This window comes from Dysgonomonas hofstadii, from assembly GCF_014196915.1.
Taxonomy (GTDB): domain Bacteria; phylum Bacteroidota; class Bacteroidia; order Bacteroidales; family Dysgonomonadaceae; genus Dysgonomonas; species Dysgonomonas hofstadii.
Window position 1 is genome coordinate 1 of the sequence record NZ_JACIEP010000016.1, and the last position, 57,671, is coordinate 57,671.

54 protein-coding genes and 1 pseudogene (1 of these 55 running past the window's edge) are annotated in these 57,671 nt (G+C 36.3%); 17 read left to right on the forward strand and 38 right to left on the reverse strand.

Translation table 11 applies throughout. The annotated features are described in order from the left end of the window. Positions 1–87: 87 nt before the first annotated feature. The 9 genes from GGR21_RS17225 to GGR21_RS17265 form a co-directional block, all read right to left on the reverse strand. The gene (locus GGR21_RS17225) at positions 88–735 is read right to left on the reverse strand and encodes an RES domain-containing protein (RefSeq protein ID WP_317169906.1); all 648 of its coding nucleotides are present in this window, start codon (positions 733–735) and stop codon (positions 88–90) included. A 611-nt stretch (positions 736–1,346) separates the two neighbouring features. Beyond that, positions 1,347–1,826 (reverse strand): hypothetical protein, encoded by a 480-nt coding sequence (locus tag GGR21_RS17230; RefSeq protein ID WP_183308480.1) that lies wholly within the window; start codon positions 1,824–1,826, stop codon positions 1,347–1,349. An 8-nt stretch (positions 1,827–1,834) separates the two neighbouring features. Then, a complete protein-coding gene (locus GGR21_RS17235; RefSeq protein WP_183308481.1) occupies positions 1,835–2,839 on the reverse strand; it encodes a pentapeptide repeat-containing protein in 1,005 nt (334 codons plus the stop codon). Beyond that, positions 2,830–3,693, reverse strand: a complete 864-nt coding sequence (locus GGR21_RS17240; RefSeq protein WP_183308482.1) for a radical SAM protein — start codon at positions 3,691–3,693, stop codon at positions 2,830–2,832. Before GGR21_RS17240 ends, GGR21_RS17235 begins: the two co-directional genes overlap by 10 nt. 5 nt (positions 3,694–3,698) lie before the next feature. Beyond that, positions 3,699–4,589, reverse strand: coding sequence for a (d)CMP kinase (cmk, locus tag GGR21_RS17245; RefSeq protein ID WP_183308483.1), 891 nt, complete (start codon positions 4,587–4,589; stop codon positions 3,699–3,701). 17 nt (positions 4,590–4,606) lie between these two features. After that, positions 4,607–5,047, reverse strand: coding sequence for an NUDIX domain-containing protein (locus GGR21_RS17250; RefSeq protein WP_183308484.1), 441 nt, complete (start codon positions 5,045–5,047; stop codon positions 4,607–4,609). Positions 5,048–5,095: 48 nt separating this feature from the next. After that, complete coding sequence (locus tag GGR21_RS17255; protein ID WP_183308485.1) at positions 5,096–5,683, reverse strand: tyrosine-type recombinase/integrase; 588 nt, start codon at positions 5,681–5,683, stop codon at positions 5,096–5,098. A gap of 171 nt (positions 5,684–5,854) precedes the next feature. Further along, complete coding sequence (locus tag GGR21_RS17260) at positions 5,855–6,181, reverse strand: SH3 beta-barrel fold-containing protein (RefSeq protein WP_183308486.1); 327 nt, start codon at positions 6,179–6,181, stop codon at positions 5,855–5,857. Between the two features lie 19 nt (positions 6,182–6,200). Next, a complete protein-coding gene (locus GGR21_RS17265) occupies positions 6,201–6,395 on the reverse strand; it encodes a hypothetical protein (RefSeq protein ID WP_183308487.1) in 195 nt (64 codons plus the stop codon). Between the two features lie 173 nt (positions 6,396–6,568). Here GGR21_RS17265 and GGR21_RS17270 point away from each other — a divergent pair, with 173 nt between their 5' ends. Continuing rightward, on the forward strand, positions 6,569–6,880 hold the full coding sequence (locus tag GGR21_RS17270) for a helix-turn-helix domain-containing protein (protein WP_183308488.1): 312 nt from the start codon (positions 6,569–6,571) through the stop codon (positions 6,878–6,880). A 57-nt stretch (positions 6,881–6,937) separates the two neighbouring features. Here GGR21_RS17270 and GGR21_RS17275 read toward each other — a convergent pair whose 3' ends face one another. Next, on the reverse strand, positions 6,938–7,453 hold the full coding sequence (locus GGR21_RS17275; RefSeq protein WP_183308489.1) for a hypothetical protein: 516 nt from the start codon (positions 7,451–7,453) through the stop codon (positions 6,938–6,940). Positions 7,454–7,464: 11 nt separating this feature from the next. After that, on the reverse strand, positions 7,465–7,935 hold the full coding sequence (locus GGR21_RS17280) for an outer membrane beta-barrel protein (protein WP_183308490.1): 471 nt from the start codon (positions 7,933–7,935) through the stop codon (positions 7,465–7,467). A gap of 153 nt (positions 7,936–8,088) precedes the next feature. Here GGR21_RS17280 and GGR21_RS17285 point away from each other — a divergent pair, with 153 nt between their 5' ends. Further along, positions 8,089–8,307 carry a helix-turn-helix transcriptional regulator gene (locus GGR21_RS17285; protein WP_183308491.1) on the forward strand — a complete coding sequence of 73 codons (219 nt, stop codon included), beginning with the start codon at positions 8,089–8,091 and terminating at the stop codon, positions 8,305–8,307. Positions 8,308–8,584: 277 nt separating this feature from the next. Here GGR21_RS17285 and GGR21_RS17290 read toward each other — a convergent pair whose 3' ends face one another. The 4 genes and pseudogenes from GGR21_RS17290 to GGR21_RS17305 form a co-directional block, all read right to left on the reverse strand. Further along, positions 8,585–9,568 (reverse strand): AAA family ATPase, encoded by a 984-nt coding sequence (locus tag GGR21_RS17290; RefSeq protein ID WP_183308492.1) that lies wholly within the window; start codon positions 9,566–9,568, stop codon positions 8,585–8,587. Then, on the reverse strand, positions 9,555–9,860 hold the full coding sequence (locus GGR21_RS17295; RefSeq protein WP_183308493.1) for a helix-turn-helix domain-containing protein: 306 nt from the start codon (positions 9,858–9,860) through the stop codon (positions 9,555–9,557). Before GGR21_RS17295 ends, GGR21_RS17290 begins: the two co-directional genes overlap by 14 nt. A gap of 278 nt (positions 9,861–10,138) precedes the next feature. Beyond that, complete coding sequence (locus tag GGR21_RS17300; protein ID WP_183308494.1) at positions 10,139–10,945, reverse strand: hypothetical protein; 807 nt, start codon at positions 10,943–10,945, stop codon at positions 10,139–10,141. 9 nt (positions 10,946–10,954) lie between these two features. Continuing rightward, positions 10,955–12,273: pseudogene (locus GGR21_RS17305) on the reverse strand (site-specific integrase). Between the two features lie 486 nt (positions 12,274–12,759). Between GGR21_RS17305 and GGR21_RS17310 the strand changes: the two are divergent. The 8 genes from GGR21_RS17310 (at position 12,760) to GGR21_RS17345 (ending at position 20,494) form a co-directional block, all read left to right on the forward strand. After that, complete coding sequence (locus GGR21_RS17310; RefSeq protein ID WP_183308495.1) at positions 12,760–13,035, forward strand: helix-turn-helix domain-containing protein; 276 nt, start codon at positions 12,760–12,762, stop codon at positions 13,033–13,035. 43 nt (positions 13,036–13,078) lie between these two features. After that, positions 13,079–13,978: a hypothetical protein gene (locus tag GGR21_RS17315; protein WP_183308496.1), complete on the forward strand. Its 900-nt coding sequence runs from the start codon at positions 13,079–13,081 to the stop codon at positions 13,976–13,978. Positions 13,979–15,076: 1,098 nt separating this feature from the next. Then, complete coding sequence (locus GGR21_RS17320; protein WP_183308497.1) at positions 15,077–15,832, forward strand: hypothetical protein; 756 nt, start codon at positions 15,077–15,079, stop codon at positions 15,830–15,832. 281 nt (positions 15,833–16,113) lie between these two features. After that, entirely contained in the window at positions 16,114–16,446 is a 333-nt protein-coding gene (locus GGR21_RS17325; protein WP_183308498.1) for a thermonuclease family protein, read from the forward strand. 185 nt (positions 16,447–16,631) lie between these two features. Continuing rightward, positions 16,632–17,969: a hypothetical protein gene (locus tag GGR21_RS17330; protein WP_183308499.1), complete on the forward strand. Its 1,338-nt coding sequence runs from the start codon at positions 16,632–16,634 to the stop codon at positions 17,967–17,969. Positions 17,970–17,985: 16 nt separating this feature from the next. Continuing rightward, entirely contained in the window at positions 17,986–19,005 is a 1,020-nt protein-coding gene (locus tag GGR21_RS17335; RefSeq protein ID WP_183308500.1) for a hypothetical protein, read from the forward strand. A 2-nt stretch (positions 19,006–19,007) separates the two neighbouring features. Continuing rightward, the gene (locus tag GGR21_RS17340; protein WP_183308501.1) at positions 19,008–19,403 is read left to right on the forward strand and encodes a hypothetical protein; all 396 of its coding nucleotides are present in this window, start codon (positions 19,008–19,010) and stop codon (positions 19,401–19,403) included. An 8-nt stretch (positions 19,404–19,411) separates the two neighbouring features. Then, positions 19,412–20,494, forward strand: coding sequence for a hypothetical protein (locus GGR21_RS17345; RefSeq protein ID WP_183308502.1), 1,083 nt, complete (start codon positions 19,412–19,414; stop codon positions 20,492–20,494). A gap of 216 nt (positions 20,495–20,710) precedes the next feature. Here the strand turns inward: GGR21_RS17345 and GGR21_RS17350 are convergent, their stop codons facing one another. The 4 genes from GGR21_RS17350 to GGR21_RS17365 all read right to left on the reverse strand — a co-directional run bounded on the left by GGR21_RS17350 (position 20,711) and on the right by GGR21_RS17365 (position 24,726). Further along, positions 20,711–21,421 (reverse strand): hypothetical protein, encoded by a 711-nt coding sequence (locus GGR21_RS17350; protein ID WP_183308503.1) that lies wholly within the window; start codon positions 21,419–21,421, stop codon positions 20,711–20,713. 89 nt (positions 21,422–21,510) lie between these two features. Beyond that, on the reverse strand, positions 21,511–22,827 hold the full coding sequence (locus tag GGR21_RS17355) for a site-specific integrase (protein WP_183308504.1): 1,317 nt from the start codon (positions 22,825–22,827) through the stop codon (positions 21,511–21,513). A gap of 321 nt (positions 22,828–23,148) precedes the next feature. Next, complete coding sequence (locus GGR21_RS17360; RefSeq protein WP_183308505.1) at positions 23,149–24,015, reverse strand: aminoglycoside phosphotransferase family protein; 867 nt, start codon at positions 24,013–24,015, stop codon at positions 23,149–23,151. Between the two features lie 255 nt (positions 24,016–24,270). Next, positions 24,271–24,726 carry a GNAT family N-acetyltransferase gene (locus GGR21_RS17365; protein ID WP_183308506.1) on the reverse strand — a complete coding sequence of 152 codons (456 nt, stop codon included), beginning with the start codon at positions 24,724–24,726 and terminating at the stop codon, positions 24,271–24,273. Positions 24,727–24,899: 173 nt separating this feature from the next. Here GGR21_RS17365 and GGR21_RS17370 point away from each other — a divergent pair, with 173 nt between their 5' ends. Further along, the gene (locus GGR21_RS17370) at positions 24,900–25,763 is read left to right on the forward strand and encodes an SGNH/GDSL hydrolase family protein (RefSeq protein ID WP_183308507.1); all 864 of its coding nucleotides are present in this window, start codon (positions 24,900–24,902) and stop codon (positions 25,761–25,763) included. 15 nt (positions 25,764–25,778) lie between these two features. Here GGR21_RS17370 and GGR21_RS17375 read toward each other — a convergent pair whose 3' ends face one another. The 8 genes from GGR21_RS17375 to GGR21_RS17410 form a co-directional block, all read right to left on the reverse strand. Beyond that, positions 25,779–26,966: a DUF418 domain-containing protein gene (locus GGR21_RS17375; RefSeq protein ID WP_183308508.1), complete on the reverse strand. Its 1,188-nt coding sequence runs from the start codon at positions 26,964–26,966 to the stop codon at positions 25,779–25,781. Between the two features lie 199 nt (positions 26,967–27,165). Beyond that, a complete protein-coding gene (locus GGR21_RS17380; protein WP_183308509.1) occupies positions 27,166–28,281 on the reverse strand; it encodes a metallophosphoesterase in 1,116 nt (371 codons plus the stop codon). Between the two features lie 88 nt (positions 28,282–28,369). After that, entirely contained in the window at positions 28,370–29,299 is a 930-nt protein-coding gene (locus GGR21_RS17385) for a hypothetical protein (RefSeq protein ID WP_183308510.1), read from the reverse strand. A gap of 16 nt (positions 29,300–29,315) precedes the next feature. Beyond that, positions 29,316–31,094 (reverse strand): RagB/SusD family nutrient uptake outer membrane protein, encoded by a 1,779-nt coding sequence (locus tag GGR21_RS17390; RefSeq protein ID WP_183308511.1) that lies wholly within the window; start codon positions 31,092–31,094, stop codon positions 29,316–29,318. 18 nt (positions 31,095–31,112) lie between these two features. Next, positions 31,113–34,619, reverse strand: coding sequence for a SusC/RagA family TonB-linked outer membrane protein (locus GGR21_RS17395; RefSeq protein ID WP_183308512.1), 3,507 nt, complete (start codon positions 34,617–34,619; stop codon positions 31,113–31,115). Between the two features lie 217 nt (positions 34,620–34,836). Continuing rightward, positions 34,837–36,021: a FecR family protein gene (locus GGR21_RS17400; protein ID WP_183308513.1), complete on the reverse strand. Its 1,185-nt coding sequence runs from the start codon at positions 36,019–36,021 to the stop codon at positions 34,837–34,839. A gap of 58 nt (positions 36,022–36,079) precedes the next feature. Beyond that, positions 36,080–36,628, reverse strand: a complete 549-nt coding sequence (locus GGR21_RS17405) for an RNA polymerase sigma-70 factor (RefSeq protein WP_183308514.1) — start codon at positions 36,626–36,628, stop codon at positions 36,080–36,082. Positions 36,629–37,065: 437 nt separating this feature from the next. Beyond that, positions 37,066–37,647, reverse strand: coding sequence for a DUF4923 family protein (locus tag GGR21_RS17410; protein ID WP_183308515.1), 582 nt, complete (start codon positions 37,645–37,647; stop codon positions 37,066–37,068). Positions 37,648–37,920: 273 nt separating this feature from the next. On the opposite strand from GGR21_RS17410, the gene GGR21_RS17415 reads away from it, so the two are divergent. The 4 genes from GGR21_RS17415 (at position 37,921) to GGR21_RS17430 (ending at position 43,999) form a co-directional block, all read left to right on the forward strand. Then, on the forward strand, positions 37,921–39,306 hold the full coding sequence (locus tag GGR21_RS17415) for an MATE family efflux transporter (protein WP_183308516.1): 1,386 nt from the start codon (positions 37,921–37,923) through the stop codon (positions 39,304–39,306). 41 nt (positions 39,307–39,347) lie between these two features. Then, a complete protein-coding gene (locus tag GGR21_RS17420) occupies positions 39,348–40,772 on the forward strand; it encodes a TldD/PmbA family protein (RefSeq protein WP_183308517.1) in 1,425 nt (474 codons plus the stop codon). Between the two features lie 445 nt (positions 40,773–41,217). Continuing rightward, entirely contained in the window at positions 41,218–42,537 is a 1,320-nt protein-coding gene (locus GGR21_RS17425) for a TldD/PmbA family protein (protein ID WP_183308518.1), read from the forward strand. Between the two features lie 7 nt (positions 42,538–42,544). After that, a complete protein-coding gene (locus GGR21_RS17430) occupies positions 42,545–43,999 on the forward strand; it encodes a glycoside hydrolase family 10 protein (protein WP_183308519.1) in 1,455 nt (484 codons plus the stop codon). Positions 44,000–44,005: 6 nt separating this feature from the next. Here GGR21_RS17430 and folK read toward each other — a convergent pair whose 3' ends face one another. From folK to GGR21_RS17460, 6 genes are read right to left on the reverse strand one after another with little or no spacing between them, the layout of a single operon-like run. Continuing rightward, complete coding sequence (folK, locus tag GGR21_RS17435) at positions 44,006–44,503, reverse strand: 2-amino-4-hydroxy-6-hydroxymethyldihydropteridine diphosphokinase (protein ID WP_183308520.1); 498 nt, start codon at positions 44,501–44,503, stop codon at positions 44,006–44,008. A 1-nt stretch (position 44,504) separates the two neighbouring features. Further along, positions 44,505–45,554 (reverse strand): tRNA preQ1(34) S-adenosylmethionine ribosyltransferase-isomerase QueA, encoded by a 1,050-nt coding sequence (gene queA, locus GGR21_RS17440; RefSeq protein WP_183308521.1) that lies wholly within the window; start codon positions 45,552–45,554, stop codon positions 44,505–44,507. A gap of 30 nt (positions 45,555–45,584) precedes the next feature. Continuing rightward, the gene (gene truB, locus GGR21_RS17445) at positions 45,585–46,277 is read right to left on the reverse strand and encodes a tRNA pseudouridine(55) synthase TruB (protein WP_183308522.1); all 693 of its coding nucleotides are present in this window, start codon (positions 46,275–46,277) and stop codon (positions 45,585–45,587) included. After that, on the reverse strand, positions 46,277–47,131 hold the full coding sequence (locus GGR21_RS17450) for an undecaprenyl-diphosphate phosphatase (protein ID WP_183308523.1): 855 nt from the start codon (positions 47,129–47,131) through the stop codon (positions 46,277–46,279). Before GGR21_RS17450 ends, truB begins: the two co-directional genes overlap by 1 nt. Positions 47,132–47,153: 22 nt before the next feature. Then, entirely contained in the window at positions 47,154–47,408 is a 255-nt protein-coding gene (locus GGR21_RS17455) for a DUF3098 domain-containing protein (protein ID WP_183308524.1), read from the reverse strand. 4 nt (positions 47,409–47,412) lie between these two features. Next, positions 47,413–48,306, reverse strand: a complete 894-nt coding sequence (locus GGR21_RS17460; RefSeq protein ID WP_183308525.1) for a cell division protein FtsX — start codon at positions 48,304–48,306, stop codon at positions 47,413–47,415. A gap of 548 nt (positions 48,307–48,854) precedes the next feature. Between GGR21_RS17460 and GGR21_RS17465 the strand changes: the two genes are divergently transcribed. Continuing rightward, on the forward strand, positions 48,855–49,928 hold the full coding sequence (locus GGR21_RS17465) for an aldose epimerase family protein (RefSeq protein WP_183308526.1): 1,074 nt from the start codon (positions 48,855–48,857) through the stop codon (positions 49,926–49,928). 37 nt (positions 49,929–49,965) lie between these two features. Here the strand turns inward: GGR21_RS17465 and coaA are convergent, their stop codons facing one another. Continuing rightward, positions 49,966–50,904, reverse strand: a complete 939-nt coding sequence (coaA, locus tag GGR21_RS17470; protein WP_183308527.1) for a type I pantothenate kinase — start codon at positions 50,902–50,904, stop codon at positions 49,966–49,968. A 415-nt stretch (positions 50,905–51,319) separates the two neighbouring features. Between coaA and sufB the strand changes: the two genes are divergently transcribed. Then, entirely contained in the window at positions 51,320–52,777 is a 1,458-nt protein-coding gene (sufB, locus tag GGR21_RS17475; RefSeq protein ID WP_183308528.1) for a Fe-S cluster assembly protein SufB, read from the forward strand. Positions 52,778–52,841: 64 nt separating this feature from the next. Here the strand turns inward: sufB and GGR21_RS17480 are convergent, their stop codons facing one another. The 4 genes from GGR21_RS17480 to GGR21_RS17495 form a co-directional block, all read right to left on the reverse strand. Beyond that, entirely contained in the window at positions 52,842–53,123 is a 282-nt protein-coding gene (locus GGR21_RS17480; RefSeq protein ID WP_183308529.1) for a hypothetical protein, read from the reverse strand. 225 nt (positions 53,124–53,348) lie between these two features. Then, positions 53,349–55,001, reverse strand: a complete 1,653-nt coding sequence (locus tag GGR21_RS17485) for an AMP-binding protein (RefSeq protein WP_183308530.1) — start codon at positions 54,999–55,001, stop codon at positions 53,349–53,351. A gap of 28 nt (positions 55,002–55,029) precedes the next feature. Beyond that, positions 55,030–55,608: a helix-turn-helix domain-containing protein gene (locus GGR21_RS17490; protein WP_183308531.1), complete on the reverse strand. Its 579-nt coding sequence runs from the start codon at positions 55,606–55,608 to the stop codon at positions 55,030–55,032. A 499-nt stretch (positions 55,609–56,107) separates the two neighbouring features. Continuing rightward, positions 56,108–57,671: the 3' portion of an Rne/Rng family ribonuclease gene (locus tag GGR21_RS17495; RefSeq protein ID WP_183308532.1), read on the reverse strand. It continues 11 nt past the right edge of the window; the window shows 1,564 of its 1,575 coding nt (coding positions 12–1,575); the start codon falls outside the window, past its right edge — the gene reads right to left on this strand; the stop codon is at positions 56,108–56,110.

Here is a 57,671-nt window from a genome sequence, read left to right on the forward strand (position 1 = left end):
TCTGACATTTTAAAGGGTTAAACTTTTGGTTTTATCTAGCAATACAAACTTAATTGTTTGCCCTTTAACTGTCAGATCAGATCGAAACTATTTCAAATAAGGGTCTCCAAATATTTGCTTTGATTTATCAGAATTAGGAGAAAAATACTCAAATTTATTCAATTTATCATTCCAAAATGAGTCTGCAAAAACCATCATATCGCTTTGTGTTCCTTTTTTTGAAGCAAGTATAGCTACTCTGAAACCTACAAAATCTAAATATTCATGAATATTACCCCAAAAAGCAAAATTACAATGACCTAATCCTCGTGTTGAAGGATATTGAATTGCTTGGGTATTCTCTCCAATAAAAAATTTGTGACTTATGTGATAAGCAGCACAATACTGATTTCCTTCACTATATGAATCAGGTAGTATCCTTGTGAATTCCTCTCGAAGAAAATTAAATAAGATATATCTTTTCATATTTTCTTCTTCGGATAATTCATTCAAATAGATAAATCTTGAACAATCACTATAACTAAAATTCGATTTATGTTTATATACAATTAATGCAAAAAAATCCTTTTCCTTTAAACGAGTTTCTAATATCGCCGTTGACGACATTAAACTTGTATACAATACTGATTGATGAGGCTTATTTAATCGTTGATAATTATTTACGTGTTCTGAAGGTCTTTCCCATACATCTGCTAAAGCTTGAAATTCTTTAATATTGAGAGTTTCAAACCTGATTCCTTTATCGTTAGATTAAAATTCGTTTTCCTCAGAAAACTTACGTATCCGAAAAAAATAGTAAGGTATATTAGAAGAAACTCCCTTTGGTTCAATATTGTATTTGAAATGAGGGAAGAACTTATGACCCTGAAAATCGATATTGAAAAGAGAATTAATAACAGATTGTATTCTGTTATCTATGGATGAATCGATATGACATGATGTTTTATAATTATCAATTTCTCTATTAATTTTTTCTAATGAATAATTTCTCAATAAATGTTTCCAACTAAGTATTTCTTCGGTAGAATTTATTGAATGATAAATAAAACTATTTGCCATTATATATTTAGTAGATAATATTACTTCTATTCAGTTTTGATAAAGGTAATAATTTTCTCAAAATCCTCGCAATACGAATACGATACTTTAATGCTATATTCCAATGTATTGGCACTGCTATGGCTTAGGAATCCACTCTCTCAATTCATAAATCAAGTCTAAATCTTCAAGAAATTGGTTCGAGAATAGAACGTTTAAGGGTACTTTTGAGAAAGCTAACTGTCAAATTAAAAGATAGTTAGCTTTTTTTATTCTACAAACTGCACCACATTTGCACCACAAAAGGTTTAGTTTTGTATATTATTCTTTAAATCATTAGAAAATTCAAAATAAATTTCAGATGGAGATTTAACCACTCTACATTTATAAGCTGATAAAGAAGAGGACATATTAGTTAGTATATCTAATATAATTGCCTTAACAATTGCATCTCTATTAAAATGAGTATTCTGACTAAATATGCTATCCAATACAGCCAAAATATTAGTTTTATTTTTTATTAGAGATGGACAATGAAAACATAGAAATCCATTATCCCTATTTGCTCCAAAATAGAAAAAAAATGTAATATCAATATCAATTTCCTCTTTTTGTGTGAAAAATGTAAAAAAATCAATATTATCCTTTTGAGCAGATAGCAGAGCAGGTTCAATCTCAAGAATGTGAGATAATTTTAGAACAACTTTATCCTCATAAGAAACATACAATTGATTATTTACTTTAGTAAAATTTGAATTTATGTAATTTCTACTGGTTTCTCTTTTCATTTTTTTTCTTATATGTTTGACATTTTCTTACCCAAAGCTGTAACTCCAATTCCCAATAACACAATAGATATTAATATCTGAATAACAGTTGCTATTTTCCCCATTCCTAAAACTTCAACAGTTCCAAAAATAGAAAGAGAAGATATTAGAATGGAACCATATATTATATTTCCAATGGCATCAATAGAAAGTCCACAATCAGGTATATAGACTCTTATAACTTCATTTTTTATTGCCATCCCTGAAGGATTACATTCATCCAAATAAGGTAAAGTAGAATAAATTATAGCAAAAAATAGAACATTTCCAAAGTACACTAATATAGGATTAGTTATTCTAACACCATAACCCCAGAAAAAAGCACCAAAGACTAAATCTAAAAACCTTTTTAATCTACTTTTATATGATTTACGAAGGAAACAACGTTGATAATAATAATAGTCAAGGCAATTATCATCATATCCATTGTTCTCTAAAGTTAATTTTATCAATTTTGCTATTTCACTTTTTCTAGCCCACACCCTTCGTTCATCCAGTTTATCATCTATAAATTTAATTGCAATTTTAGTTGTTGGACAGTAAATACCATTATATTTTTTTTCAATATTGCAAATGTTATCTTCTAAGGGTTTTAACTTACAGATATAAAAGTCTTGCACTATTGTTTTGTCGTATTTAATAGGTTTTCGCTCTTTTCCTGTATTGAAAGAATATCCAAATTCAGTCTTGACAACAAAAATGTTATTTGTTTTAAGTCCATTTAAGTACGCGCCATCAAAAGATGTCTTTGTGCAATCGCAATCATTAATTTTAGTAGAATATAGAACAGCTTTGTTAAATTCAACACAATATAAATCACAATCATGAAATTCTGCATAACTTAAATCTGAATGATTAAATTTACAATAACATAGACTGCAATTATAAAATTTGACCCCAATTAAACATCCTTTTTGAAAATCAAAATTATCAAGATTCATATCCCTATATTCTGTCCTATATGCTAAAGCCATTTTGGAAAAGATTTTCTAATATTATCTTTAGATAATTCCAAATTTAATTTGGAAATAGCATTTTTTAAAGGGGAAGTATTAAGATGACTATGCTCATCATTAAACAACATTCCACAACTAGTTATTTGGTTGGAATTAATTGCTATAATTTCAGAGTTAGGTTCTATAATTATATAATTATCATTTTCAACATTTTTTGAAAAATAGATTGGAAAAGTTTTTTTTGTGTCAATTTTATTTAATTGAGTCTGTATTTCTTCGCAACTCACTGATAATTTATTGTACTTAAAAACATCATTCATTTTCCCCCTACGACGAAGTTGATATACTTTCCAGATATCAATATTGAAACTAGATATTAGCTCAAAGATAGCTTGCAATTCATTAACATTATGAATAGTAGCTACTGTGCCTATCTTTATCTTAGGAGTTAGCTTATTATTATCATTTTTAAAATCATCAACTATCTTGATAGCATTTATTACATATTCTGTATGATTTATATTTGTTCTTAATATATGCTGTGTATCCTTTTTAATTCCATCAATAGGAAAAGCTACCCAATCTAAATAAGGTATAATTTGCTCTAATATATTAATTTCTATGGAATTAGTTTGAATTGCTAGTTTTATATTCAACTTATTAGCATAAGAACAAAAATCAATAATATCAGGATTTATCAATGGTTCTCCTCCAGACACTATGATTCTAATATTATCATATTTTGATAGAAAATCTAATAATTCAAATTTCTGTTTTTTGGATATTTCTTTTGTATATTTATTTGACCCATAACAATATGGACAATCTAAATTGCATACTCCATGAATCATGTAATCTATCGATAATTCCATATAAATTAGAAATAAAAGTCATGAATATCTTCCCAATCGTATATAAAGTTTTTATTTAAGGATTCAACAAACATTTCAGCTGTATGATTAGTGTGAATTTCTTCCTTGTCTCTTGCTAAAATTGTTATAGGAATTAATGGTATTTTATTGAAAAGTGCACCGCTAGTTCTCTTATGACCATCCCAAATATATAAATTATCTTTATACATTACAACCTGAATAGGGTAATTATAATCAAACCCATTTTTCATAATACTATCTCTAACGTTCTTGGCTTCTTCTGAACCTAGTTTGCGAACATGTTCAGTTGGGTAAAGTGATTTGGGTGAAACCCAATATCTGGGAAAGTCTTTTTCTTTCTCTTTAAAAAGAGTAATAATTAAATTACAAATATCTTCTACTGAAGAATATGATGTATCTATAACTAAATTATAATTTTCAAAGTTAAGACAATCTATATTATATAATTTTTTAAATCGCCTAACTTCTACCATTTTTCTTTCTTGTAATGTACTAATTCTTTCTTCTATACTTTTGGCATCAGGCTCATTTATTCTATTTTCATCTAGAAAAACTCGTTGAGCAGCAATTTCTGGTTTTACTGTTAAATATATTTTGTATGAACTTTTAACAAAATGCCACGCTAGTCTAGAATCTAAAATATAATTTTCTTTTGCTTTATCTAGTTCCATTAAATAATTATCAATGTAATCATCTATATCTTTGTTCTTTTCTGAAAAATAATTGAGTTCAAGAGTGTTCATGCCTCTTTCTTCTGCAATTTTTCTTTGCATTAACCCAGTATAAATATACTGATAGCCTAATTTTTCAGTCAAAAGTTTTGCAACACTACTTTTACCGCTACCTAAATCACCTGTTATAGAAATACTACTCATTTTATTATTATTATAAATTACCACCCAAATTCACTATAATTTTTCTGTTTGTGATACTCTTGAATGAAATGCTTAATATATGGTACAGTATTATCAGGGAGATTGAATATGTCAGCCCATAATAAACTATCACATTTGTTATACTCTTTATTTATTATTTCAGACAAATTAAAATCTGATGTGAAATAGAACTCAATCCTATCTTCATCTAAAGAATGTTCTTTTCTGCGATGCATAACATGAACGAGTTGAGTTTTTTGAATATCTAACTTAACTCCTATTTCTTCAAAAACCTCCCTTATGACTCCATTGATAATAGTTTCATCAGTTTCAAGATGTCCTCCTATAAGACTATATTGATTATCTCTATATCCTGTGTTCTTTCTTTTAGATAATAAAATTTTTTTATCTCTTATTACACATAGATGTACTGTGGCTATTATATGATATCTATTCATTTTTTTTTCAAAAATACATATTTTTCAATATATAAGCGCTATACTATGTCAGAATATCAATAAATCATAAGCTTCCATCAGTTCCTCAGTTCTAAGACCAAGATACTTTCTTGTAGTCCTTATATCACTATGGTTGAATAATTCTGATAACTTCACTAATGCCAATTCAGCATTAGAACCAGCATTATTATATACCTGCCTACCAAACGTTTTTCTCATACTATGAGTTGAGAAGTTTTTAATTTTGAGATTGTAATTAACCTTTACCTCTTTAAAAACAACATTTATTCTCTGAACTGAATAGACAGAACCTTTTTGACTTGTAAATATATAATCATTAGCTGATTTAGGATTTATCTCTTTATAGCAAGCTAAAATATGTTTTTTCACCTGTCCATTAATTTTGATGGTGCGTTGTTTCTTGGTTTTTTTCTCAATAATGGTTAAGATATCAGTATTGAGTATATCATCCCATTTCAAATTTAATAAATCAGAAATTCTAATTCCAAAGAAAGAACCCAAGGCAATCAATAGACTAAATTTATAGTTTTGGTCTTGGAATAGTTTTGAGATTAAAAGAATGTTGCTATCCCATTCTAAATAATCAGCAGTTGTATTTTGAAATTTTAGGCTCATAATAATATTCAGTTTTAGGGTTTATTTGTTGTTAGTGAATGCTTGTTTTAGGGTAAAATATTTAATCGAAAGTTTATCAAGCGTTTAGCTGTTTCACTTATAAGAGAAGTGATTGTTTTAGGGTTGTTGCTTGTTGCTTTTACTTAGGGATTGACAACAAGCAACAACAAATTACAGTATTGTTATAAGGTTCTCATATCTGAAGGAACGCCACTCTTGTTCTACAATATCAAAGTATGCCTGTAAGCCATCCAATTTGCGTGGATAACCGCGACCATTGATATTACGTTCAACAGTTTTGGTTAATAGAGTTCCAAAAGCTTCTCTTAGTTCACCATTTGCTTTCCTATAAATAAAATGTGCTGTTCCATTTATCAACTTGAACTGTAATACTTCAATCAATACAGATATTTGAAGTGATTGAGTGAGGTTATAACCGCTTAAAACCATATTACTAGCCCTGTTCAATAATGCCAAGTTGTTGATAGCTGTTTTCATATCTTGAAATATTAATAGTTTAGAATCTCTTTGTTATATTCCTAGGTTCACCCCATCCATTAAGACGATATATAGCTTTTACAGCGTCTTCGTAATATCCATAGTCTTCAATATGGCGTGCAGTACTACTTGTAGGTGTAACTGATGTATATTGATAGACAGACCACATATTGCGCTTATGACAGAAATGATATAAACCAACTTTAGCTTTCATGTTTTTGTAATGTTTTATTAATTATTTACACTACAAATATAGTGGTATAACATTACATTTAAAACCAAAAATAAAGAAAACGTAATAGTTTATTGAAGATTTAACACTTTATTGTAGTGATATATAGATTTGGTAAGTATTTTTGTGAATAATAAACCATTACAAGGTATTATATGGAAGAATTAAGAATAAAGGAAATACTGAAACACCAAGGTAAGACAATGCAAGACTTGGCTGATATGATAGGTATCAATAGGGTAAACTTATCCAATAGTCTTAATGGTAATCCAACATTAGAAAGGTTGAAACAAGTTGCTGAATATCTAAATGTTGATTTAAAGGACTTATTCAAGGAAACCCAGAAAAAAGATATTGAAGTATTTGGGTTAATTAAGCTCAACGAAGATGTTTGTATTATAGATAGCTTTCCAACTCTGGAAGAGGTTTATAGCCAAGCTAAATTATTAAAAGACCACATGGTTTAATAAAAAACCACCATAGAAATTATTCTTATGGTGGTTTCTAGTGTGTAGGATGTAAGGTTATTTGATGTTATATTTTAGGTTTATTGTTTCACCATTAACAACACAATCATCAGGCTCACCCCAAAACTGACTTTTATACATAAACAGGTCTTTGACCTTCAATGATATTTCCTGTTTATCCAAGTCGATTTTGGTAATAACCATTGACCCCTTTTTATCACTTTTATTAGGGGTATATTCATAGAAATTGGTAGCACTAATCGTATATTCAAAATAAAAATCATCATATTGGGTTATGTCATCACCAATTTTAATTTTGCTTAAATCTGATATATCCCAAACACAATAAAATCTTTTTAGTAAATCATCCTTATCTGCCAAAAGGTGAAATTCAAAGAATGTACCATAGAAAGCTGCATCTACATAGTATATAGGAATATTCTGATTATCAACTACGATTTTTGCATCTTTGCCTGAATAAATGGAATATTCATCATCATCATTGTCATCACCACAAGAAATGAAGCTAATAAAGAATAATGTAACTACAATGAAATATAAATTCTTCTTCATAATCTCTTAATTTAAAGTTTATAACCTATTGTCAGCATTGGAGCAGATTGGCTGCCTGAATTACTCATAACACTATATTTGTATTGAAATCCTGCATGAAATCTATCATCAATATTGTAGCGGCCACCCAGCCCTAGATTTAATCCAAATTTTGTTGTTTTGTCCTCCACATAGTCTCCATTCCAATTGCTAAGAGCCAAACCAATTATAGGAAAGATTTTAATCCTATCTTTTATACCATAAAGACGATGGTAATCAAGATTTATTTCTGTCACCTTAAATCCACTTTTAGGCAAGAAAAAATTAGCTGAGGGAGAAAACTCATGTTTCTGTCCTGTTAAATTGAATGTAAGCCCAAATCCAACAGTTTCAATCTTTGAGCCATACAAAACATTTGCTTGTAATGAATTTTTGTTTTCTTGGGTAAAAGCATTGCTAGTTATAGCACTAATTAAAATAATAAATAAGAATCCTTTCTTCATAGAGATAAATATTTTTGATAGTTTGTGCTTACTCTGTTCATCGTTAGGGATTTTCAGCTTACTCCTTTTTAACATAAACAATCATATATGATTGTTTTGGTGCAAAAGTAATCATTTTCCTTTACCATCAATCATTAATGATAGAAAAAAATTATGGATAAGGATGATGTAATAAGAAAAGTGGGTTTGAAAATCAGAGAGATAAGAGAAAATCAAGAATTATCAATTATGAGTTTAGCGGATAAATTAGATATTGAATATAACAATATGATAAGGATTGAAAAAGGTAGGACTAATCCCACGCTTGGAACTCTTTATAAAATATGTCAAGCCTTAAATGTAAAATTGATTGATATTGTAAATGTAGAATAAGAGTTGTGAATATCTTCTTTCAAAAAAATAGAAAATTTTTTCAGTTTATCACACAGAACCATACTCATTATTAGATACATAGTGTCTTTTTTGAAATTAGGACAATAGGGGATACCCCTATCCCCCTATCCCCCTATCTATCACCACCATACAACGAAAAACACTTACATTGAAATAAAATTTTAAAATCCTCTAATTAACTTGTATAGTTAAGTGAAATAATGTTGCTTGTTGTTCTTTACTATTTATATCCTGACAACAAGCAACATCTATAAATTTACTGGGACAATCCTTTAAATTTTTTAATTAGACGAGAAATACTACTTCTATTGGCAAATCCCATTTTTTTAGCCATTTCATCTTGAGTTAATCCTTCTTTCTGATATTCCAAAATTTGTTCATATTTCAATCTATCATCGTCATCTGTTTTCTTGAGAAATTCAAAAGCAACCCTATCCCCAGTATCTTCAAAAGTCATATTTTCAGTAAACCTTAATTTATAACTTTCGTTTTTAGCATCTGATGCCAAATAATTGCCCTTCAATATACAAAGATGTCTTATATTTGCTTCAACAGTATCACATCTTAAATCCAGAACAAGTCTCATTTTTGCTTCAAATCCCTGACTGCCAATCAAATTATTTTTACTGGGTGCTTGATTCTCTGTTCTTTTCCCATTATGGTGTAAGAATATCACAAGGCATTTATGTTTTTGAGCTAACTGGGAATATTGATTTAAGAAATTTCTCACTTGATTATTGTCATTCATTCCCCCACTATATATATCACCAAAAGCATCAATACAAACAATATCAACAGGCTGTTCCTCGAGCATTCTGTCTAATTTTTTTAGAAGGTTCTCTGTATCAAAAATGTATATCAGTCCTTGTAAGTCAGATGGAGAGATATCCAAATCAGAATTTTGTTTTTGAATTAAATAATTAATAGCCTGTTCATCATCTTCACTTGAAACATAAATTGCCCTGCGGTGTATTGCATTTATACTAAATCCAACGAAGTCTTTTTTACCAGAAACAACATTCATACATAAGTTTCTAAGAAAGCTACTTTTCCCTGTATCACTACTCCCAGCTATACAAGCCAGTCCTACTTGTTGAAATATTGGTGTTAGTATACAAGGTATCTCCTTAATTGGATTATTTAATAGTTGTTCCCCTGTAATACCATACTGTTGCCATACACTATTTTTAGCCAAATTTACACTACTATTATTATTTATCATATTATTAGTTGCTTCCATCTTTATTTTCTTTTAAAATTTGTTTAACATCACTCATTCTATATCTACGTTTGCCACCTATTTCAATAGGTTTTAAGTAATTTCGTTTACTCCATCTCCAAAGCGTTGATTTATCGACATCAAGCATTTTTGCTACTTGGTCGCGGCTTGGATAGGTTTCAGTATTAGCATCTGTAATTTGTTGCTCTAATTCTTTGCGAGTAAGTTTTACCAGATACTCAGCCATTTCTAATAATTCCCCTGCTCTTACTGTTATATTTAGCTCAGGATATTTATTTACCAATTCAAACATATTGTTCATTTTAAATTATGTTTTTGGTTATGTCTACTCTCAAATAGTATGCGAGCTATTAGAGTAGTCACAGAGGTTCGCATATCCTCTCTGCGTTATTTACATTACAAAGATAGAGCGAACTCCTCACAGAAAGGGAAAAGCAGATTTTAGAAATAAATACAATATATTGATTATCAGATAACTGTGAAATATTGGGCAGATATTCACAGCGGATAAGAAGCGGATTGGTTAAATTTGAATGGGTAGACTAGCGGACAAAAGGCAGACTGTCTGCTTTATTGTAAATAATTGAATAGTTTTATTATCCTTTCTTTTGGATTTCTTAATTTGTTGGGGTCATATGATTTTTGTTCACAACCAATTAATCCACAAAATAACTTATACCATTCTGCAAAAGTATTTGGCTTTCTTTTATTCATTTGACCACTCTCGTAAATCATTAATGCAATTTGAGCAAACTCTTTCCCTGTAAAGTCTGCTTTAAGTTCCTCAATCATTAAGTCAAAATTATTAATGTTCCCATTACCCATACCTTTGAATGTGGAAACAAAGTATTCTTTTAACTTATCAATGTTTATTGCCCTTTCTTGCCTTGTAATTACTTTTATTTGTTGTTGTTCAATTTCCTTAGGAGAATATATAGAGTGAAGGTTGGTTAATTCATTAATTGCTTTATTTATATAATACAATTGTACCTTTATCATTTTTTCAAGTAAAACTGGTATGGATTCGCTCATTGATTTTAGATTGTCAAGAATCTTTTCATTTTCAAGTTTCTTTTTTGCAGTCAAATACATTCTCCATCTGTTATTATTAATACCTTTTGTATCTTTAATATCATTAAATAAGGTTATTTTACTCTCCACAAAATTCAAAAGTAAAGTTGGATTATTTAGCATAAGAGTTTCAAGTTTCGCTCTTAAATCCACAAAATAATCATTATATAAGCCAAGTATGTATTGCTTATATTCTAGCATTTCATCAATTTTGTAATTGTTATAAGTAATAATCATTTTCTTGTCGTTTACTTCAACAAGTATCTTGAACTCCCTTAATGCTATTTCTAAATTGTTGGTTTTCATATATAAAAATTACTCTAACAATTTTACAAGGTCTTTTTTCATATCTTCATCAATATCCCTATATCTGGCAAAAGCCTTGCTACCCTCTTTATGACCAGATAAAGAACCTACTAAATTAGGGTCTTTTACTTGTTTGTACAAATTCCCAACAAAAGTTCTTCTAGCCAGATGTGATGAAGCTATTGAGTAAAGAGGCTTTATTTCAGCTTCCCTTGTTTGAGGATTAATAACAGTAACTAGTCTTTTCAATCTTGCTGCTAAGAATATAGTTTTAATAGCCACATTATATTTTGTTCAGAAATAAAAGGAAATAGCTTCCCGCCATAATCTTTGTACCTGTCTAATATATCTTTGGCTATTTGATTGAGAGGAACACGAATTGTCTTAGGTCTATTGTCCTTTGTCTTCCCTGCAACATATTCAATAGCATCATCTATTATATTAGATTTTGTCATTTTATAAAGGTCTCCAACCCTACAACCAATTACACATTGGAAAACAAATATATCCCTTTGAATAGCCAATTTAGGATGCCTTTTGAGGTTAGTGGTATATAACTTATTTCTTTCTTCTATGCTTATGTAAATAGGAGTTCCATAAACACATTCTTCAATAGAGAAGGTTTTAAAAGGGTTGTTGTTGGTTAATTCTCTATCAATAGACCAAAGAAAAAATGTCCTTATCTTGGTGAATATATCATTAATAGTATTTTGCCCTCTTGGTTGTGGGGTGCGTGTCTCAGGTACTTTCTCATATATCTCAGGATATTCACTAAAAAATGTATGTTCATTTCTCAAAAATTTCTCAATTTCATGTAAAGTTTCTGTACTAACAGAATTTAAGGTTAATTCAAAAACTTTTGACCCTATAATAGTTTTGTATAGTTCAAATCGTTTTAAAGCCCTAATGATTACGCGAAAATTGTTTTTGCGGACTTGGGATAATTTTCTTTTCTCCAAAAACTCTTCAAAAGTTTCAAAAAATGTTTGTTGTTTTTCATTTATGCCATACTTTTCAGGGTGCAATCTCTTATCTATTTCTGCTTCCAACCATTCAGATGTCAAGCCCTCCACACCTACATTTTTGCTATATATATCAGCTATCAGGCTTTTTCTTCCATTAATTGAATTGTTAAACTCAGTCCGCTTAGTTTCATTATATAGCATCTTGGCTTTTATAGCTTGCTTTTTATCATCCCAAAGGTCTGAGTTAATCAGAAATTCACTCACATGATATAAATCTACTGTGCGACCATCTCGAAGACGAAATCGAACATTAACCTCTTTGGATTTTTTGCTTGTTCTGATAAATGCAGTTGTAGTGGCCATGTGTATTAGTTTTAATCTGGTGGTGCAAATATACTAAACTTGCACCACATCTCTGCAATTATCTACAATTTAATGCAATCTATTTCAATAAAATTTGTGAGTGTAAATTACTGATATAATTGTATATATGCCATATTTGCTTTATTGGAAGACAAAACCACAAGAGCAATTTATTGCATCTTTCAAACGCGGATCTGGGTACTTGGATAAGAAAGTTAAAGGCTGTAATTCAATGGATTGCAGCCTTTTTTATTTAGACTGCATAAGTATTGCATAACTTTTCTAAATTTTAGTATTCCGAAGAGCCATTCTACTGATAATTACCATATAAAGATACAAAATATATTTCTTCCCTCATACTGTTTGAGCAGATTTCTGTTGTCCTCTTTAGGGGAAAACTTCATTTTACATTCTAAATCTTTCCCCTAAGAAAGGCACTACCTCCGTTGTAACTTTGTGTTATATTAATTAAAAAATTTATTTTATATGAACAACAATCTTATGGCAGTGGTGTCAAATGATTTTTTGGAACAGCTAAAAGGTACGCTGGAGAAAGTGGAGAAATGTCTCAAGGAGGAAGCAAAAGATTCTCCTATGTGGATGTGGGTGAAGTCGGAGGAGGCTAGAGAAATGCTTGGTGTATCTCGTAAGACATGGCGAGATAAGAAGTATATTCCGTTCTCTCAGTTTGGACAGAAAATTTATTACCATCTGGACGACCTTAACAATTTTATGGAAGAACATAAAATTGAAGTAAACTAACATTATATCATTGGGGCTCTAGTAGCCCCATGTATCAATTATTATGATAGATGGAGTTAGTTTACTCATCCGACATTCGGATGACATACAAAGGATTGAGAGAAATAAGAACCTTCATTTTGTAGCTAGAAGAGGTTATCGCAGTGCTATATACAAAGGGCTAGAGATTAAGCTAAGAGCTAACTCATGCTGGATAAATGGCTCATTGCATAAGTTTAAGAATGAAGGTGAACACAATGCAGATGACTTTACTTATTCAGATTTGAAAAAGACATTAGCTAACTTATGTAATGAAATAGGTATTACTCGTGATTTTGCCGAGATAAAAAATATAGAAATAGGGGTGAATATTATATTGCCATACGACCCGATTTATTTTATAGATTCAATAATAAAAAGAAAAACTTATTACCCTGAGTTTACCTCTGTTGGTAGTAGGTTCAACTATTCCCAATATGCAATAAAGATATACTCCAAGTCGAAACAAGATAAAAGATATAAAGATGATAATATATTACGTCTGGAAATTAGATTTGAAAAGATGATTGAAGCTAGAAAAAGAGTAGGTAAAATAGAATTTCTTAGTGATTTGCTTGAGCCTTCCTTTTGGTTTTATTCGGGGCGTTGCCTCAACTCTCTCCTAAATGATATTGATATTATAGATATTAATAAACTTATCAGTGAAAAGATTCCAGCCATGGATATGGTTGAAGTGTTGGCATGGAGGTATCGGGACAGATGGGAACGTTGCAGTACAAGTCGTCAACGGATGAAAGAGAAGGTATATAAGATATTGGAAGCTCACTCCCTGACCGACATAAAGAAGAATGTTCAGAAAATGATTGGATGTAAAGTTAATGAACTTCTAGTTCATCCGAAGATACAGGAGTATATTCAACGAGTTGAAGCAACAAGAGAAAAAATGTTACATATTTCCATATAGATAAAGGAGTAAATTGTAACATATATTAGATTAGTATAGAGAATTAATGAATGAACTACACCCTGACAAAAAATCATTTTTAAAACAGTAAGATATTTCCCAGACAAACACATATTCAACTTTATATGCAGGCTATAGGGGTTGAGGAAAATCAGACAGCGGGGAGGGCGGGTATATCGAGGACATTAGCCTCTTGTTTGATATATAATTTTTTTTGCAAAAAAGAGAAAAAACGTTCAAAAAACAGTCATTTTATGCCTTTTTTAGGGAAAAACATGAAAATATGAGTATCACTTGTAAAATAGTCAGGAGTGTACCTAAATCCACAAATGCCAATCATAACATATTGAATATATGCAATATATAAAATGTATAAATGCTGTGCTACTAAAGTAAATTATAGTATATTTTGTCTAAAAAAGCACCCCCGACATACATAATATATAAAATTTTTTCAGAATTTTTGATTTTTTGAAGTTGGGGAGTATAGTTACATGCCCCCTGACTACGGGATATGGAAAGGTTTTGTATAGGAGTTAGCAAGTTGACTTTATTTAACAAAATAGCCGCTTACCCTTCGATTTGAGGAGATTTCTTTCGCTGTGTGGTAACTGTGTGGCTGATGGAAAAAAGTGGCTTAAATCGTTTTATTTGAAGCCGAGTGTATCCTGTAAGGTTATATTATATTGGGGTCAGGGTGGTATCTGCTGACCGACCTGCTAACGGTGTACCTGCCCCCTGACAACGGAACGTAAACCGATAAGAGTCTTTTCATTTATTCAGTACCATATTATTGTAAGTGTCGGAATAGTTGTATATTTGCATTATCAGACAGTCAGGGTGTTGGTTTGTCTGGTACTTATTGGAATAAATAAAGTGTTTTGATATTATCCTTAATCCGAAATCTGGTAAATTTCAACGTATAACGAGGGTAATAGGCAGGATGCTCCACATCTATATGGGTGTGGGGCTATTGCTTATTCTGTTATACGGGCTTACCAGAGCCTCGGATTAGGATAAGTTAATAGTTCCCACACTTTTTGTATATATAAATAGCTTGTCTGGGACTGACAGGTTGAATCATTTATGAACAATTCAATGCTACGAAGTGTATTTCTCTTCCTATGTGCCGTTATACTGTCAGTAGGAATAGGTTATTTTCTAACAGTGCGAGAAACGGACAAAGATTTCAGAGAGTTTCAGAAAAGGTATGTAGACAATGCGTTCAAGGCAAGTAATAATATCTGTGCATATTTTGATACCGAAGTATACGGGAAGTATATTGAAAATACTGGGGAATATGGTACATTCAATTATGAAAGAGGTGGCTTTAACTTTATTTTTGCTACCAAGCATTTAGACGGACTTTCTTTCCATACATATGAAATTCAATCTAAGGATATGGAATATTTAATTCCTAAAGAGAGTGCTATTCTAAGGAATCCTATCGCTCCTCCGTCCGAAACCAATATTGAAGCTATAATGCCTCAATATCGCACACCGATACAACAAGGGTATGTAATGGCAAAAGACCATATCTTAAAATCTGAGTTTATAGACTTCAAAAGGATTCCAGAGCAATATCTTGTATTAACAACTATCTCAATATGGAAGACTAAATATTATTATGTTAGAAAATATAATAGTAGCCAACCTCAGTATAGTTCTGTCAAATTCAATGATTTTGAACTATTGTACAGTATCATATTTTCGGAATATAATATACAGAGTAACAATGACCTGATAAACAAAACATGGTTAAATTATTCCCTTATTGGGATTGCTATATCTATCATATTAGCTTCTATCTATTTGATTCTAACCAAAAAGAAGAGAGATGTCTCAGAAGAATAATTTTGCAGAAAGAGTTAAAGATTGGCTTATAACAATAGGTATTTTACTACTTATACTCTTTGTTATAGCAGCAAATTTAGATACTTGTACCAGTAGTTATAAAGGCTCTTATGAAGACTATAATCCATCTATAGATTCTCATTGGTAATGATATGAAACAGATGTTTGTCATATGTTTTATACTACTTGGAATTAATGACACTATTCTCACAGGTCGGATAGTCAGGGTCGCAGACGGCGACACAGTAACCCTCCTCACTGACCAACGAGAACAAATACGGGTGCGGTTAGACGGTATAGATGCGCCAGAACGAGGGCAGGACTACGGGTATAAGGCAACTCTATTTGTTCGTGAAATGTGTTACAACAAGCCTGTAATAGTCCATAAAAAGGGTGTTGACCGATACGGTCGTGTACTGGGGGTCTTGTATGTCGATGGAATGAATGTAAATGAGGCTTTAGTAAGAAACGGTTTAGCGTGGCACTATAAACATTACAGCAAAGACCAGACCCTTGACAGCCTTGAACGGCAAGCCAGAAAGGAGCGGTTAAACATATGGAGTATGGAAAAGCCTATAGCCCCGTGGGAATATCGGAGGATGAAAAAGAGGTGATACATATATATTCATGATTGATTTAGAGTATATCTATGTTCTTATTGTTGAATATTTTCATATTTAGAAAAGAATTATTTGTTATTTTTTGTAAAATAATGTTTATATTGTGCATAATTTGTTACGTCAATTATCTATTGGAGGTAAGAAGTATATTTATTTTATTTTTTGACCTGTTTTAATACATGAAAGCATATAAATACATATTGATATTTCCCTTGCTTTTGTCAATTAGCACATTTGGGCAAGTGCCTGTGATTACAACACCACAGCCAACTACACCATCACGCAGTATCATTGTTGGACGCACTAATAATCGAAACAATCCAACACCTGATATCCCTACTTTTCCAACCAATAACCGCAATCAGCAACAACTGAATATCTATGAGCAGGACAGGCTTACTGTCGAGCGTATGAATATGATGCAAAGGCAAAATCAATTTGAAGAAGAACTGGCAAGCTATTCATCTGTGCAATTCGATTTACCATCTTGGTCAGGGGCACAGGGCACAGAACATTATTACCAAACAGCAGGGAAACTGATTGATATGTTGAATGGCAAAGCACCACTTAATCTCAAAGATGCTGTATTTGCTGTTGAGAACACCTACTTTGAAGGATTGTTAGATGAAAAGATATATGATGAAGCTATTTCTCAGATGGCTACCATAGCCCGATTAAAAGCAGGACAGGACGGTCTTAACTGGAACAATCCCACAACAAAGAATCTTATGTTGTATCGGGTTATGGCTGATACATTGAGAGTCAAATTTCCAATGAGGGAAAGAGCATCTACTTCTTTTCCTATGCAATATGACTTTGAAGACTTTAGAGGGGAGCAAGATTTTTCAAAATTATTTATTACAAAACTTCTTTCATCTCATAAAGGGCAATGCCATTCTTTACCACTCTTATATCTTATTCTTTGTGAAAAGGTAGGAGCAGAAGCAAGCCTTGCATTTTCTCCCCAACATTCTTATATCAAGTTTAAAGACAGGAATAACAACTGGCATAACCTTGAACTGACACAGGGCATGATGACAACAGACGCTTTTATTATTGGTTCTGGGTTTATCAATGCAGCAGCTATAAAACACGGTGTTTATATGCAGCCCCAAAGCAAGAAACAAGTAATAGCACATTGTCTATCAGACCTTGCTTCGGGTTATATTCATAAATACGGTTATGATAAATTTGTGATTCAATGTATAGATTCTGTTTTAGCTTATGCACCGACTAACACATCAGCACTGGCAATGAAATCTAATTATCATTCTATACATCTGTCTTACGCAGCCCATCAGGTAGGCAGCCCGCCCCCTGACACCTTGAAAGTCCATTATCCAGATATTTATAAATTGTTTGAGCAGCGGAATAATGTTTACCGCCGACTGGATGAAATCGGATTTGTGGAAATACCGAAAGAGGTATATGAAAGCTGGCTAAATTCAGCAAATGAAGAAAAAGAAAGGCGGGAGCATGACATCAGGTATAAGAGTGCATTACGACTAATTGAATAACTTAAATCAATCATATATGAAACGAGCAGCATTATTTTTAGGTATTTTGTTTGTGACCTGTTTAGTCACGCAGGCGCAGGAGGACATATTTAAGAAGCATGGGATAACAAAAGAACCGCTTACGTTGAGTAAGGGAAAGTATAAAGAAACATTTTACAATGAAGAGATAATGCAGGTAGGTACTGTATTAATCAACACCCATACTAACAAGGTTGTTAAATTCTTGGAAGAAGATACTACTAAATATGCTTACAGGGCAGAAACTACAAGCCGTTTTTTAACTGTTGACCCGTTGGCGGAAGAATTTTATAGTTGGTCGCCATATGTATATGTGATGAATAATCCTATAAATGCCGTAGATTTAAGAGGAGATAGTGTGTGGTTTACTATAGATAATGATATTGCAACAATGCACGTCACAGGGAAAGTAATCAATCGTTCGAGTGATAATATTAACATGGCACGTGCAGCCAAGAACCTTGCATCTGGTATTTCAAAAGCCTTTGGCGGAAAATTTGAGGTAAATGGAAAAACCTATACAATGAAAACTGATGTTCAAATTACAGCAGCAAGTTCAATGGATGATGTTTCAGCATCAGACCACTTATTTGTATTGTCAGATAAGATAGAGCCAGCTGATATTCCTGGACGAGCAGCAACAAACGAAATGGGGGGAAAAGTAATGTCTATTTGGGCTGGCGATTTTGCTGATGACAATTGGCTTAGTAATACTTTATCATATAACAATACTCGCAGTTCTGTACATGAATTTGGGCATGCTTTAGGATTATCACATGAAAGTGCAAGCGGATGGCGTAATTTAATGGTACAAGGTGCAGGGGGAACAAATGTCACTTCTAGTCAGAGAGGCTCTATCATTTATAATTACCAACAAGGAAGACTTAATAAAGGCTCTAATTCAATGATAGTAGGAGGAGCAAGGCAGCCAAATCCGACTTATAAATATTATAACACCAATAACAAAAGATTCGAAGTTATACACATAAATAGTATCGGATTAAATCATAAATATTAATTATGCAAAAAAAAATAATCTTTGGAACTATATTAATTATTATTATAATTTTCATTGTGGGTTTAGTTCCTAAAAGAAATACAAACATATATTTATCCCTTGCTGGATATTCTCCGTATGATAGAATAGATATGCAAATAGATATTGACGGCGAAAGACTTTTTTCGGATACAGTTATTTATTCGGCTTTTATACCTGATAAATTAAATCATTCTATGAGATTAGGATTTCATCAAATCTCAGTGAAGTCAAATTCTTTAAATATTAGAGAGGACAAAACAATATTTCTATTTTTCAATCAATATATTATTATTGAATTTTTTAATGAGGTTGAATTCATAAGAGATAGTCCCGAGTTTAATATAAGGACAAATTCAAATCCTTATTATATAGAATAACTAGTACTATGAAAGTCAAATTGTCGTTTTTATTGTTAGGTATTTGCTTAAATATCCTCATTTTAAGAAGTCAAAATATAGATTTGTTAGAAAATATTTATGAACAATCATATAACTATATTAATAGTATGTTAAAGGATAGCGTTCCTTTAAGTTTTAGAGATGCTGTTTTTATTTCCGAATACGCTTACTATGATGGGATGTTAGATACTCAACTAATAAACGAGCAATATGAAACCATTTGCCGTTTAATAAATGGTCTTTCTCAATCTGAACTAATTACTTATACAGAGAAAGATAAAGATATAATTACCAAACATGCAGCTATATTTAAAGTTCTAACAGATACTATTTTAATCCCTGTTGATTCTCTCCTTATTTATGAACATAAGCCACTAACTTATGACTTTGAAGACCCTTTAGGTCAGGCAGATTGGACTAAGATGTTTGTCTCTAAATTATTAAAGACCCGAAAGGGCAACTGTCATTCATTACCCTATTTATATAAAATCCTTGCTGACCAGTTTAATATTCCTTGCCAACTTGCCTTTGCTCCCAACCATATCTATATCAAATTATTTTCTGAAAAATCAGGATGGTATAATACAGAGCTAACAAGCGGAACATTCCCGATTGACGCATGGATAATCGCTTCTGGATATGTGACTATTGATGCTATACGAAACGGCTTATATATGGATACACTTCGCAACAAACAAGCCGTAGCCAATTGCCTTGTAGATTTGGCGCAGGGCTATCAACACAAATATGGTAAAGACAATCCCGAATTTGTCATCAAATGTTGTAATAAGGTTTTAGAATATCATCCTACTAATGTAAATGCCATCCTTACCAAAGCCGAAGCGCAAAAGCATTATATCCATTCATTGATGAAAGCTAAGAATCTGAAAAGCCCCGAAGCCCTTTTCTCTGATGAAAATATAAAAAATATGTATGCTGAAATGGAATCCTTATATATTGAACTTCATAAATCAGGCTATCGGCGTATGCCAGAAGAAATGTATTCCGAATGGCTCAATCTGCTTAGAAGTGAGCCAGATAAATATATAAATAAGTCATTGAGCCAGTAAAGAAGATGTCTAATGAGTAGCCTAATGGAGATATAGATAGAATAGGGTAGACGCAAAATATTATCTATTAAACCAATATTAATTTAACAGATTTTTGCTATTGAATTAACAGATACTTTTCTTCTGATTACTTCCGAAAGTCAGGGGAGTAAAAATCCCACCAGACCAAGCGAGTGTAGATATACGGTCGGAGAACATCCACCCCCTGACCTCTGACTATTTACCTCGTCTCTCAATAGTTCTAAGAAATTCTTTGATTTTTTGAAATTTCTCCTGATTATTTAATATGTTGTCCTCATTTTCATGTAAGCCCTTAGGCATAACCCCGAACAAGTTTAACATATCGAACATGAATGACGCTTCGTTAGTTTTTAGATATTTAGAATTCTTATCAAATATATCTCTTGCTTTGAGTTGAGATACAATATAGTCAATTACAAAAGGTAAGGATAAATCTTTGTATACAGGTATACCTTTGTGTATTATTTTTTGAGAGAGATTAGCAATTTTTGTTACTTGCTCTTCACTATATAAGGGGCAAAGATTCTTAGCAGGGAATTCCAAAGTTGTCATGTATGAAGTATGCCAAAAAGATAATTCCATATCTATTTTTGCCCTAAGATGTTTTATTAATTTCTCCTGTTGAATTTTATGAGAGATATTGCCTGATGAAATCCTAAGGTAGTTTTTTTCTTTGCTTGCTTCAATAAGGGTCAATAGTAGTACTGCAAGTTCATACCTATTCTTAATCTCCTCATTATCTGCAAGATTCTTGAAAGTTGCAGGAGTTCTTAAGAAAACAAATAAACAGGCAGCTTCTTCGGTTAATACTATACCACTATCTTTAGCTAATGATAATATATGTTGTTGATTGTCTAATACAAATTGCTCATCTTCCTTTGTGAAAAAGTGTTCATATTCACTCATAACCTCATATTCACTATATTGATAATTAAAAAAGGACTTACCTAAATAAACTAAGATAAGTCCTTTACAAAAATAGGAATATAATCCGATTATCCGTTGAATATACTCATAAATGCTTTGTCTGTTTGCTCTGTGTCAAAGTCTCCCATATATGCCTCTGTTACCTTGATAGAGCTATGAGCAAACAAGTTCTTAAGGACGCCGTTATCAATATTCTTTATCTTGGCAATCCTACCAAAGCTATGCCTAGCAATGTGAAATGATACTGGCTTTTCAATCTTAGCTAACTTGGCTACCTGTTTCAGATATTTGTTGATGAGAGCATTCTTGGTACTTATCTGATTGAATAATTTAACTTTCATGTCAGCGGAGAGTGTATCCTTCTGCTCCTGTGTCACGGCTTTTGCGTAGGATGCAGATGAGTCCAACAAAGGAAAGATGTAATCATTTGGCTTACTGTCTTCCTTGCGATACAAAGAAAGTATATCTAATGCTTGTGGAACAAGGAGGATATTTTTGTATTTATGATTCTTACCCATCTCATACTCTAAACGACCTTCCTTTGAAATGTTTCCCCATCTCAACTGTATCAGGTCACCAGCCCTTATACCAGCGCAATAGAAGCTAAATAAGAAGTAATTACGACAATGCCACTGCAAACTACCCACAGACAGATTAAGAGTCGCCATGGCGTCAATTTCAGCCTCATTGAGCTTTTGTTTCATCGTTCGAACTCCTTTGTATTGGAAAATATGAAATGGGTTGTCATCATGTTTCATATATCTCTCTATCTTAGTTGCTCTGTTTACAAGTGTTTTGAATATATTGAACACTATAGCTATTGTATTAGGGTGTAATATCTTATCGGGAATTCGCTCATTCTTAAGCGTATGGAGGTAGGCTTCAAATTTAGATAGCAAAGCTGGGGTAAGCTCGCCGAACGTCAGGTCTCGGACTTTGCCGTGACTGTCGGTAAGGAAAGCCTGTAACTTATTGCAGAAGCCGTTGTATTTCTTGTAGTTCCTAAAACTTCCACTATTATATAGAAACTGTGTTCGCTCCCGTGCATAGGTTAAGAATGAGTGTTGTATGTCACCTTCTTTGATACGATACATTACACTGTCAGCCGATGTAGAGAGACTGTCTCCCTTAAGACTGTTGTATACCTCTTCTGCCTTCTCTAATTCGGATAATAGAATATCATTCCACTTCTTGAAGTTGGGCTCTGAATTCTTTATCCATTGCCCTCGTTTACGTTTAGAGTCGAAATCGGTGAGCCTGTTGACTGCAATAGGCATTTTAATCTTTTTTGGCTTACCATCCTTGCTTATCCTCAAATAGATAGGATAAGCCCTGTTCTTGTTCGGTCTGCGATTTAGTTCAAAATTGAAACTTGTGTGCCCCATACTGAATAAAAATTAAGTGTTACTACTAATGCAAAGTTAACACCCTATTAGAGCATAACTTAGGGGAAGATAAAAGAGTCTTTGAGACTGTTTTCCCCTAATGCATAGGTCATCAAAACTGCATAAAAAACTGCATAATTTTTATCTACATTCTATTACATCGCATTACATTCATATCACACTAATAAATTCATAAATCATTCATTGATAGAGTAGTTAGAGTGTAATCGAAAGTAATCTAATGTAGATTCAGTGTTGCGGATCTGGGTACTTTAAAATCCTGATAGGGAAATCTGTCAGGCTTATTTTGTTATTTAGCCATTATAAATCATATGTTTTCAAATTTATCCGCATCTTTTCTACACATTGTATAACACCCTCTTTATCTTTTTTATCAATCAAGAACAACATTTCCATAAGTGGTAATAACTGTCGTCGTATTTCTACTTTCGCTTTCAAAATCTCATCGCCATCGTATGCTAAAATTGCTGCATCCAATATATCATCGTCTTCTAATCCAACAAAATCATATGACTTATCATTATAACCTGCATCACCAAAGTCTATTACTCCTACTTCAAGACTATCGGTTAGTAAAATGTTATTGTAGCCTAAATCGCCATGGCAAAAAACTTGTTCTATGCCTAATTTTTGTGACTTTTGCGGTAAGGTTGTTACTAAATTTTCAATAGTAACAAGTTCGTTCTCGTGGAAATGCTTTTTTAATGTGTTTTTTCTTTTATTAAACGACTTTTGAAACCATTCAAATATATCGTTTTCGCTATTTGGACTTTTGCCTTTATAGGCGATTGTATGAAGCGTTTTTAAGAATAAACCTATTTGTATGCCTATTTTTCTCTTCTCCTCTTTTGTTAATATATCTATGAATTTTGTTGTCATTGATTTGCCCATCAAACCATTAAATACGATGTAAGTATTATCTTCTCCTGAGCTACTAATCAAAGGAATATTTACATTGAACTGGTGTTCTTTAATCAGCCTCAGAATATTTATTTCATGTTCAAATTCTTCTTTATATTGCTTGTCTTTTAGAAATTTCAAAACGATTTCACCATTATTTACAATATAAACACGACTTGTCCAACCAACTTCATTTAAAACAATGCTATTTTCGTCAGCTACATTTGTCAATTCTTTTACTATTGTCCATTCTTTGCTTTTCTTCATTAATCCGATGAATGAGATTTATTAACAATCTTGTTGTTTTATTTATGGTTTTATTTCTACTCTTTTGTGTAATATCAGAAAGTATATTCTCAATTCATAAATTAAATTTAAATCTTCAAGAATAGAACATTTAAGTCTACAAATAAAGCCTATTAATTTATTGATAGACTTTGTTATTTTATCAGAGGACAACAAGGGGTGGAGATCAGTGAAAAATAATCTTTGCTTTGATAGGATTTGTTAATGACAGTCGATTTATAATTGTTTAGGTATATCCATTTTCAAATAAATCATATCTATTAATTGTTGTCCATCCTCAAACATTTCATGGCCGTAATTGTCTATGAAAAAGTTTTTTACTGTATGTGAATAAACAAATCCGTATTTTTTGTAAAATGACAATGTTTTATCATCATCCCCTGTACCGACTAATAGCGTATCACATTTATCTTTACAGTTTTCAATTATATATTTCATCATTAAACTTCCATATCCTTTCCCTTGTTCTTGTTCGTAAGTTGCAATATTCTTGATTTCACAAGTGTTTTCATCTTCTTGCGTTACGACACAAACTGTTTTTAAATCAGTATCATATAATGCAAACAATTCTCCTCTTTCTAAGTATTTGAGAATCATACTTTCCTGTTCATCAGCCAATAACAGTAAATCCATAAACTGCTCTTTATCTTTTATTATTTTTTTAATTTCCATTCTGTCAGTATATTGATTAATAAAAGACAATATTAATGTTAATAAATGATATTTCAATCATTTTTTACTGCTATACTCTGAAATTAGTTTGTATCTCATATTAGCTGGTAAGAAAAATATTACTTTTACTGGCAGATAGTGTAGGATATCGAACCAAAAATAAATATAATCCAATGAAAAATATAAACTTAATTGCTTTAATGCTTTTATTGAGCCTTCCCGCATTCCTGTCAGCACAACCAAACCCATCGAAAAAAGGATCTGCAGCTGGAACTAATAGCGGATGCATTTCACATCCTTGGCAAGGTAAGAAAGTCGGATATATTGGTGATTCCGTTACAGATCCGGATAGTTATGGAGATAAGATAAAAAAATACTGGTCTTTTTTAGAAGAGTGGTTGGGCATCACTTCTTACGTTTATGGTGTGAGTGGAAGACAATGGAACGGTGTCGTTAATCAGGCCAATCAGTTGAAAAAAGAACACGGGGATGATGTTGATGCTATTCTTGTTTTCCTGGGAACCAATGACTTCAATCACGGTGTACCCATCGGCGAATGGTATACCGAGCGGGAAGAGCAGGTTATGGCTGCACGGGGAGAGCCCAGGAAGTTGGTTAACCGGAAAAGGCGTATGCTTATTATGACTAATGATACCTATAAAGGACGTATTAATACAGGAATAAATCACCTGAAAAAATTATTCCCCGATAAGCAGATTATTCTACTTACGCCATTGCATCGCTCGTTTGCAGAATTTGGCGAAAAAAATGTACAACCGGATGAAAGTTACCAGAATCATTGCGGCGAATATATCGATGCCTATATCGATGCTATCAAAGAAGCAGGTAATATATGGGGTGTTCCTGTTATAGATTTTAATGCTGTAACAGGGCTTAATCCGATGATAGAGGAACAGCTAGTCTATTTTCATGATGCCGGCTTCGACCGCCTGCATCCGAGCACAGAGGGGCAGGAACGTATGGCGCAGACATTGATGTATCAACTGCTGATGTATCCGGTTGCTTTCGGAAAATAAATTCTATAGAGAAAATTATCCTTTTCCTATTTTAATCCAGGTTGCCTTTTTCCATAACCATTCCAATGGACCCTGACGATGTGAAAGGAGCCACCAGCGACAAAAAAAGAATTGTAAAAGGAACACACCTATTCCCATAAGAAAACATACTGTAATACCTGTATGCAGGTAAAGCCCCAGTCCCCAGTTGTAAAACAGGAATGCGCCGAGCAAAGACTGTGACAGGTAGTTTGTCAGGCTCATGCGTCCATAGGGGGCTAATTGATGAAGAACCCGCCTAAACTTTGTCAGGTAATAAACAAGTATTACTCCTGCGAACAGTATTCCTGTAAATGCAATATTCGAAAGAGATTTAAGTATGAGAGTAGAAGGTACAAGTAGAGCCTCCCGGTCTATAAAGTCGGGAAGTACAGGCATCAAGCCATAAATAGGGAAAAAGGCTATGGTAGCTATGATGAATACTTTAATCCACAACTGTATATTTTTTTCTGAGTATAGGAATACCTTGCCACGCCCTATCAGCATACCTATCATAAACAATCCTGCGGTTTGGGTAACCCGTCCATGTAATAGCATCCAGCCCATATTGGCAACATTCCCTGTCCATATAGCAGTTTTACTCATCTCGAGGAAAGAACCTTCTTTCTGTGCTGTATTGACTATCTCCCAGTATGGGGCGTCGAATTCGGCATTCGTTATGTATTCAGGGTTGATAAGCGCATAAATCAGTTGTCCCCATTCCAGAGGCTGGAGTAAAAGGACAACGGCTATAATCGCCACTGTGCGGGTAGAAAGTTTGCAGACTGCTATCAGCACATAACCAACCAATGCATAGAGTACTAATATTTCACCGGGAAATAAAGTAGAATTGATACAAGCTATAAAGAATAATAATATTAACCGCCAGGCAAACCGTCCACGAAAATCTTTCCCTTTTTCTTTTTGTGAGTTGTCCTGAATAAAAAAACTGAATCCGAAGAGCAATGCGAAAATGCAGTAGGCTTTCCCGGAAAAGGTGAAAAATACACTGTCCCAGATTATTCTATCCGTAAATATCAGGAAATTGCTGGTTTCTTCCGGGAAACTGTTGAGGCTGAACCGTTCGATAAAATGGATAAGAGTAATTCCCATTACAGCAAAACCACGTAATACATCTGCTATTTCTATGCGATTATTATTGGTTAGCGTAGTAGATGAGTGCATGCTTTTAGAATTTAAAAGTTAACAGATTCCTTGTTTGAGGTGCGAATCTATTATAAACCTTTTATATTTCCTAATAAATATTATTCAATAAATGATAAAATATGACCTTTGAGGTTTTTTTCCTATTAATGGTATTTTTTATTTTTATGGGTAAATGATTGATCGTAATATTTTTATATAAAGGATACTTGAGCGGTATTTACTTGCCCAGCAATACTTTCTTCCCCGAATAGGTGATTGAATAAATATTATTTCCTTCAATAAGTATTCCGGCTGTATGATTTTTGGGAAAGTTATCGTAATGCCTTACATTTACAGCGACAACACGTCCGTCATACCGCCAGTCGATTTCGTCTACTTCGGAATGACCGACAATAATCCGTTTCGTTTTATAATAATCCAATACTTTATCTAAATCTTCCGAAGAAACCGGTTCAGAATTGGTAACCAGTCCACGATACCAAAGTGGCCCGTCACTTCCGAATAATGTCTCATTACGGGTATGCATATTATTCCTTTCCTTTGTAGGATAGCCGGTAAAACGCCAGCCAAGCTCATTTATTTCCCCTATCTTGTACCTTTTCTGAATAATTTTAGGACTGAGCCCGGCATGTACAAACAGATTATCTCCGACTGTCAGGATAAGATAGCTGTCGCGCAACCAATATCCCAATTCTGTATTTACACCATATAAGTCGGAATAAGGAATACCTGCCATCGCTGAAAACACAAGATGCGCCTCATTTACATAGCGAATATCATCTTTTAAAACCAGGTCTTCGTGGTTGCCGATTATGAAATCCAAACGTCCTCCGGCATCCTCTGCTTCCTTTTCCAATTTATATACAAGCCATGCTATCCCGTTGTCATCGCGCCCACGGTCAAGAATATCGCCCAGAACGATTAGTTGATTTTTCCCATAAGACCAATTGAGATCATTATTTATTACTCCATTCCCTTTCAATACGGCAATGAGTGCATCGAGGCGCCCATGTATATCTGAAACGACAAGCGTTTTATCAGACTTTTGCTGACGCCATGGATGTTTGATCCGTTCGTGAAGGTTAAACTCAAAACTTACATTTGTGTTGTCTCCTGTTGCAGAATAACGGAATTTCAAATTGTCGGGTAAATACGCGAATGTGGTATCCATTACGTTTCCATCGGCTTTTGCCGCTACAATCCGGACGCTTTCGTCGGCATTATACAATACATACAGATCTCCATATCCGTGAATAACAGCCTGTTTGTTCTCTTGTGCTAAAGCAGAAACAATCCACAGCGAAGCTAATAATAATCCTAAATACTTTTTCATCGTTTTACTTCCTTTTATAGTATTATGTAATGAAAACAACCGGAAAGTACTCCCGGTTGTTTTCTTCTCTTAATTTATGATAAATTAATTACCAGGTATAATTTAAAACAAATGATCCGCTAGAGAAAGTACTTGAGCTGTAACGCGAATACCCCCCCATTTTTGCAGTTCTTGCACTTTCATCAAAGTCCATAAAATAACTCGAACTTGTACTACCGATAGTATAAAGGTAAAAATAGGTCATGTAGACGCCTGTACTGGTCGGTAGGTGGCCATTGATCTGATATTTAGTATCATCACCGCTCGAAGCTTTCCCCGGCTCATAAAAATACCATCGTTTGGCCGAAATATCATGAAATCCTATACCCGAATCAGGTAAAATTTGCTTATTTTCATCTACGGTAAAAATAAAGTCGCCATACCATTCACCAGTCCCGTTAAGACACCAGTTCTCAATTTTGAATATGCCGGCGATCTCTTTTTTATATAAGTTTTGTTTAAAAGGATCGAATGCAGCTAATTTTGAACCTGATGTCCCTTCGAATGTACAAGTCGCTTCTGCCACAAATACCCACGGTTCGAGCCGCCTAAGTTTTCCAGAATGAACCGGAGCTCCGGCAGCAATATATTGGTCGCTATATACTTCGTCTATTTTCAATTCGAAAGGATAATCCGTTTCGTATGGAATGTCCTGATTAAAACCTACTTTGAAATAAGCTGTTTCTTCTCCTGCTGCGAAAGTAACACTCTGATCCGGGAACAAGAGTCCTTCCGTACTTTTGGATATACTGATAGGAACAGTAAGTGAGCCATTTGTATTTACACGTGAGACAGCAATATTAAGGTACGATTCTCCCGGTTCCACATCTCCGCTGCTAGAAGGGTTAAAATAAACTCTTGGAGAGGATGGATCAACCTCCGGCCCTGGACTCCAATTATCATCATCGCTGCAAGATAAAGACATAATCATCAACAATCCGGATATCAAAGATACTGATATTTTATTTATTTTATTCATATTCATTGTTTTAAGATTAATTTCCTGTCCATAATCCATAACTGTCCACTACTGACGGATCGGGATTCAATATCATTGCTTTGTTCAATGCTCCTTCAGATTCGTATGGTATATACAGATTCATCCACGAGGCTGTGTATCCCGGAAGGGAGTTGTAACGGTTGGCCGCTAACCAGTTCGATCCGGTATATCCACGGGTGATAGCCAGTTCACGCCTTTTGATATCAAAGTATGCCAGACCTTCGCCCCAAAGCTCTATCCTTTTTTGTGTAACTATATAGTTGTCTACAAGGTCTTCCACATTTGTCGGAGATATGTTGAACGAACCATCTGTGTAGCGGTAAGTATTCATAAACGAAGTCAAAGCGCTAACACCTGAGGCCATACTCTCCGCGTATGCTTTTGCTTCGGCCTCGATGAAATACATTTCTTCTACGCGTATGATGGGAAAATCTACTTGCAATGCGTTTGTGTAATCTTCTGATATGTCTCCCTCGTTAGGGCGGAACTTAAAGCCTACATAAGCATTACGCAAAGCCCATTCGGTACCTACATCGGTTCCATTTAGTTCATCTAATTTACCTAACAGAGTATAATATTTGCCAGGGGTCGGTTTTGCACCTGCGTCGGCAGGATCTATCCATGTCACCTTCCGCCAGTCACTATCCTCTATCTTATCGTAAAGATTCTTATCAATCATGCGATAGCTGTGGTATTGCGAACGACTGTATCCCCGGGTAAATTCGGTAACGCAATTGGAATGAAAACAATTTACCCTACTATAAACAGCATCGGCAGACTTGATGGTGATGGCAAAAACCCAGGAGCCGACAGTGGCTTCATTAAATCCTTCGGTCAGGCTATGCCATTGTGCTTGGCTTAGCGGTGAGTACTTATCGATGACATTACGCGCATACTGAGCCGCTTTCTGGTAGCATTCGGTGGTGCTTGTTATTCCCAGTTTGTCGTATATTGCCAGAGCTTCATCATCTTCATGAGCCAGCTGGGTTTGCAAATCGGCAGGATATTTCTGGAAACGGGTCGCAATTTCGAGCCACAGCCGGGCTTTGTAAGCATATACTACCGACAGGTCTGCTTTTGTTTTATTGCTCCGGCTATAGTTTGCCAGATACTTTTCCGCTTTGTTCAGGTCATTCATTATAAACCTGTACATTTGATAGAAAGGAGCGCGTGGGTTATTGTCTGCATTTTCAGCGTCAAAATTTTCATCTACAATTACAGAAGTAAGCCCATAAATTCCATTTTTTTCGGCTTCTGCATCCAAAGCGGCAACTCCGGTCTTTTTATATTCATACATGCGCATCAGGTCCATATATGCCAATACCCTGTACACAAGAGCGTTCCCGTAGAGCGCCTGTATTTTGTCAGAGGCCTCGTCGGGATTCTCGATGGCAGCAAGTGTATTGTTTGCATTCAGTCCCATACGGTAATAGTAACGCCATGGCTGGCGGGTACGGGCAGATGTAAAATCGGTCAGATTGCACCAATATGTATTGAAATGATTGTAACTGGTTGATACGTAGGGGCAATCGGTAAGGGCATCGCGAATAATCATCATGGCCGGATAACCGAATTCCTGTGCCGAAAGTGTGCCAAAATAATCGTAAGCATACATAAACGCAGCTGTACTGTTAGCCAGTGATTCCAACGCAGTTTCTGACACTCCTATCTGATCTGCTGTGGCATATTCGGAAGGCATCACCTCGTCGATACATCTGACAAAAAGCAATACCGGTATAAATAATATAGCTATTTTGAATAATATTTTTCTCATAATTATCAAGTTGATTAATTAAAAATCGAATTTCAGATTTAACAGGAATCTTCGTGTGTTAGGATAATAGCCCATATCCAAATCTCCGTCAAAGTCGCGGTTTGGAATAAAACCCTTTCTCTTCGATAAGAAAAGCAGATCGTCGACGCCGGCGGAAACCATTAATCCTTCGATTCCCATTTTTGTTACAATATTTTTTGGTATGATATAACTGAGAGTAATATTCTGTAAGTTCAGGTAGTCGGCTTTGGTAAGCCAGCGGTCAGATGCCGAAGTAAAATAACGGTCGCCATATTGCCAGCGCGCATACGTATCGCTTGGGTTTTCGGCAGTCCACGAGTTGTATATGTCTTTGTGGAAATTATAACCGGTACGCCCACTATATGGAGTCGTCATCAGAGAGGCATATCCCGAATCATAAGCATAACCACCAAGCCTGTATGCGAAAGTAAATGAAAGTTCAAGTGATTTCCATCCGAAGCTTCCTCCAAAACCTCCGATTAGTTTAGGCTGTGAACTTCCGCAATCGAAGTATGACCCTGAGCTGTAAGTAGTGGTAGTTGAGATCTCACCGGTATCGTCATTTCTTACATACCACATAGCCTGTCCGGATTCGTTAATTCCCGCGAATTTTTTTAGATACCATGTTTTGTATTCCACACCTTCTCCGTAAAAGTACGAACCGCTGCTGTAACCTTTACCTACTACGTCTCCATTGCCATTATATAGTGTTTGGCCTGTTCTTTCTGCTGCCAGTTTTAGAACTGTGGCTTTGTTCATTGCACCGTTAAAGTTCAGGGAGAAACGGAAATCTTTCTGTCGGATAATATCTCCACGCAACTCTAATTCGACACCAGCGTTGCGCATATCTCCTACGTTTGCCCAATAGGCAGAGTATCCGAGTGACGTGGGTACCGAAACCTGAGCAAGCATGTCCGTAGTTTTATTATTATAGTACTCGATACCACCGGACAAACGCCCTTTGAACAATTCAAATTCGACACCGGCGTTAATAGCAGAGCGGGTTTCCCAGGTAATGCTTTCGTTTCCTTTATTCTTAAAGGTAAGGGCAATATCACCATTCAGATTTGCTATATCGTAAGTATCTACGTAGCGGTGATTACCAATCTGGTCATTTCCGTTTTGTCCGTATGATAATTTTATTTTCAGTTCATCGACCCATTTCACATCAAAGAATTTCTCTTTGGATATAAGATAAGCTCCTCCGAAAGAGAAGAAACTACCCCAACGGTGATCGGGATGGAAACGGGAAGAAGCGTCGCGCCTGAATGATGCATCGAAATTATAGATTCCCTTATAGTCATATAATACACGGCCTCCGAATCCTTCGCTCTGATATCCGGTATTGTATGATCTCATATTATTCATTGTAATGGCTCCGTCGAGTTCCTGATTTTCGAAGTAGCTGAACATATTGGTCTTGTTACCATACAAATAGTAGTAATTATATTTGTATGATTCATGTAACACGGTCGCTTTGACATTATGGGCACCGAAACTCTTGTTGAAATTGAGCAACTGTTGCAAATTCACTGTTTCGGTCTTATAAGAATACACAGATACGCTTCCTCCGGGATTCGATGTTCCGTAAAACGGTTGTCCGGTCGATTTATATCTCCGTTCGTTATCTGCGTATGTAACATTTACCGTTCCAGTCAGCTCGGGGATAAACGTGATATCGATTGCTCCCTGTGCACCGACTTTCGTGGCTTCGGTTCTACGTGTTTGCAATTGTACTTCCTGTAAGCGGTTCGATCCGGTTCTGATGGGACGTGCAACGCCATCGTTGTATGTTCCGTCGCCGTAATCGTAAACTTTGCCATTATCGTCGTATGCGATATTACCATTTGCATCCCTTATATATACAGGATAAATAGGAGCCATCATATTTACATTCGAAAAAAGGTTATTCGAATTGTTTTCATAATCGGGATCGCTGTCTGTTTTCGACTTTGAGGCATCTATATTTCCGCTGAATTTTAGCCAGGTACGTGCTCTGAAATCACCTTTCAGGCGTCCGGTATAACGTTCGTAGCCTGATGTGCTGGTAATACCTTCAACGTCGGTATACCCGACAGACGCGAGCAGGCTCATTTTGTCGGTTCCTCCCCTTATAGAAAGATTATAGTCCTGACGGAATCCTGTTTTATATGTTTCGTCTGTCCAGTTGTCCGGATACAAGAGGTAACTACCCCCATCGGTGCCTGTGGCTACCCTGCCCAATGTCGCATTAGGATTCAACTTGCCGTTATAACCTACAAGTTGTTGTCCTTCGGGCACAGTATACACAAGGTATCCGAGACCGCCCTCGTCACTGTTTTTTGTCCATAATGCATTCGAAGCCTGATTTGCCTGGTATGCATTGTATCCATATATATCCTGAAAGTAGTTGTATAGGGCTCTGTAGTGTTGTTCATAGAATTCTCCGGGGTTCTCTATCACATCATATAAATCGCTTTTGCGCACTTGGGAGATTGCAAATTTAGCATCGAAAGTGACTGCGATTTTCTCTTGTTTTGTGGCTCTTTTTGTTGTGATCAGTATAACACCGTTACCACCCCTTGCTCCATAAATGGCTGTTGATGCAGCATCTTTCAATACGGTAATAGATTCAACGTCATTTGGGTTGATATTATTCCATCCGCTTTCGTAAGCTGCGCCGTCTACGATAATAAGGGGATCTTTGCTCGCATTGATCGAACTGGCCCCACGTATGCGGAACTCGGGAGTAGCATCGGGAGCTCCTGAAGTATTTTGAACCTGTACACCGACACCGGCACCTTCTATGGCACTCATCACACTTGTCACGGGACGGCGGGAGATGGCTTCGGCAGTTACAACAGAGGCAGAACCTGTAAACGCGGATCTTTTCTGCTCACCGTACGCTATTACAACCACTTCATCCATCATTACGGGATCTTCCAAAAGCGTGATTCTGAAACTTCGCTGTGTGCCTACTTTTATTTCTTGTGTGATATGTCCGATATAGGAAATAACGATCGTTGTGTTTTCAGGAACTTCCAGTGAGAAATTACCATTTACGTCAGTTATTGTTCCTTTACCTGGTGTTCCTTTTACCGAAATAGATACCCCGATGAGGGGCTCATCATTTACATCTTTGATGATTCCGGATATAGGGATATCTTGTTGTTTTTGCACTTCTAGCAGAGGCTGTTCCGTATGTTTTTTATTAGACTCTTTTGTTTTATGTGATACATATATCTGTTTTCCAGAGATCACATATGTGCTGTTTGTGGAAGTGAAAACTTTATCGAGAACATCTCCAATCGCTTCATTATTAGCAGATATACTTACTTTCTTATTTACATCAATGACATTATCAGAGTAAAAGAAAATAAAATCACTTTGGCTTTCTATAATAGAGAAAATCTCTTTGAGTGGCTTGTTTTTTATCTGTAGTGATATGCGGTTATTTTGCGAAAAACCAGAGCCGGCATAGGAGATGCCAATACATAAAAAGAAAAAAAAGAATGTGAACTTCACGGATAGTAATACTTTTTTACATTTAGTATTTTTTAAACTAAAAGAATTTATATTTATCATATATTTGTGATAATTTAATTAATAATCTGTGGTCAATGATTTTAATTAGATTTTAGGATCAGAGGATACGCCAATATTCTCTGATTTTTTTTATTCTTCATATTTTTTTCATAGGCTTTTTCTTTAGAGTTAATGTGATTGTTTTAGTTGGTAAATTTTATTTTAATAGCTTGATTTTATAAATTCCTTCTTCCATAGTATAAGATATCGGTACTGAATTGGCAAGCCCATCAAGTACTATATCAAAATCATCTTTCAGGTTTAGCTTTCCAGAGCACAGGTATTTTCCGGCTGCTGCTTCACAATCGACCGTTACTCCATAATACATGGAAAGACGGGCGAGCACATGCTCGAAGGACTCTTTGTTAAATATATATTTACCGTCAATCCATGATGTGTATAAGCTTGTATCCACCTCCTTTACATTTTCATTCAGGCTATTTTTGTCATATACATACATTTTATTGGGCGACAGCGTTGTTTTACTGTTTGTCTTTTTATTAGAGATATTAACCATGCCCGATACCAGTATAACGTTATTGTTATCTTCTTTACTATAGGCTGTTATGTTGAATTTTGTTCCCAGTACTTTTACTTCCATATCTTTGGTCTTAACAATGAACGGACGATTAGCGTCTTTTGCTACATCCAGATATATTTGACCATCGATAAATATTTCCCGTTCCTTTTCGTTAAATTCTATAGGGTATACTAGTTGAGTGCCTGCGTTTGCCCAGACTTTTGTCCCGTCCGAAAAAGTAATGGTAGACCTTTTTCCATAAGGGATCAATAGTTGGTTGAAGCTGGATGACTGGTCTTTGGCGATATCCTTGCTGTCATCCATTGTTATACGGTCATCTTTATATTGAATATCTGCATTCTCGGAGTCGAGTTCTACTTTCTTACTATCCGATAAGATCAATTGTATATCTTTTGTTGCTGTAAAATTCGGATTTGTGTTGGTGTTTACAAAAGACATAATATCATCGGAGGTATCAGGTGCAAATAGTTTAACCCAGTCTGTATTCAAGATTAGTATAGACAGGAGAATACAGGCGGCAGCAACGGAAGATATGATAATCTTTCTTCGTTTATTTGATTTAGGTATGTTATTTTCTATCCGAATATTTTCTCTGAAAATTTCGAGTTCTTTGCTGATATCAATTTGTTCTTTGTGTTTTTCAAACTCAAGGGAATTCCATATCCGGTATATAGCGAGAAACTCTTGTTCGTTTTCTTCGCTTTCTTCTATCCATCCAGAGAGAATCGTTAATTCTTCATCTGAGATTGTGCCATCAAAGTATTTTCCTAAAATATTTTTATCCAAGGGAGATGCTTTCATATTAGTATTATATTTATTGAACGATTCAGGTCACAAAAACCCTACCTTAAGAAGTAATTTATTTTAAAAATAATAATAAGGTAATAGTTAATGAAATTCCATTTTTCAGAAGATGTGCCCGGATGAGGCTCAAAGCCTTGGTTATTTGTTTTTCAACGGCTTTTACAGAAATTTCGAGTTGATCTGCTATTTCTTTGTTTTTAAGATTATCGTGCCGGCTCAGGATAAATACTTTTTTGCATTGAGCTGGTAATGTTTCTACATACTCCCATATTTTTTCAATTATTTCTTTTGAATCAAAATCTTCCTCCTGGTTTGTTTGCAGTAAATTTGTGAAGATATCTATGGGTATGCCTTTTAGTCCGTTTGTCTGATGACTCGTTTTTATATAGTCGATTGATTTGTTTTTTGCAATCGTATATAGTAAAGTATTGGTTAGTTCATATTTATCGCGGTTTTTCCATAAAGACACAAAGGTATCCTGAACAATGTCTTTTGCTACTTCCATATCGGGTATGTAAGAATATACAAATGAGCAGAGCGATTCGAAATACCCTATAAACAGGTCTTCATATACATTCGGGTTTTCATTTTCGCTTTTATTCATTATGACAATTCTCCTGAACTCTTTTTAGAAAGTAATTTAAATATAAAAAATTAGATATAAAAATATATTCTTATATGGGTTATTTTCAGATATGTGTAAGTGACAGTAAGAGTATAAGCTATGCTGCTTCTGATTTCTTCAGCAAATATATAAAATTGAGAGCGAATTTCTTCTCAGAGGCTGCCTAAAAATTCAAAGAGAGAAAAATAATATAAGGTTTATGTGAAATGGTAAGATTATTGAGGGCATTTGTGTCAAAATGTTTGAAATATATAGGCAAGCGTGTGAAACAAATAACCGGAGAGTGTAAAAGTACACTCTCCGGCTATTTACATGATCATTGATTATTTTTGAATTTATTTCTTAACTTTTATCATATGCAGAGTAATAATTTATGTTTTCAGGGCATTCTTATATGATAAGAGCATATTCAGATTTTATTCTTTTTTCAGTTCCATACCTAACATCATTCCATCATATGAGTTAAGAAGAGATGTCACACTTTTGATTACAGATACTCCCGAATGGCTGCCAACAAAAGTAACGAGGGATAGGAAACTGTTCGCTTCGAATAACAAAGAGATCTTGCTCCCTGAACCTGATAGCTGAGCCTTCACGGGTATATGATTTGCATATTTCAGTGTTATGTATTTCGTACTGCTGTCGTAGCTGTATTTTCCTTTCATTGTAGTGCCTCTGGTCGTATTTGTGAAAGTACTGTCGGCGCTGAATGTAAAAATCGTAACACCGGCTTCTATGCCCAACTTATTCAGCTGGCTATCCAGATTCTTTTCCATGGTTGCAGATGCTGCTTTTCCTCCGGCTTTTTTAAGAAGATTGTCTGACTTGAATTTTACTTCTGTTCCGGTATATCTCCATGTTCCGGTAATGTCATTCGAAGATAGATGACTGATGGTAGAATTGGCTATTTTCTTTAGTACCTGTGCCTCTGTTATATTTGTGCCAATAAACAGGCCTGAGAGAATCATTAATGTTGTGTAAAATACTTTCTTTTTCATTATTTTGAAAATCCTTTAATTGAAAATTACATATTTAATCTTTTACTGATATTTTATAAACAGTTTAGTCCAATATTAGGTTTGGACAGATGGCTATATTGATAATATTTAACTTTAAACCATTCGTTATGCTTAGTTTCTTGCCACCTCTTAAAGACAAACAAGGATTTTAATTCATGCAAAATCTATATTAATAGCAAGCTAATTTGTACCTTTGCACTTCCAAAAACAGATGGGAGGAACGACTCCTTAACTCATTTAACAGACTTTGAAATGCTGAAGACCGCAAACATTGACGAATTAGAAAATAAAAAGATCAGCAAACTCCTTTGGCAATATGCTTTGCCGGCCATTGTGGGAACAATGGTAAACGCCTTGTACAACATTATCGACCGTATTTATATAGGTCATGGCCCCAACTTGGGCGACCATGCTATCGGGGGATTGGGTATTGTATTGCCTATTATGAATCTGACTGCCGCAGTGGGTATGCTTGTCGGTGCTGGTTCTGCCAGTAGAATATCAATTTGTTTAGGCAGGGGAGATAAGGAAACTGCCGAAAAAATAATCGGGAATTCCTTTCTTATGACTATTCTTCTTACAGGGACATTGGTCACATTGTTATTTATATTCCTTGATCCCATCCTGATGAGGATCGGGGCTACGGAAGAAACATTTCCTTTTGCGAAAGAATTCTTATTATACTATCTGCCGGGGAATATCTTTCTGACCATGTGCTTCAACTTCAATAGTATGATGCGCGCTTCGGGTTATCCGGCCAAAGCAATGTATACAATGCTGATAGGGGTTGTCGCCAATATTATCATTGCTCCTGTTTTTATATTCGTATTGGAATGGGGAATCAAGGGAGCGGCTATTGCAACGATTATATCCATGTTCATTGGTTTGTGTTTTGTAATGTACCATTTTATGAACCAGAACAGCATGCTGAGATTGCGTAAAAAGAATATTGGTCTGAATCCTAAGGTTGTATGGGCAGTAGCCAGTATCGGTATGTCTCCGTTCTTTATACAGGTGGCGGCTTCCGTTGTGGTGTTTTTTATTAATAACAAACTGAAAACATACGGAGGTAATATAGCTATTGAAGCATACGCAATAGCCAATACGCTGGTTATGATCATTATTATGGTAATGGTGGGGTTGACTCAGGGTATGCAGCCGATAGTTGGATATAACTATGGAGCGAAACGTATAGCCAGAGTAAAGGAAACCCTCTTTTATACCATAAAAGTGGGGATGGTCGTCGGCTGTGTGGGATTGGTTATAGGACTTCTCTTACCCGAGTTGATTGTAAAACCTTTCAATCCGTCTCCTCCTCTTGCTGCGGAAACAGCTAAAGCTCTGAAGATAATAACTATTATGCTCCCGTTTGTAGGCTATCAGATCGTAGTTACTAACTTCTTCCAGTGTATAGGTATGGCAGGTAAATCGATATTCCTGAGTTTGACACGTCAGTTTCTGATGCTGTTGCCGGCCTTGTTTATCCTGCCTAAGTTTTTCGGAATAAATGGAGTTTGGGTGTCTTTGCCTACTGCCGACTTTGTAGCTACAGTGTTGACTGCCGTCCTTTTCTATCTGCAGGTACGAAGTTTCAGAAAAATGGAAGCTATGGATGGAAATATGAATCCAATAAGCTAAAAAATATGTAAATTAGCAATTTGCTAATAGAATTGATTAATATGAATACAGACAGACAAAATATCTTAAACCGATTTTCTGTTACAGAAGCCGATTTATTAAAAGTTATAACCGAAGCATTGGGCAAAGGTGGTGATTATGCCGATATATTTTTTGAGCATACATTCAGTAACAGCCTTTCCTTACGTGACGGAGAAGTAAACCGGGTGTCTTCGAATATTGATTTTGGCGCGGGTATACGTGTTGTGTGCGGAGATCAGACCGGATATGCCTATGTGGAAAATATAGAACTGAAGGAATTGATGAAAGCTGCGCAAACAGCAGCCAATATAGCTTCATCTTCATGTCGGACCGAATATCCGGTAGAAGTAAAAGAAAGCCTTTTCAGTAACCATTATAAAGTTAAAAAGCCCTGGATAGATATCTCTGTTGCAGATAAAAAATCATTTGTTCAAAAGCTGAATGACCATATATTCGCACTGGATAAACGAACAATAAAAGCTACTGTAAACCTGAGTGATTCCACATCATACATTCTGTTTTTCAATTCGGAAGGAATTCTCACGTGGGATTACCGTCCGATGTGTATCATGTCAGGATCTTGTACAATGGAACAGGACGGGAAAATTGAAAACGGATATTCGTCACGAGCTTACCGTATGGGCTTCGAATTTTTATCACAGGACTTGATCGATATTATAGCGAAAGAAGCTGTGGAACAAACCTCACTGATGTTTGAAGCCATAAAACCTAAAGGAGGAGAAATGCCTGTGGTGATGGGTGCCGGAAGTTCGGGCATTCTTTTACACGAAGCTATCGGGCATACTTTCGAGGCCGATTTTAATAGAAAAAAGACATCTATATTCTCCGATCAACTGGGAAAACAGATATGCTCGCCTACGATCAATGTAGTTGACGATGGTACAATGGAATTCCAACGGGGTTCTATCAATTTTGATGATGAAGGTATAGAAAGCCAAAAAACATATATTGTAAAAGACGGACGTCTCGAAAGCTACCTGCACGATCGCATCAGTGCAAAATACTATGGGGTGAAACCTACAGGTAACGGACGCCGGCAGTCATTCAGGTATATGCCTATGCCACGCATGCGTGTAACATATATGGAGAACGGGACAACACCGGAAGCTGATATAATCGCGTCTGTGAAGCAGGGGATCTATGTCGATAATTTCACAAATGGACAAGTTCAGATCGGGGCCGGAGATTTTACTTTCTTTGTGAAAACAGGCTATCTTATAGAAAACGGAAAGCTTACCCAGCCAATAAAAGATATTAATATCATAGGAAATGGGGCTAAAGCTCTCGGCGATATTACCATGGTAGGCGATAACCTGAAAATAGATGAAGGTGCATGGACCTGTGGAAAGAACGGGCAAAGCGCTCCAGTCGGACAAGGATTGCCATCAGTGTTGATCAGTAATTTAACCGTAGGAGGAGAATAATTTGTATTTTTATTGAGAAACTTTATCAATATATTTTAGTAGTTAGTAGGCAGTAGTCTGTAGCTATTAAAACGATCTTTGAAAAAACAGAAAAACGTGTCAGGTTTTGCTCAAAAGGCTAATAAAAAGCGATTTTTGAATTGTGAAATCGACGTAGTCAAAATAATATATTGACAGTAAAGTAAGGAAAATTGCATCAATATGAAAGATGCGGGAATGAAAAAACTTGCAAAATCTGTAAAGTTTGTAAAGTTTTTATATCCGCCGCTTACAATTTGCTATTCGTAATCTGTTATAAGGGCAGAAGAAATGACAGTGAGAAAAATGCTGTAAAAGTGTAACATTTGCCTCGCTTTTGCTTGGGTGATTGATAATTGGCTCTACGATGCTCTGCCGAACACTATTTGTAAAGGTTTAACATTCTGATTTAAATAAAGAAATAATTATGATTACAAAACAACATAAGGAGATCGCTCAATGGAGCATTGAGTTTGCCAGGCAGAATGGTTGCCAGGATGCAAGGGTATCGGTTATTACCGCTCAGAACAATTCTTTTGAATATAGGGATACCCAGTTGGATAAATTACAACAAAGCACCGAAAATAAGCTATATATCGAACTGTTTGTAGACAATAAGTATGGTTCGTTCTCGACCAATAAAATTGAGAAAAGTGAACTGGAGGCTTTTCTAAAAAGTGGTATTGCTTCTACACGGTATCTTTCAGAGGATAAATTCAGGCAGTTGCCTGATCCTAAAAGGTATTATAAATCGAAAGGCAATGATCTTGATTTGTATGATAAGTCTTTTGATAATGTAGATACCGGTATAAAACTGGAACTGGCAAAGGCCACTGTAGACGAGATACTGGGAACAAATGAAAAGATCATTTCTGTTTCATCTTATTACGATGATGGAGTAGGGGCTGAATACATGATCGCCAGCAATGGGTTTGAAGGAGAAACTGTAGATTCCGGCTTTAATATATCAGTATCAGTTTCTTTAAAGACTGATGGTGACGCCCGTGCCGAAAGTTATTGGTATGATAGTGCTGTCTACTGGAACGACCTGAAAAAGGGAGGAATAGCGAAGGTCGCTTTGGAAAGGGCATTGCGTAAGATAGGACAGAAGAAAATCAAGTCCGGGAAATACAGCATGCTTTTGGATAATACGACAGCATCCCGCCTACTGTCTCCGATGATAAGTGCTATGTATGGAGTCTCATTGCAACAGAAAAATTCATTCCTCCTCGATAAGCTAGGGCAAAAAATAGCATCTGATAAACTGACAATTAAGGATACCCCGCATCTGAAGCGTTCTTTTGGCGCCAGATGGTTTGATGGAGAAGGCGTAGCCACGCAAGGCAGGGTTATTATTGATAAAGGCATATTGAACACTTATTTTATCGATACATACAATGCTCTGAAGATGGAAACCACCCCGACTATTGCGTCTCCATCTATTATTCAGGTAGCATTAGGAAACAAAAACTTCGATCAGTTGTTACAATCAGTACAGAATGGTATCTGGGTAACAGGTTTCAACGGAGGTAATAGTAATTCCACTACAGGAGACTTCTCTTTTGGTATAGAAGGATTCCTTATTGAGAATGGGATGGCTACAACTCCTATCAGTGAGATGAATATTACAGGTAATTTACTTACTCTTTGGGAAAATCTTGTTGAAATAGGGAACGACCCTCGTGAGAATTCGTCGTGGCGGTTACCATCTTTACTATTCGGAGATGTCAATTTTAGCGGCTTATAAACCAAATATGAGATTTTTCAAACTACTGACGTTATTTTTTCTATTTATTCCTGTTTTTGCACAACAAACTCCTGCGACAGAAGTAAGAGCCGTGTGGCTTACAACTAACTGGGGACTTGACTGGCCTACTCAGAATACAAGTGTGCAGGCTCAGAAGGATGAATTGATCAAGATCCTTGACCAGCTCAAAGCAGAAAATTTCAATACTGTGTTATTCCAGACAAGGGCGCAAGGTGCTGTATTCTACAGATCAAAAATTGAGCCGCTCAGTCCTTACTTCAATCATTCCGATAATTTTGATCCTTTGGCTTTTGCTATAGAGGAATGTCATAAGAGAGGAATGGAATTGCATGCGTGGCTTGTAACATATACGATGGAAAGGGCGATAGTAAGGTATACCGGAAAGGGCAAACGGCGAAAAGCAGTGGTTACTGAAACCAAGCCCGACTATTATAAACTTATCAACAACGTGTGGTATCTGGACCCGGGCAGACCGGAAACCCAGAATAGAATATTATCACTGGTAAAAGAGATTGTATCTAATTACGATGTGGATGGCATTCATTTCGACTATATACGTTATCCCAGCAATACACGTAAGTTTCCCGATGATGCCACATTTAAAAAATACGGAAATGGGATGAACCTGTACGACTGGAGACGGAATAATATAAATCGCTTGGTAACAGAAATTTATGACAATGTAAAGTCTATAAAGAAATGGGTGCAGATCAGCAGTTCGCCATTAGGACGTTACAAGGTACTTCCGGATGTGGCTCCAAATGATGGTTGGACGGCTTACGAAACAGTGTTTCAGGATGCAGGATATTGGATGCAGAGTGGAAAACATGATCTGGTTTTTCCCATGATGTATCACCGTGAAAAGTATTTCTATCCTTTTCTTGACGATTGGGTAGCCAATTCGGGAGACAGGGTCGTTGTCCCGGGGTTAGGTATTTACCAGATGGATGAGCAGGACTGGTCGTTGCAGGATATTCTAAACCAGATGAATTATGCCCGTTCCAATAAAGTGAAAGGACAGTCTTTCTTTCGGGCAGGGAATATCTTGAATAACCTGAAAGGAATAAAGGATTCCATACAATCATATTATCCGACTCCGGCAAAGTTACCTCCGTTAACGTGGCTCGAGAATGAAGCTCCCAATTCACCAGTGGATCTTCAATTGTATAAAGACAATGAAGGAAACCTGAATATAGAATGGGCTGCTCCGGATGATACTGAAGGTTTCACATATAACATCTACGTATCGGCTACAGAAGACTTTGATAAAGAAAATTCCGGCTTCATCTTAGCTACCGGGATACGCTCCAATCATTACTCTTTCCCTGTAAGTACGGGCGATTTCGGTTTCTACTATTTTGTAACAGCATCAGACAGGTACCATAATGAAAGTGTAGTCTGCTTCCCGGGATATTTCGTTCATTCCGAGGAAGAACACTGATTAGATTTAGTCCAGTTCCTTTTTTAGCTGGTTGATTGTCTTATGCAGAACCGGATGTTCGTATTCTCCGGCTATCTCGGCTAAAGGTGTCAGCACAAAATCACGTTTATGCAGATAAGGGTGGGGTAGCGTCAGGCCTTCGGTGTCGAGTATGTCATTGTCGAATAGTAATAGGTCGATATCTATTATCCGGTCATGGTATATCTGATTCTTTGACTTAGAATCCCGTCCCATTTCTATCTCTATGTCTTTTGTCCTTTGCAGCACTTCCAGTGGGGTAAGTTTGGTGCGGACTTCGCAAACAGCATTCAGGAACTGATTGTCCGATTGGAAACCGACAGGATCAGTCAGGTAAAAAGCAGAAGTGGCGATTACTTCGCCAATCCGCTTTTCTATATTACTTATTGCATGATCGAGATTTTCACCTCTGTCTCCCAGGTTAGAACCCAAGCCGAGGAATACGTCATGCAGGTTTTCTTTTTCCAGAACTTTATCGAGTAGCATTTTAAATTATAAGCATTGCATCACCATACGTTCCAAAACGGTACTTGTCTTTCACGGCCTGATCGTATATATCCATTATCAGGTCGTACCCTCCAAATGCAGCAGTCATCATCAATAATGTTGACTGTGGCAGGTGAAAATTCGTAACCATAGAGTCCGCTATTCCAAAATCGTAAGGTGGGAAGATGAATTTATTTGTCCAGCCCTCGTTCACTTTGAGATGTCCGTCTGTACTTACTATAGTTTCAATGGATCTCATAACGGAAGTACCAACGGCACAAACGCGATGGTTGGCGTCTTTCGCTTTATTTACGATATCAGCTGCTTCCTGTGTGATTTGTAGCTGTTCGGAATCCATTTTATGCTTTGTCAGGTCTTCTACATCTATATCGCGGTAATTACCTAAGCCGGAATGTAAAGTGACATAAGCAAATTCGACCCCTTTAATTTCCAGCCGTTTCAATAACTCGCGACTGAAATGCAAGCCGGCTGCAGGAGCAACCACAGCACCTTCATTTTTGGCAAAGATAGTCTGGTAACGGTCTTTGTCCTCAGGTTCCTCGCCTCTGTTCAGGTACTTCGGGATTGGAGTTTCTCCAAGTGCGTACAGAGCCTTTCTGAATTCTTCGCTTGGTCCGTCATATAAGAAACGGAGTGTGCGGCCACGCGATGTTGTATTATCAATAACTTCGGCCACCATAGAATCATCATCGCCGAAATAGAGTTTATTGCCAATTCGTATTTTGCGGGCAGGATCTACCAATACATCCCACAAATGGAATTCTTCATTCAGTTCGCGAAGCAAGAATACCTCAATAGTGGCTCCAGTCTTCTCTTTATTTCCATAGAGGCGGGCAGGGAATACCTTAGTATCGTTAAAGACGAATACATCTTTATCATCGAAATAGTTAATGATATCTTTAAATATTTTATGTTCGATATTTCCTGTTTTGCGATTAACGACCAACAAGCGGGACTCATCCCTGTTCTTCGCAGGATGCGTTGCAATCAGCTCCTCGGGGAGGTCAAATCTGAATTGAGAAAGTTTCATGTTCTATATATTATTTTGTTATTATTCTTTTTATCCGATTACGAGTGCATCTACAAATTCCTCTATCTGTGCTCCGTTAATACATTGATCAAGGGTGATTTCTCCAATACGGGTGCGCTCCAGTCCTATAAGATGTCCTCCCGAATCCAAAGCTTGTCCGATGTCCCGGGCCAATGCTCTTATGTATGTTCCTTTGCTACATACTACCCGAACCTTTATAACAGGTAATTTACATTCGATCAGTTCTATCTCATCTATAACGAGTAACTTAGGCTTTAGTTCTACGTCCTGTCCTTCGCGTGCAAACTTATAGGCTCTTTTCCCATCGACTTTGCAGGCAGAATAGATAGGGGGCACCTGCCATATTTCTCCTGTAAATTGCTTTAATACTTCTTGTACCGACTCTTCAGTAATATGCTCTGTAGGGTATGTTTTATCTATTTCAGTCTCCAGATCGAACGAAGGAGTTGTCGCTCCTAGTTTGATTGTGGCAATATACTCTTTCGTTTGGTATTGGAACGATTCTATTAGTTTTGTCTTCTTTCCGGTGCAGATAATCATAACTCCCGTAGCCAGGGGGTCTAATGTCCCTGCATGACCAACTTTTAATTTTTTTATCCCAATTTTGCGACAAAGTTTATATCTCAGTTTGCCTACCAGAGTAAACGATGTCCAGTTCAATGGTTTATTTATGTATAAGATCTCTCCGGAAATAAAATCCATTATATAATCGTTAATTCGTGTCCGGTCAGCAATAATATCAGAAGGATACCCCCTAATATGATGCGATACCATCCGAATAATTTGAAACCGTATTTTGTAACAAAACCGATGAAGAACTTGATTGCCAGTAATGCTACAATAAATGCTACGACATTTCCGATAATCAAAACTCCTATATTTTCTTGTAATAATTCAAATCCTGTGTCAGACGTAAATAGTTTTAATACTTTATAGCCAGTTGCAGCAGCCATAGTTGGTACAGCAAGGAAGAATGAGAACTCGGCGGCATTCTTACGGCTTAACCCACGGGTCATCCCCCCAACGATAGTAGCCATAGAGCGCGAAACTCCGGGAATCATGGCGATACATTGATAAAACCCGATAATAAAAGCATTTTTATATGTAATCTCTTGCGGCCCTTCTTCAGGACGATTAAACCACTTGTCAACGAATAACATCAATATACCTCCAAGTACGAGCATTGCCGCTACTACAGTTACATTTTCCAATAGTTCATCTATTTTGTCACTGAAGATAAGGCCAAGTACTGCTGCGGGTATAAATCCGGCCAATAGTTTCCAATAAAATTCAAATCTGTAAAAATTCTCTTTGATGAAATTCCCCTTTGCCGATTCGGGAATATCATTTCTCAGGCGGAAAAAGCGCTTCCAGTAAAGAACAATCACTGACAGGATAGCGCCAAACTGGATGATAACAGTGAATGCCTTTACAAATTCGTTACTTTCGATACCTAAAAGGCTTTGTGCAATTATCATATGCCCGGTAGACGATACCGGAAGAAATTCTGTTAATCCTTCTACTATGGCAATTATAATTGCCTCGATAATACTCATTCTTATTTATATTTTTGTAAAATTAGTTGTGCTCTTGCTTTTCCTTTGCTTCTTTTTTTCGGGGATATAGTATGCCAACGATCATCAGCAGGAATCCTGCGAAACAAATCATTGGGGCTACTACAATTCTTTTTGTACTGAAAATATCAGGCTCAAAACCACCTTCTATACTTGATGCCGGTCCTGTCATAAGAACGAATCCGATAATAATCAGGATTACGGAAGCGGCACATATGATATAGTTCAATTTGCCGAATGCTAAGTCTTTTTTATCCATATTTTTAAACGTGATAAAGTTTATTAGTTGCCATTCTTAAATACCTGTTTACAGCTGATATTGTAGCCAATGCTGTAATTAGAATCCCAAAAACAATAACCAGTGCGTATACGATTAGTAATTCTGTCATTGTAACAATAGATATCGACATCGGAAATATACTGGTCACATAATATACTACTCCGGTAATAGCTATGTTTGCAAATATTGCGGCTATAATGCCACTTGTAACCATCCGCCACATAAATGGCCACCTGATGAACGAGTTGGTTGCGCCGACTAGCTGCATTGTATTTATAAGGAAGCGTTTAGAATAGATGTTTAATTGTATAATGCTACGTATCAATGTGAATGATATAAGGATGAGGATTACTGCCAATATAAGTAATACCGATCCGATAAGAGATAGATTGTAATTGGCGCTGGTAATATCCTCTTCGTTATATACGATGTTCTTTACAATTTTATCTCCTTTCAGCGTTTGTTTCTTTAGACTGGCTTCTACTATTTTGATACTGTCAGCATTGACATATTCCGATTTAATGAAAATATCGAAATAGCTTTTAGCCGGATTATATCCTAAAACTTCTTCAGGGTCACGTCCCAGGTCTTCTATCAGTTGTTTTTTGACTTCTTCTTTACTTATATAAACGGCTGATTTTACATAAGGATTGTTATCGAGGTCTTTTTGTATTTTGGCTATAGATGCTTCATCGATATTCTCTGAAAGCTCGATGGATATTCCCAGGTTTTCTTTCAGGTAAGATGTAAATCCATTTGCCGTGAAACCGACAAGAATAGTCAGCCCCAATAAAAAAAGGACAAGAGTAATGCTAATTGTAGTAATAACCCCCGCTGTGAATAACGATATTGTTTTGAATTGCCGTTTATCAGACATTTTTCACAAATGACATTTTGGATATATTTTCATTTGGATACAAAACACCCAAATTCGCTGCAAAGAAACAAAATAAATACATGTATTAGAACTATTTTTGATTTTTTTAATATATATCTTAGTTATATCAGGGTTCGGCCGTTAAGCGGATCTCTCGGGAGGGAGGTTCAAAACCTGACAAACCTGACAGATTATTTAGCCTTTAGCTGTTAGCTCATAGCTATTCGCTTTTTTAATCAAAACCTGACACTTCTTTTAGCTGTTGGCTATTAGCTAATAGCTATTGGCTTTTTTGTTAAAATCTGACATTCCTGACACAATTTTTAGTTTAAATCCGATGAGACGAGGAAACTTGTTTACTTGTATCTCGTTTACTTGTCAATTTTATCCATGTCAAAGATCGCTTCTACGAACTACTCTTTATAACTATAGATAAAGTTATCTGTAAAAAATAATACTTGCGATTTCAGACTCGTATTATTATTGTATATTTGTGCTTAACGCCTGAAAAAATCATGAAATAATTAAACTAATATAAGATTAAAACCATGGAAGGAAAACAAACAAAATCGGGATTAAACCCAGCCGGTTTCTCTGGCAAAGTAGATGATAAGGATGTGCAAATGTATATCCTGACTAACAATAAAGGTGCAGAAGCTACAATCATTAATTATGGTGCGAAAATAGTATCGTTGAATGTGCCTGATAAAGACGGTAAGCTTACAGATGTGGTTTTGGGTCATAATAATCTGGAAGAGTATCTTGGTTCTGAAGAGCCGTATTTCGGCGCGGTGTGTGGACGTACCGGAAACCGTATTGCAAAAGGCAAATTTACGCTCGATGGCATTTCTTATCAACTGGTGATAAACAATGGACCAAATAATCTGCATGGAGGTATAAAAGGATTCAATGCCGTAGTGTGGGATGCTAAACGAATAGATAGCCAAACATTGGAACTTACTTACTTGTCGAAGGATGGAGAAGAAGGCTTTCCTGGTAATCTGAATGTAAAAATCACATACAAACTGACTGATGACAACTCGCTTGATATAGATTATGAAGCAACAACCGATAAGGCCACAATTATCAACCTGACCAATCATTCATACTTTAATCTGTCGGGTGAGGGAGATCCTAGTGTAAACGACCATGTACTGGTTATGCATGCATCGCAATTCTTGCCGACTGATGATACGGCTATACCATACGGAGCACCTGAGCTGGTAAAAGGAACTCCATTCGACTTTACTGCACCTCATGCAATAGGAGAACGGATTGAAGATGACTTTGAACAGCTACACTTTGGTAAGGGTTATGACCACACAATGGTTCTGGATAAAGCTGATAACGACCTGGCCTTAGCAATAGAATGCTATTCTCCTAAAACCGGGATAAAGATGGATATCCATACAACAGAACCCGGAGTGCAAATCTATACTGGAAACTGGATGAGTGGAAATTTTGAAGGAAAACACGGGCACCGTTATCCTGCACGCGCGGCGGTTTGTTTCGAAACACAGCATTTTCCTGACAGCATCAATAAACCTCAATATCCGAGTGTGGTTTTAAGGCCTGGAAAAATATTCAGGAGTAGGACAACACATAAGTTCTCTGTGAAATAATGATATTATTGTCCCCTGTTCCCGGAATAGGGGATTTTTATTTCCGTAGCCTTACGTAGTCTATTGCATGCCCTTCGCTCTTGTGTAGTATCAGGCTGGCACGTTCACGGGTTGGCAGTATGTTCCGGCGAAGGTTTTTGCGGTTGATCTCCCTCCAGATAGTTTTTGATGTCTTTATCGCTTCTTTTTCCGATAGCTGGGCAAAGCTGCGGAAATACGACTGTGGATCGGTAAAAGCTCCTTTTCTGAATTTCATGAAGCGGGAGATATACCATTCTTCCAGCTTTTCTTCATCGGCATCTACATAGATAGAGAAATCCACAAAGTCGGATACAAATATCCGGGGCTTCTCGTCGGGATAGTCCATCCCGCTTTGGAGTACATTCAATCCTTCAAGAATCAATATATCAGGCTGTTCTATTGTCTGATATTCACCGGGGATAATATCGTAAATCAGATGCGAATATTTAGGTACTTTTACAGATGCTTTCCCTGACTTAATATCTGTCACGAATTCGAGTAACCGCTTTATGTCATAAGACAGGGGGAAACCTTTTTTGAGCATGATCCCCTTTTCTTCAAGAATAGCATTCGGATACAGAAATCCGTCTGTCGTCACCAGTGCCACCCGTGTGTTTTCTTTCCAGCGGCTAAGTAATGCTTGTAGTACACGAGCAGTAGTGCTTTTGCCCACAGATACGCTTCCTGCTATTCCAATGATAAAAGGTATTTTTTGATAATCCTGTTTCAGGAATTTCATCAGGACAGATTGTCTGCTGGTTCTTGCGCTTACATAATAACTCAGGAGACGGGATAAGGGAAGATAAATTTCTTCTACTTCGTCAATCGATAATTCATGGTCGATGCCCTGCAGGGTCAATAACTCTTCATAAGTCAAGGTCATTGGCTCAGAGTCACGCAGAGCGGCCCATTGCTTACGGGTGAACTGCATGTAGGGACCGGCTATATTTTCCATCTGTAACTGTTTGATTGAGACTGTAAAGGTAATATTATCCTGTAAAAAAGTTACAAAAGTTACACATTATTCAGTTTTTGATTAACCTTTAGTTTCTCTGAAAAACGATTTATGACAGATTTTTTAATATTTCACATTTCGTTCCACTAACTGCTTTTAGCGTATAGATAAACATATTGAAACTTGATTGTTCACAGATTGCGGGTAACATTGTTATAAAAAGAAAAAGAAACAAACAAAACCCACTTCTATCTGTTCTATGAGTGATGCAAAATATTTATATATGTTCAATTAACGGGAAGAATTAATATCTTTGTATCCGCAAATAAGCTGTTAGCTGTTAGCCAATAGCTTATAGTTATAAATAAAAGCTAACAGCTAGTAGCTAAAGGCTATCGGCTAAAATAAATTACAAATGCAGGAAACTCAAGATAAAATTTTAGAAGATGTTACCACCGGTGAATACAAGTACGGTTTTGTAACAGACATAGAAACAGAGGTTATCCCTACAGGTCTTAATGAAGATGTGGTACGGTTGATCTCTGCGAAAAAGAATGAACCCGAATGGTTGCTCGAATTCCGTTTGAAGGCTTATCGTCACTGGCTGACAATGGATGCTCCTGAATGGGCGCATTTGGATATTCCCCGGATAGATTATCAAAGCATCAGTTACTATGCTGCGCCCAAGAAGAAAGACGGGCCTAAAAGCCTTGATGAAGTAGACCCGGAATTATTAAAGACATTCGATAAGCTGGGTGTGCCTCTTCACGAACGTGAAATATTGGCAGGTGTGCAAAATATGGCTGTGGATGCGGTAGTAGATAGTGTTTCGGTAAAGACCACTTTTAAAGAAGTCCTTTCCGAAAAAGGTATAATTTTCTGCTCATTCAGCGAAGCAGTACAGGAATATCCCGAACTGGTGAGAAAATACCTGGGATCGGTAGTCCCGTATCGTGATAATTTCTTTGGAGCGCTCAATTCGGCTGTTTTCAGCGACGGATCATTTGTCTACATCCCTAAAGGCGTAAGATGTCCGATGGAATTGTCGACTTATTTCCGTATTAATGCGGCCAATACAGGACAATTTGAACGTACGCTGATTGTGGCCGATGATAATGCTTATGTGAGTTATCTCGAAGGCTGTACAGCTCCTATGCGTGACGAAAACCAGCTTCATGCCGCTATTGTCGAGATAATAGCTCTTGATCATGCTGAGGTGAAATACTCAACAGTACAGAACTGGTATCCCGGAGATAAAGAAGGTAAAGGTGGTATTTACAACTTTGTAACTAAACGTGGCCTTTGCAAAGGCAAAGGTTCCAAGATATCATGGACACAGGTCGAAACGGGGTCTGCAATCACATGGAAATATCCGTCATGCATCCTTGCGGGCGACGATTCCATCGGAGAATTTTACTCTGTGGCTGTTACCAACAACTACCAGCAGGCCGACACGGGAACAAAAATGGTGCATATAGGAAAGAATACGAAGAGCCGCATAGTCTCTAAAGGTATTTCTGCCGGATTCAGCCAAAATTCATACCGGGGATTGGTAAAGGTTTCTCCGAAAGCAGAAGGTGCACGTAATCACTCGCAATGTGATAGTTTGCTGTTGGGAGATAAGTGTGGAGCCCATACATTCCCATACTCTGATATAGCTAATCCGACGGCTATCATCGAACATGAAGCAACCACCTCAAAGATAAGTGAAGATCAAATCCTTTACTGCAATCAGCGTGGTATTGGCACGGAAGAAGCTGTGGGGTTGATTGTGAACGGATATGCAAAAGAAGTAATGCAAAATCTTCCAATGGAGTTTGCTGTAGAAGCTCAAAAACTACTGCAAATAAGTCTGGAAGGTAGTGTGGGATAATATCTCTAACTGATAAAAATAGGCAGGCAATCCCGATGGGTTGCCTGTTTTTTTATAAAAAAACTTATCCTTTAGATTCATCCGACATATTGTTTCTCAATTTCGAAATGTCGTTTGTACGAATATCAACTTTTATTCTGTTCTTACTTTCCTGTATGTCGTCAGATGATGGATAGGGTCGGCAATGATTTTGCATTCTGTCTTTTAATGCCAATTCCTTATGAGGGTTCAACGATTCTTTTTCGTTTTTTGTTCCTCTGCCTTGTCCAATGTGTGAAGTGTCGTGCTCTTTTAATTCATTGCAGGTGCACTCACTTTCTGAATCATGTTTATTGTTCATTTTCATGATTTTCTTTTTTAATTTATCTATTGGTAGTGTTATGATGTATAAATAATAACAAGCTAAAAAAAGATATAATTCTATTCTAACATTATGATTTACAGGTTTTTATTTTCTTTTTGGGGTGGAATGTGAATTTTCATAATATCTGCTTGATTCCCGTTTGGGCACGGGCTATATAAATGTGAAAATTATATAAATAGGGAAATAACCGGAAATTTCACTTCTAATCTATCTCACAGCTTCTCCCCTGCTTTTCAATATTCCCAATCCAATCTCTTTGAGCTTGAATTTCTGTATTTTACCACTTCCTGTCAGAGGGAATTCTTCTATAAAGAAAATATATCTGGGTATCTTATGGCGGGCGATTTGCCCCCTGCAGAAGTCTTTTATATCCTCGGGCTGTAAGACGGCTCCTTCCTGAAGAATAATGAAAGCGCCGACTTCTTCCCCATATTTTTCCGAAGGGATACCTGCGACCTGTATGTCTTTTATGCCATTGAGGTGATAGAGGAATTCTTCTATTTCACGGGGATAAATATTTTCCCCTCCCCGTATAATCATATCCTTTATGCGTCCGGTAATACGATAATAGCCTTGCGCGTCCTTTATTCCCAAATCGCCGGAATGGAGCCATCCGTCATTGTCTATCACTTCGGCTGTAGCTTGCGGATTTTTATAATAACCTTTCATTACCAAATAACCACGGCAACATACTTCGCCCTGTTCTCCTATAGCACATTCTTTACCTGTATCGGGATTAAATATTTTTACTTCTGTGTATGGATATTCTTTGCCAACAGTTTTACAGCGGGCTTCGAAAGAGTCTTCCAGTGTTGTATGTGTCATGCCCGGAGAAGATTCTGTTAGCCCATACACGCTGGTAATGTACGTGATATGCAATTTTTCCGTTACCTGTTTCATAAGCTCTATCGGGCATAGGGCTCCTGCCATGATGCCGGTTCGCAACGAACTTACATCGAACAAACCGAACATCGGATGGTTTAGTTCTGCGATAAACATGGTAGGGACACCATATAAGGCTGTACACCGTTCCTTATGTACGGATGCCAGTACAACCAACGGGTCGAAGCGTTCGACCATTACTTGTGTCGAACCATGAGTAAGACAGTTCATTGTTGCCAATGTGATACCGAAGCAATGGAAAAGCGGCACGCAAATACAGAGTTTGTCGTTTTCGGTGAACTTCATCGCCTCACCCGTGAAATATCCGTTATTGGCAATGTTATAGTGGGTAAGCATTACGCCTTTAGGGAAACCTGTTGTTCCTGATGTGTATTGCATGTTCACAACATCGTGGCATGTAACAGTTGCTTTTGTTTTTTCCAGTGATTCAGACGAAACATTTCTCCCAAGTAAGAGTATTTCGGCGGTGTTATACATCCCTCTGTATTTCTCCTGCCCGATGAAAACTACATTTCGCAGATTTGGAAAGCGTTCCGATTTGAAATAACCCCGCTGAGAGGTTTTCAAATCCGGAGCCATTTCATATGTCATGTCTATATAACTGCCATCAAATACACCTTCGGTAATGCAGAGCGTATCTATGTCGGCATTTTCCACCACATATTCCAGTTCGCTCTGTTTATAATTGGTGTTTATGGTAACAAGCACGGCTCCTATTTTTGCCCCTGCATATAGGAATGTCAGCCAATCGGGAACATTCGTGGCCCAGATGCCTATATGTGATCCGGGCTTGAGTCCGATTGCCAAAAGGCCTTTGGCCATATTGTCCACACGTTCGTTAAATTCTTTCCAGGTGAAGCGTAAGTCTCTGTCGGAATATACGATGTATTCTTTATCCGGGGTTTTCCCGGCCCAGTATTCGAGCCATTGTCCTAATGTCCGTTCCGAAAGTTGCATTTTTATGGTATTAATTAGATAGGTTATATTACATCGGTGTATATACTACAGCAAGAATTTTTGCTCCTTCGCTATTGCTTGCGTGTACGTGGTGGGCAACAATGGAGTCGTAGTAAATGCTGTCTCCTTCCTCCAATATATAGGTTTCGTTTCCGTACTGGATTTCCACGACACCTTGGAGGCAATAGATGAATTCTTCACCTTCGTGAGTAGACAGCACAAAGTTGACACCTTCCTGAACGGCTTCTATTTGTATAACGAATGGCTCCATATGCCTTCCCGATTTCGCTGCCGAGAGGGAAAAATAGTCCATATGTTTATGCGAAGAGGTATCTTTTGTAGAGAAGCTGACAGATTTATCGTATTGCTCCTTTCGTGAGATCACAGGGCCAAGCTCATTATAATCATCAAGGAAAGTGCCCAGCCTTACACCCAATACTCTTGCTATTTTTATGAGTGGAGCCAGTGATGGCAAAATGCCTGTTTGTTCTATGGTTTCCAGTTGTATCTCGTCCAGACCCGAACGCTCTATCATTTCTGCAATACTGATAGATTTTGATTCACGTAGTTGCTTAATTCTTTCTCCGATATTTTTCTTTGTTTTCATATAAAAGTTCGAAAGTGTTTAGTTGTCTATCATAGTGTTACAAATTTATGATATTTATTTTCTTTGTTTCTATCAAATTGTATTATTTCTTACTTGAAAACAGAGCATAATTGTTAAAAGTTGACAAACAACGTTCGGCAGAGCAAAGTGGAGCCAATTGAAAATCGACGACGTGAAAATGAGTCAGACTTGACACATATTTTAATTTTTTGTAGGGGCGAATTGCATTCGCCCGTATATATTGATTTCGGGTGAAAGCATTTCGCCCCTACAGTATCATTTTTAACTAAAACCTGGCACATCTCATTATTCTTCATTATTCAAATTTTCATTGGCATATCTGCATATTGCCACATTAGCTCATTGGCTATGATATAGATAAAGCCACAAAATAAAAATACCGGTTTTTAAATGTTTATTACCAAAAATTGTCGTATGGAAAAAGAAAAAGCTGCCTGGTATTTACCTGGCAGCTTTTAAGTCTTTGCTTAAGAAGTATTTATTTGACTTCAAAATCTTGTTTCATATCAATTTCCTCTCCGTTTTGATCATAAAAATGGTATTCCAGAAAGGCCAGGCTTTGATTGGGGATTATCTTCACTCCCATGCCATAACGCCATTTCCACTGCCATTTTAGTGACAGGAAACCTTTGTTGATAAATGCTGCAACATACGGATGTACATGTAAAACAAATTTCTTCACATTCAGATCTTTTACAAGATAGCTGATTTTCATTCGCAAAGTGTCTGTGAATAAAATAGATGGCCTTATATCTCCTTTGCCAAAACAGGTTGGACAGGTTTCGGTAGTGGATATTTCCATTTCAGGACGAACGCGTTGACGGGTGATTTGCATCAGTCCGAATTTGCTCAAAGGCAAAATGTTGTGCTTGGCGCGGTCGTGAGCCATCAGCTCCTGCATTCGTGCTATCAGTTGACTGCGGTGCTCTCCTTCAGTCATGTCTATAAAATCGATTACGATGATACCCCCCATATCACGCAGTCTTAATTGTCGGGCTATTTCTTCTGCTGCTGCGGAATTCACTTCCCATGCATTATTTTCTTGTCCCGCTTCCGGATTTTTTGACCTGTTGCCACTATTGACGTCTATTACGTGTAGTGCCTCGGTGTGCTCTATTATCAGATAGGCTCCGTTGCGGAATGTTACGGTTTTCCCAAATAATGCTTTTACTTGTTTGGTTACAGCAAAATTGTCGAATATGGGAAGTTCTCCGTCATAGATTTTTACAATGTTCTTTTTCTCAGGAGCTATAAACGAGATATAGTCTCTTATCTGGTTAGCCGTATCCTGATCATTTACATGGATTTCCTGAAAACTAGGATTGAATACATCACGCAAAAGTGCTACTATACGTCCGGTTTCTTCAAAAACCAGTGTCGGCAGCTTGCTTTTTTGTATTTTAGGAAGATTGTCTTCCCATCTTTTAACGAGTGTTTTCAGTTCGGTATCCAGGTCGGCTACCTTTTTCCCTTCGGCTACGGTTCTCACGATTACGCCGAAATTTTTAGGTTTTATGCTTTGTATCAGTTGTCGCAGTCGTGCCCGTTCTTCTTTCGATTTAATTTTTTGCGAGACCGATACTTTGTCATTGAATGGAATAACGACCAGGAATCGTCCTGCCAATGACAGTTCTGAGGTGAGGCGGGGGCCTTTTGTCGATATGGGTTCCTTGGCTATTTGCACCAGAATTTCCTGTCCCGGTTTCAGTATGTCGCTTATCGACCCGTCTTTGTCAATATCGGGTTGTAGCTTCATTCTCGAAATGTTTGGAAATTTCTTTTTGTCGTTTAATGCCTGTTTGTGGAACTCATCAACAGATTTGAATTGAGCACCAAGATCTAAATAGTGAAGAAAAGCGTCTTTTTTGTATCCTATGTCTATAAAAGCAGCATTCAGCCCGGGCATCAGCTTTTTTACTTTGCCGGCATAAATGTTGCCCACCGCATACGAGGCGTCTCTTCCTTCTTTCTGCAGTTCGACAAGTTTCTTGTCTTCAAGTACCGCAATTGAGACTTCGTTAGGTTGGACATCGACTACTAGT

Bases quoted from the DNA above. Each gene is read 5' to 3' on its own strand.
- GGR21_RS17320 (WP_183308497.1), top strand. From the start codon at position 15,077: ATGCTACGAAGTGTATTTCTCTTCCTATGTGCCGTTATACTGTCAGTA.
- GGR21_RS17350 (WP_183308503.1), bottom strand. From the start codon at position 21,421: ATGAGTGAATATGAACACTTTTTCACAAAGGAAGATGAGCAATTTGTA.
- GGR21_RS17405 (WP_183308514.1), bottom strand. From the start codon at position 36,628: ATGAATAAAAGCGAAAATGAAAACCCGAATGTATATGAAGACCTGTTT.
- GGR21_RS17385 (WP_183308510.1), bottom strand. From the start codon at position 29,299: ATGAATAAAATAAATAAAATATCAGTATCTTTGATATCCGGATTGTTG.
- GGR21_RS17240 (WP_183308482.1), bottom strand. From the start codon at position 3,693: ATGGAATTATCGATAGATTACATGATTCATGGAGTATGCAATTTAGAT.
- GGR21_RS17460 (WP_183308525.1), bottom strand. From the start codon at position 48,306: ATGTCTGATAAACGGCAATTCAAAACAATATCGTTATTCACAGCGGGG.
- GGR21_RS17265 (WP_183308487.1), bottom strand. From the start codon at position 6,395: ATGAAAGCTAAAGTTGGTTTATATCATTTCTGTCATAAGCGCAATATG.
- GGR21_RS17465 (WP_183308526.1), top strand. From the start codon at position 48,855: ATGGAAGGAAAACAAACAAAATCGGGATTAAACCCAGCCGGTTTCTCT.
- GGR21_RS17360 (WP_183308505.1), bottom strand. From the start codon at position 24,015: ATGAAGAAAAGCAAAGAATGGACAATAGTAAAAGAATTGACAAATGTA.
- GGR21_RS17430 (WP_183308519.1), top strand. From the start codon at position 42,545: ATGAGATTTTTCAAACTACTGACGTTATTTTTTCTATTTATTCCTGTT.
- folK (WP_183308520.1), bottom strand. From the start codon at position 44,503: ATGCTACTCGATAAAGTTCTGGAAAAAGAAAACCTGCATGACGTATTC.
- GGR21_RS17380 (WP_183308509.1), bottom strand. From the start codon at position 28,281: ATGAAAAAGTATTTAGGATTATTATTAGCTTCGCTGTGGATTGTTTCT.
- GGR21_RS17335 (WP_183308500.1), top strand. From the start codon at position 17,986: ATGAAACGAGCAGCATTATTTTTAGGTATTTTGTTTGTGACCTGTTTA.
- GGR21_RS17400 (WP_183308513.1), bottom strand. From the start codon at position 36,021: ATGAAAGCATCTCCCTTGGATAAAAATATTTTAGGAAAATACTTTGAT.
- truB (WP_183308522.1), bottom strand. From the start codon at position 46,277: ATGGATTTTATTTCCGGAGAGATCTTATACATAAATAAACCATTGAAC.
- GGR21_RS17275 (WP_183308489.1), bottom strand. From the start codon at position 7,453: ATGAAGAAGAATTTATATTTCATTGTAGTTACATTATTCTTTATTAGC.
- GGR21_RS17255 (WP_183308485.1), bottom strand. From the start codon at position 5,683: ATGAGCCTAAAATTTCAAAATACAACTGCTGATTATTTAGAATGGGAT.
- GGR21_RS17485 (WP_183308530.1), bottom strand. From the start codon at position 55,001: ATGCAACTTTCGGAACGGACATTAGGACAATGGCTCGAATACTGGGCC.
- GGR21_RS17250 (WP_183308484.1), bottom strand. From the start codon at position 5,047: ATGAATAGATATCATATAATAGCCACAGTACATCTATGTGTAATAAGA.
- GGR21_RS17365 (WP_183308506.1), bottom strand. From the start codon at position 24,726: ATGGAAATTAAAAAAATAATAAAAGATAAAGAGCAGTTTATGGATTTA.
- GGR21_RS17330 (WP_183308499.1), top strand. From the start codon at position 16,632: ATGAAAGCATATAAATACATATTGATATTTCCCTTGCTTTTGTCAATT.
- sufB (WP_183308528.1), top strand. From the start codon at position 51,320: ATGCAGGAAACTCAAGATAAAATTTTAGAAGATGTTACCACCGGTGAA.
- GGR21_RS17270 (WP_183308488.1), top strand. From the start codon at position 6,569: ATGGAAGAATTAAGAATAAAGGAAATACTGAAACACCAAGGTAAGACA.
- GGR21_RS17455 (WP_183308524.1), bottom strand. From the start codon at position 47,408: ATGGATAAAAAAGACTTAGCATTCGGCAAATTGAACTATATCATATGT.
- GGR21_RS17285 (WP_183308491.1), top strand. From the start codon at position 8,089: ATGGATAAGGATGATGTAATAAGAAAAGTGGGTTTGAAAATCAGAGAG.
- GGR21_RS17425 (WP_183308518.1), top strand. From the start codon at position 41,218: ATGATTACAAAACAACATAAGGAGATCGCTCAATGGAGCATTGAGTTT.
- GGR21_RS17420 (WP_183308517.1), top strand. From the start codon at position 39,348: ATGAATACAGACAGACAAAATATCTTAAACCGATTTTCTGTTACAGAA.
- GGR21_RS17375 (WP_183308508.1), bottom strand. From the start codon at position 26,966: ATGCACTCATCTACTACGCTAACCAATAATAATCGCATAGAAATAGCA.
- GGR21_RS17480 (WP_183308529.1), bottom strand. From the start codon at position 53,123: ATGAAAATGAACAATAAACATGATTCAGAAAGTGAGTGCACCTGCAAT.
- GGR21_RS17345 (WP_183308502.1), top strand. From the start codon at position 19,412: ATGAAAGTCAAATTGTCGTTTTTATTGTTAGGTATTTGCTTAAATATC.
- GGR21_RS17410 (WP_183308515.1), bottom strand. From the start codon at position 37,647: ATGAAAAAGAAAGTATTTTACACAACATTAATGATTCTCTCAGGCCTG.
- GGR21_RS17355 (WP_183308504.1), bottom strand. From the start codon at position 22,827: ATGGGGCACACAAGTTTCAATTTTGAACTAAATCGCAGACCGAACAAG.
- GGR21_RS17300 (WP_183308494.1), bottom strand. From the start codon at position 10,945: ATGAAAACCAACAATTTAGAAATAGCATTAAGGGAGTTCAAGATACTT.
- GGR21_RS17415 (WP_183308516.1), top strand. From the start codon at position 37,921: ATGCTGAAGACCGCAAACATTGACGAATTAGAAAATAAAAAGATCAGC.
- GGR21_RS17370 (WP_183308507.1), top strand. From the start codon at position 24,900: ATGAAAAATATAAACTTAATTGCTTTAATGCTTTTATTGAGCCTTCCC.
- GGR21_RS17230 (WP_183308480.1), bottom strand. From the start codon at position 1,826: ATGAAAAGAGAAACCAGTAGAAATTACATAAATTCAAATTTTACTAAA.
- cmk (WP_183308483.1), bottom strand. From the start codon at position 4,589: ATGAGTAGTATTTCTATAACAGGTGATTTAGGTAGCGGTAAAAGTAGT.
- GGR21_RS17315 (WP_183308496.1), top strand. From the start codon at position 13,079: ATGATAGATGGAGTTAGTTTACTCATCCGACATTCGGATGACATACAA.
- GGR21_RS17295 (WP_183308493.1), bottom strand. From the start codon at position 9,860: ATGTTTGAATTGGTAAATAAATATCCTGAGCTAAATATAACAGTAAGA.
- GGR21_RS17310 (WP_183308495.1), top strand. From the start codon at position 12,760: ATGAACAACAATCTTATGGCAGTGGTGTCAAATGATTTTTTGGAACAG.
- coaA (WP_183308527.1), bottom strand. From the start codon at position 50,904: ATGGAAAATATAGCCGGTCCCTACATGCAGTTCACCCGTAAGCAATGG.
- GGR21_RS17280 (WP_183308490.1), bottom strand. From the start codon at position 7,935: ATGAAGAAAGGATTCTTATTTATTATTTTAATTAGTGCTATAACTAGC.
- GGR21_RS17260 (WP_183308486.1), bottom strand. From the start codon at position 6,181: ATGAAAACAGCTATCAACAACTTGGCATTATTGAACAGGGCTAGTAAT.
- queA (WP_183308521.1), bottom strand. From the start codon at position 45,554: ATGAAACTTTCTCAATTCAGATTTGACCTCCCCGAGGAGCTGATTGCA.
- GGR21_RS17390 (WP_183308511.1), bottom strand. From the start codon at position 31,094: ATGAGAAAAATATTATTCAAAATAGCTATATTATTTATACCGGTATTG.
- GGR21_RS17450 (WP_183308523.1), bottom strand. From the start codon at position 47,131: ATGAGTATTATCGAGGCAATTATAATTGCCATAGTAGAAGGATTAACA.
- GGR21_RS17290 (WP_183308492.1), bottom strand. From the start codon at position 9,568: ATGGAAGCAACTAATAATATGATAAATAATAATAGTAGTGTAAATTTG.
- GGR21_RS17340 (WP_183308501.1), top strand. From the start codon at position 19,008: ATGCAAAAAAAAATAATCTTTGGAACTATATTAATTATTATTATAATT.
- GGR21_RS17490 (WP_183308531.1), bottom strand. From the start codon at position 55,608: ATGAAAACAAAGAAAAATATCGGAGAAAGAATTAAGCAACTACGTGAA.
- GGR21_RS17235 (WP_183308481.1), bottom strand. From the start codon at position 2,839: ATGGCTTTAGCATATAGGACAGAATATAGGGATATGAATCTTGATAAT.